Source organism: Methylophilus sp. 5 (assembly GCF_000515275.1).
Lineage (GTDB): Bacteria > Pseudomonadota > Gammaproteobacteria > Burkholderiales > Methylophilaceae > Methylophilus.
The window spans coordinates 2528322-2585566 of the sequence record NZ_KI911560.1 but is presented as its reverse complement, the minus strand read 5'-3'; the positions used below and the strand labels follow the sequence as shown (position 1 = coordinate 2585566).

The 57245-nt window shown below is 50.2% G+C and carries 61 protein-coding genes and 1 other RNA gene (2 of these 62 cut by a window edge); 13 read left to right on the top strand and 49 right to left on the bottom strand.

The window, feature by feature from the left end; all coding sequences use genetic code 11:
* Positions 1 to 485, top strand: the 3' portion of a protein-coding gene (queG, locus tag METH5_RS0112565) for a tRNA epoxyqueuosine(34) reductase QueG (RefSeq protein WP_029148846.1). 616 nt of this gene lie to the left of the window's left edge; only the last 485 of its 1101 coding nucleotides appear in the window; its start codon lies beyond the left edge, outside the window; it ends in the stop codon at positions 483 to 485.
* Here the strand turns inward: queG and METH5_RS0112560 are convergent.
* The 4 genes from METH5_RS0112560 to glgC are packed head-to-tail and all read right to left on the bottom strand — an operon-like array spanning position 482 to position 5983.
* The gene (locus tag METH5_RS0112560; protein WP_029148845.1) at positions 482 to 1411 is read right to left on the bottom strand and encodes an ROK family protein; all 930 of its coding nucleotides are present in this window, start codon (positions 1409 to 1411) and stop codon (positions 482 to 484) included. The two genes, queG and METH5_RS0112560, sit on opposite strands and share 4 nt — an antisense overlap.
* The gene (malQ, locus tag METH5_RS0112555) at positions 1404 to 2882 is read right to left on the bottom strand and encodes a 4-alpha-glucanotransferase (protein ID WP_029148844.1); all 1479 of its coding nucleotides are present in this window, start codon (positions 2880 to 2882) and stop codon (positions 1404 to 1406) included. The genes METH5_RS0112560 and malQ overlap by 8 nt, the downstream gene beginning before the upstream one ends.
* 30 nt (positions 2883 to 2912) lie before the next feature.
* Positions 2913 to 4619 (bottom strand): glycoside hydrolase family 57 protein, encoded by a 1707-nt coding sequence (locus METH5_RS0112550; RefSeq protein WP_029148843.1) that lies wholly within the window; start codon positions 4617 to 4619, stop codon positions 2913 to 2915.
* Between the two features lie 41 nt (positions 4620 to 4660).
* Positions 4661 to 5983, bottom strand: a complete 1323-nt coding sequence (gene glgC, locus METH5_RS0112545) for a glucose-1-phosphate adenylyltransferase (protein ID WP_036307915.1) — start codon at positions 5981 to 5983, stop codon at positions 4661 to 4663.
* On the opposite strand from glgC, the gene METH5_RS15690 reads away from it, so the two are divergent.
* The 3 genes from METH5_RS15690 to pgi all read left to right on the top strand — a co-directional run bounded on the left by METH5_RS15690 (position 5982) and on the right by pgi (position 10194).
* Positions 5982 to 6155 (top strand): hypothetical protein, encoded by a 174-nt coding sequence (locus METH5_RS15690; protein ID WP_157381520.1) that lies wholly within the window; start codon positions 5982 to 5984, stop codon positions 6153 to 6155. The genes glgC and METH5_RS15690 overlap by 2 nt on opposite strands.
* 44 nt (positions 6156 to 6199) lie before the next feature.
* The gene (glgB, locus tag METH5_RS0112535; RefSeq protein ID WP_029148841.1) at positions 6200 to 8416 is read left to right on the top strand and encodes a 1,4-alpha-glucan branching protein GlgB; all 2217 of its coding nucleotides are present in this window, start codon (positions 6200 to 6202) and stop codon (positions 8414 to 8416) included.
* A 125-nt stretch (positions 8417 to 8541) separates the two neighbouring features.
* Entirely contained in the window at positions 8542 to 10194 is a 1653-nt protein-coding gene (pgi, locus tag METH5_RS0112530) for a glucose-6-phosphate isomerase (protein ID WP_029148840.1), read from the top strand.
* 85 nt (positions 10195 to 10279) lie between these two features.
* Here the strand turns inward: pgi and METH5_RS0112525 are convergent, their stop codons facing one another.
* The 3 genes from METH5_RS0112525 to METH5_RS0112515 all read right to left on the bottom strand — a co-directional run bounded on the left by METH5_RS0112525 (position 10280) and on the right by METH5_RS0112515 (position 14019).
* The gene (locus METH5_RS0112525; protein ID WP_029148839.1) at positions 10280 to 10921 is read right to left on the bottom strand and encodes a response regulator transcription factor; all 642 of its coding nucleotides are present in this window, start codon (positions 10919 to 10921) and stop codon (positions 10280 to 10282) included.
* Between the two features lie 83 nt (positions 10922 to 11004).
* Positions 11005 to 12147: a sensor histidine kinase gene (locus METH5_RS0112520; protein WP_029148838.1), complete on the bottom strand. Its 1143-nt coding sequence runs from the start codon at positions 12145 to 12147 to the stop codon at positions 11005 to 11007.
* 81 nt (positions 12148 to 12228) lie between these two features.
* Entirely contained in the window at positions 12229 to 14019 is a 1791-nt protein-coding gene (locus tag METH5_RS0112515; RefSeq protein WP_029148837.1) for a GGDEF domain-containing protein, read from the bottom strand.
* A 216-nt stretch (positions 14020 to 14235) separates the two neighbouring features.
* Between METH5_RS0112515 and ffs the strand changes: the two genes are divergently transcribed.
* From ffs to METH5_RS0112495, 5 genes are all read left to right on the top strand, one after another.
* Positions 14236 to 14332, top strand: an RNA gene (gene ffs, locus METH5_RS15540) — signal recognition particle sRNA small type.
* Positions 14333 to 14464: 132 nt separating this feature from the next.
* Positions 14465 to 16249, top strand: a complete 1785-nt coding sequence (gene dnaX, locus METH5_RS0112510) for a DNA polymerase III subunit gamma/tau (RefSeq protein ID WP_029148836.1) — start codon at positions 14465 to 14467, stop codon at positions 16247 to 16249.
* Positions 16250 to 16273: 24 nt separating this feature from the next.
* Positions 16274 to 16582: a YbaB/EbfC family nucleoid-associated protein gene (locus METH5_RS0112505; RefSeq protein ID WP_029148835.1), complete on the top strand. Its 309-nt coding sequence runs from the start codon at positions 16274 to 16276 to the stop codon at positions 16580 to 16582.
* A gap of 15 nt (positions 16583 to 16597) precedes the next feature.
* The gene (recR, locus tag METH5_RS0112500; protein ID WP_029148834.1) at positions 16598 to 17197 is read left to right on the top strand and encodes a recombination mediator RecR; all 600 of its coding nucleotides are present in this window, start codon (positions 16598 to 16600) and stop codon (positions 17195 to 17197) included.
* Positions 17198 to 17456: 259 nt separating this feature from the next.
* Positions 17457 to 19838: an EAL domain-containing protein gene (locus METH5_RS0112495; protein ID WP_029148833.1), complete on the top strand. Its 2382-nt coding sequence runs from the start codon at positions 17457 to 17459 to the stop codon at positions 19836 to 19838.
* Positions 19839 to 19852: 14 nt separating this feature from the next.
* On the opposite strand, the gene METH5_RS0112490 is transcribed toward METH5_RS0112495, so the two are convergent.
* The 16 genes from METH5_RS0112490 to gltX form a co-directional block, all read right to left on the bottom strand.
* A complete protein-coding gene (locus tag METH5_RS0112490) occupies positions 19853 to 20497 on the bottom strand; it encodes an HAD family hydrolase (protein WP_029148832.1) in 645 nt (214 codons plus the stop codon).
* An 11-nt stretch (positions 20498 to 20508) separates the two neighbouring features.
* On the bottom strand, positions 20509 to 21207 hold the full coding sequence (gene ubiG, locus METH5_RS0112485; protein WP_029148831.1) for a bifunctional 2-polyprenyl-6-hydroxyphenol methylase/3-demethylubiquinol 3-O-methyltransferase UbiG: 699 nt from the start codon (positions 21205 to 21207) through the stop codon (positions 20509 to 20511).
* A gap of 52 nt (positions 21208 to 21259) precedes the next feature.
* Positions 21260 to 22597 (bottom strand): TRZ/ATZ family hydrolase, encoded by a 1338-nt coding sequence (locus METH5_RS0112480; protein ID WP_029148830.1) that lies wholly within the window; start codon positions 22595 to 22597, stop codon positions 21260 to 21262.
* A gap of 103 nt (positions 22598 to 22700) precedes the next feature.
* Complete coding sequence (locus METH5_RS0112475; RefSeq protein WP_029148829.1) at positions 22701 to 23807, bottom strand: OmpA family protein; 1107 nt, start codon at positions 23805 to 23807, stop codon at positions 22701 to 22703.
* A 138-nt stretch (positions 23808 to 23945) separates the two neighbouring features.
* On the bottom strand, positions 23946 to 24659 hold the full coding sequence (locus METH5_RS0112470; RefSeq protein WP_029148828.1) for a (5-formylfuran-3-yl)methyl phosphate synthase: 714 nt from the start codon (positions 24657 to 24659) through the stop codon (positions 23946 to 23948).
* Between the two features lie 8 nt (positions 24660 to 24667).
* On the bottom strand, positions 24668 to 25243 hold the full coding sequence (locus METH5_RS0112465; RefSeq protein ID WP_029148827.1) for a DUF447 domain-containing protein: 576 nt from the start codon (positions 25241 to 25243) through the stop codon (positions 24668 to 24670).
* 5 nt (positions 25244 to 25248) lie between these two features.
* Positions 25249 to 26706 carry a DUF6513 domain-containing protein gene (locus tag METH5_RS0112460; protein ID WP_029148826.1) on the bottom strand — a complete coding sequence of 486 codons (1458 nt, stop codon included), beginning with the start codon at positions 26704 to 26706 and terminating at the stop codon, positions 25249 to 25251.
* A gap of 4 nt (positions 26707 to 26710) precedes the next feature.
* Complete coding sequence (locus METH5_RS0112455) at positions 26711 to 27298, bottom strand: flavoprotein (RefSeq protein ID WP_029148825.1); 588 nt, start codon at positions 27296 to 27298, stop codon at positions 26711 to 26713.
* Between the two features lie 19 nt (positions 27299 to 27317).
* The gene (locus METH5_RS0112450) at positions 27318 to 28652 is read right to left on the bottom strand and encodes an adenylosuccinate synthase (RefSeq protein WP_029148824.1); all 1335 of its coding nucleotides are present in this window, start codon (positions 28650 to 28652) and stop codon (positions 27318 to 27320) included.
* A gap of 40 nt (positions 28653 to 28692) precedes the next feature.
* Complete coding sequence (locus METH5_RS0112445) at positions 28693 to 29847, bottom strand: ATP phosphoribosyltransferase regulatory subunit (protein ID WP_029148823.1); 1155 nt, start codon at positions 29845 to 29847, stop codon at positions 28693 to 28695.
* Between the two features lie 127 nt (positions 29848 to 29974).
* Positions 29975 to 30154: a DUF2065 domain-containing protein gene (locus METH5_RS0112440; protein ID WP_029148822.1), complete on the bottom strand. Its 180-nt coding sequence runs from the start codon at positions 30152 to 30154 to the stop codon at positions 29975 to 29977.
* 33 nt (positions 30155 to 30187) lie between these two features.
* Entirely contained in the window at positions 30188 to 31057 is an 870-nt protein-coding gene (hflC, locus tag METH5_RS0112435; RefSeq protein WP_029148821.1) for a protease modulator HflC, read from the bottom strand.
* Positions 31058 to 31079: 22 nt separating this feature from the next.
* Positions 31080 to 32273, bottom strand: a complete 1194-nt coding sequence (hflK, locus tag METH5_RS0112430) for an FtsH protease activity modulator HflK (RefSeq protein ID WP_029148820.1) — start codon at positions 32271 to 32273, stop codon at positions 31080 to 31082.
* A gap of 26 nt (positions 32274 to 32299) precedes the next feature.
* A complete protein-coding gene (gene hflX / locus METH5_RS0112425; RefSeq protein WP_029148819.1) occupies positions 32300 to 33427 on the bottom strand; it encodes a GTPase HflX in 1128 nt (375 codons plus the stop codon).
* A 3-nt stretch (positions 33428 to 33430) separates the two neighbouring features.
* On the bottom strand, positions 33431 to 33673 hold the full coding sequence (gene hfq / locus METH5_RS0112420) for an RNA chaperone Hfq (RefSeq protein WP_029148818.1): 243 nt from the start codon (positions 33671 to 33673) through the stop codon (positions 33431 to 33433).
* 110 nt (positions 33674 to 33783) lie between these two features.
* Entirely contained in the window at positions 33784 to 35190 is a 1407-nt protein-coding gene (gene gltX / locus METH5_RS0112415) for a glutamate--tRNA ligase (protein ID WP_029148817.1), read from the bottom strand.
* A gap of 127 nt (positions 35191 to 35317) precedes the next feature.
* Between gltX and METH5_RS0112410 the strand changes: the two genes are divergently transcribed.
* On the top strand, positions 35318 to 35653 hold the full coding sequence (locus METH5_RS0112410; RefSeq protein ID WP_029148816.1) for a hypothetical protein: 336 nt from the start codon (positions 35318 to 35320) through the stop codon (positions 35651 to 35653).
* Between the two features lie 64 nt (positions 35654 to 35717).
* On the opposite strand, the gene rimO is transcribed toward METH5_RS0112410, so the two are convergent.
* The 6 genes from rimO to rluD form a co-directional block, all read right to left on the bottom strand.
* The gene (gene rimO, locus METH5_RS0112405; protein WP_029148815.1) at positions 35718 to 37052 is read right to left on the bottom strand and encodes a 30S ribosomal protein S12 methylthiotransferase RimO; all 1335 of its coding nucleotides are present in this window, start codon (positions 37050 to 37052) and stop codon (positions 35718 to 35720) included.
* A 12-nt stretch (positions 37053 to 37064) separates the two neighbouring features.
* Positions 37065 to 37934, bottom strand: coding sequence for a ZIP family metal transporter (locus METH5_RS0112400; RefSeq protein ID WP_051413030.1), 870 nt, complete (start codon positions 37932 to 37934; stop codon positions 37065 to 37067).
* Positions 37935 to 38090: 156 nt separating this feature from the next.
* Complete coding sequence (locus METH5_RS0112390) at positions 38091 to 38516, bottom strand: hypothetical protein (protein ID WP_029148813.1); 426 nt, start codon at positions 38514 to 38516, stop codon at positions 38091 to 38093.
* A 10-nt stretch (positions 38517 to 38526) separates the two neighbouring features.
* Positions 38527 to 39174 (bottom strand): HAD family hydrolase, encoded by a 648-nt coding sequence (locus tag METH5_RS0112385; protein ID WP_029148812.1) that lies wholly within the window; start codon positions 39172 to 39174, stop codon positions 38527 to 38529.
* A gap of 134 nt (positions 39175 to 39308) precedes the next feature.
* A complete protein-coding gene (gene pgeF, locus METH5_RS0112380; RefSeq protein WP_029148811.1) occupies positions 39309 to 40037 on the bottom strand; it encodes a peptidoglycan editing factor PgeF in 729 nt (242 codons plus the stop codon).
* Between the two features lie 2 nt (positions 40038 to 40039).
* Positions 40040 to 41146, bottom strand: coding sequence for a 23S rRNA pseudouridine(1911/1915/1917) synthase RluD (gene rluD, locus METH5_RS0112375; protein WP_029148810.1), 1107 nt, complete (start codon positions 41144 to 41146; stop codon positions 40040 to 40042).
* A gap of 47 nt (positions 41147 to 41193) precedes the next feature.
* On the opposite strand from rluD, the gene METH5_RS0112370 reads away from it, so the two are divergent.
* The gene (locus METH5_RS0112370; protein ID WP_029148809.1) at positions 41194 to 42027 is read left to right on the top strand and encodes an outer membrane protein assembly factor BamD; all 834 of its coding nucleotides are present in this window, start codon (positions 41194 to 41196) and stop codon (positions 42025 to 42027) included.
* Positions 42028 to 42083: 56 nt separating this feature from the next.
* Here METH5_RS0112370 and METH5_RS15925 read toward each other — a convergent pair whose 3' ends face one another.
* The 11 genes from METH5_RS15925 to METH5_RS0112310 form a co-directional block, all read right to left on the bottom strand.
* The gene (locus tag METH5_RS15925) at positions 42084 to 42500 is read right to left on the bottom strand and encodes a hypothetical protein (RefSeq protein ID WP_232411040.1); all 417 of its coding nucleotides are present in this window, start codon (positions 42498 to 42500) and stop codon (positions 42084 to 42086) included.
* Position 42501: 1 nt separating this feature from the next.
* The gene (locus METH5_RS0112360) at positions 42502 to 42804 is read right to left on the bottom strand and encodes an MliC family protein (protein ID WP_029148808.1); all 303 of its coding nucleotides are present in this window, start codon (positions 42802 to 42804) and stop codon (positions 42502 to 42504) included.
* Between the two features lie 8 nt (positions 42805 to 42812).
* Positions 42813 to 43145: a YnfA family protein gene (locus tag METH5_RS0112355; protein WP_198290723.1), complete on the bottom strand. Its 333-nt coding sequence runs from the start codon at positions 43143 to 43145 to the stop codon at positions 42813 to 42815.
* 86 nt (positions 43146 to 43231) lie between these two features.
* Positions 43232 to 43618, bottom strand: coding sequence for a hypothetical protein (locus tag METH5_RS0112350; RefSeq protein WP_029148806.1), 387 nt, complete (start codon positions 43616 to 43618; stop codon positions 43232 to 43234).
* A 6-nt stretch (positions 43619 to 43624) separates the two neighbouring features.
* Entirely contained in the window at positions 43625 to 43930 is a 306-nt protein-coding gene (locus METH5_RS0112345; protein ID WP_029148805.1) for a hypothetical protein, read from the bottom strand.
* 110 nt (positions 43931 to 44040) lie between these two features.
* Complete coding sequence (locus METH5_RS0112340) at positions 44041 to 45240, bottom strand: PQQ-dependent sugar dehydrogenase (protein WP_029148804.1); 1200 nt, start codon at positions 45238 to 45240, stop codon at positions 44041 to 44043.
* 500 nt (positions 45241 to 45740) lie between these two features.
* Positions 45741 to 46382, bottom strand: coding sequence for a hypothetical protein (locus METH5_RS0112330; RefSeq protein WP_051412956.1), 642 nt, complete (start codon positions 46380 to 46382; stop codon positions 45741 to 45743).
* Positions 46383 to 46553: 171 nt separating this feature from the next.
* Positions 46554 to 46982 (bottom strand): EamA family transporter, encoded by a 429-nt coding sequence (locus tag METH5_RS0112325; protein WP_036307899.1) that lies wholly within the window; start codon positions 46980 to 46982, stop codon positions 46554 to 46556.
* Between the two features lie 172 nt (positions 46983 to 47154).
* Positions 47155 to 47844, bottom strand: coding sequence for an aquaporin Z (gene aqpZ, locus METH5_RS0112320; protein ID WP_029148800.1), 690 nt, complete (start codon positions 47842 to 47844; stop codon positions 47155 to 47157).
* A 242-nt stretch (positions 47845 to 48086) separates the two neighbouring features.
* Positions 48087 to 48455, bottom strand: coding sequence for a VOC family protein (locus METH5_RS0112315; protein ID WP_029148799.1), 369 nt, complete (start codon positions 48453 to 48455; stop codon positions 48087 to 48089).
* 29 nt (positions 48456 to 48484) lie between these two features.
* Complete coding sequence (locus tag METH5_RS0112310) at positions 48485 to 48817, bottom strand: hypothetical protein (RefSeq protein ID WP_029148798.1); 333 nt, start codon at positions 48815 to 48817, stop codon at positions 48485 to 48487.
* A gap of 321 nt (positions 48818 to 49138) precedes the next feature.
* Here METH5_RS0112310 and METH5_RS15030 point away from each other — a divergent pair, with 321 nt between their 5' ends.
* The gene (locus METH5_RS15030) at positions 49139 to 50239 is read left to right on the top strand and encodes an IS110 family transposase (RefSeq protein WP_232411038.1); all 1101 of its coding nucleotides are present in this window, start codon (positions 49139 to 49141) and stop codon (positions 50237 to 50239) included.
* A gap of 388 nt (positions 50240 to 50627) precedes the next feature.
* Here the strand turns inward: METH5_RS15030 and METH5_RS0112300 are convergent, their stop codons facing one another.
* From METH5_RS0112300 to METH5_RS15020, 7 genes are all read right to left on the bottom strand, one after another.
* Positions 50628 to 50849 (bottom strand): hypothetical protein, encoded by a 222-nt coding sequence (locus METH5_RS0112300; protein ID WP_157381519.1) that lies wholly within the window; start codon positions 50847 to 50849, stop codon positions 50628 to 50630.
* A 97-nt stretch (positions 50850 to 50946) separates the two neighbouring features.
* Complete coding sequence (locus tag METH5_RS0112295; RefSeq protein WP_029148796.1) at positions 50947 to 51276, bottom strand: hypothetical protein; 330 nt, start codon at positions 51274 to 51276, stop codon at positions 50947 to 50949.
* 112 nt (positions 51277 to 51388) lie between these two features.
* Positions 51389 to 51721, bottom strand: coding sequence for a hypothetical protein (locus tag METH5_RS0112290; RefSeq protein WP_029148795.1), 333 nt, complete (start codon positions 51719 to 51721; stop codon positions 51389 to 51391).
* Positions 51722 to 52099: 378 nt separating this feature from the next.
* Positions 52100 to 52819 (bottom strand): hypothetical protein, encoded by a 720-nt coding sequence (locus METH5_RS15025; protein ID WP_051412954.1) that lies wholly within the window; start codon positions 52817 to 52819, stop codon positions 52100 to 52102.
* 404 nt (positions 52820 to 53223) lie between these two features.
* The gene (locus tag METH5_RS0112280) at positions 53224 to 53451 is read right to left on the bottom strand and encodes a hypothetical protein (protein ID WP_029148794.1); all 228 of its coding nucleotides are present in this window, start codon (positions 53449 to 53451) and stop codon (positions 53224 to 53226) included.
* 388 nt (positions 53452 to 53839) lie between these two features.
* Positions 53840 to 54286 carry a hypothetical protein gene (locus METH5_RS15685; protein WP_157381518.1) on the bottom strand — a complete coding sequence of 149 codons (447 nt, stop codon included), beginning with the start codon at positions 54284 to 54286 and terminating at the stop codon, positions 53840 to 53842.
* A gap of 117 nt (positions 54287 to 54403) precedes the next feature.
* A complete protein-coding gene (locus METH5_RS15020) occupies positions 54404 to 54754 on the bottom strand; it encodes a hypothetical protein (RefSeq protein WP_051412951.1) in 351 nt (116 codons plus the stop codon).
* 143 nt (positions 54755 to 54897) lie between these two features.
* On the opposite strand from METH5_RS15020, the gene METH5_RS0112270 reads away from it, so the two are divergent.
* Positions 54898 to 55881 (top strand): integron integrase, encoded by a 984-nt coding sequence (locus METH5_RS0112270; RefSeq protein ID WP_029148793.1) that lies wholly within the window; start codon positions 54898 to 54900, stop codon positions 55879 to 55881.
* Between the two features lie 106 nt (positions 55882 to 55987).
* Here METH5_RS0112270 and METH5_RS0112265 read toward each other — a convergent pair whose 3' ends face one another.
* Entirely contained in the window at positions 55988 to 56902 is a 915-nt protein-coding gene (locus tag METH5_RS0112265) for a rhodanese-related sulfurtransferase (RefSeq protein WP_029148792.1), read from the bottom strand.
* Positions 56903 to 57021: 119 nt separating this feature from the next.
* A protein-coding gene (locus tag METH5_RS0112260; RefSeq protein WP_029148791.1) for a formylmethanofuran dehydrogenase crosses the window boundary here: on the bottom strand, positions 57022 to 57245 show its 3' end. The gene runs 448 nt beyond the window's last position; 224 of the gene's 672 nt are visible here — the last part of the coding sequence; its start codon lies beyond the right edge, outside the window — the gene reads right to left on this strand; its stop codon occupies positions 57022 to 57024.

Below are 57245 nucleotides of genomic sequence, written 5' to 3'. Positions count from 1 at the left end.
GCAGTTGCTCTGCCTGCATAGACATCTGCCCTACCCGCGCCATTGTCGCGCCTTATGAGTTAGATGCCAGGCGCTGTATTTCATACCTCACCATTGAGCACAAAGGCAGCATTCCACTGGAGTTACGGCCACTGATAGGCAACCGCGTGTACGGCTGCGACGACTGTCAGCTGATTTGCCCGTGGAACAAATTTGCAGTCAATAGCCAGGAAAGTGACTTCGCCGTGCGCAATGGGCTGGATAGCAATGATTTGGTGGATTGTTTTGCCTGGACAGAAACAGAATTTCAAGAGCGTATGGCTGGTAGTGCTATTTACCGCATAGGCTACACACAATGGCTGCGCAATGTCGCGGTGGGCTTAGGCAACGCCACGAGCTCTACGGCCGTCATTGCCGCGCTAAAAGCACGGCAACAGGATAGCAGCGAGCTAGTACGCGAGCATGTTGCATGGGCACTGGCACAACATGCTCACGAGGCGGCTTAAGCCGCTAACAAGGCGGCACCCAACATGCCAGCCACATCGCCTGAGCCGGTAATGTGCAGCTTGATTTTTCCGCGTAAAACAGGAATCAAGTCATGCTCCAGCCGCTGATGAAATGCCGCAGACATCAATGACCACGCCGCCGCCACACCACCACCAATCAGCACATTTTCCACATCAACCACTTTAAGCACACTGGCCAGCATTTGCGCGAGTTTACTGCCTGCATCGACATAAACAGCCTGCGCATCAATATCACCATCATCCGCAGCCTGGGCAATGTCACGCGCGGTGCGTGTTTGCCCCGTCAGCGCAGCATAGGCCTGACTGATGCCGGTGGCAGATGCATATTGCTCAACGCAGCCCTCATTGCCACAGCCACATAAGCGGCCATCTGGCACCACAATAATATGGCCTGCCTCTAACGCGTAGCCGTGGTGCCCGGCCCACACCTGGCCGTTGACCACCAGACCAGCGCCCACCCCGGTGCCTAGCCCCACATAGAGCAAACCTCCGGCTGGCTGGCCTAACTGACAAAACTCACCATAAGCGGCGGCGTTCGCATCGTTTTCAACGCGTACATGCACGCCCAGCAAGCCAGAAAGATCATGACCAAGATTGACCTCACGCAAGCCGGGCAAATTGGGAGACTGTGCCAGTACACCCGTATTCGGATCAATAAATCCCGGAAATCCGATGCCGATGGCAGTGATTTCTGCATATTTTTTAAGCAATGGCTGAATAGCCTCTGCCGTCACTTGCAAAATGGTTTGCCAGGCTTGTGCGGGCGGATATTGCTTGCAAATCGCAGAGTAGTTCGCCTGAAAGCGGGTTTCTTCTACCAAAGCCAAGTCAGCAAACACTCCTAAACGCAGATTTGTCCCACCAACATCCAAACCCAAACGATAAACAGCACTTGCTTCAGGCATGCACGCGATCACTTTCTTCTACTAATTGTCTGAAAGACTGCAGTTTATCATCGGTTAATTGCGCCCATTGCATGCGCCAGGCCCAGTTACCTTCGATGGTGCCCGGGGTGTTCATACGTGCCTGGCTATCTAAGGCCAAAATATCCTGCATAGGCACAATTGCCAGGCCCGCTATGCTATTAAACGTGAGTTTTATCAATGCCATCGGCATATCAGGTGGCGCTTCGCTTTCATGATTTAAATGCTGGGCTAAGTAATGTTGCAGATGATTACGCACATGCTCTGGCGCGGCTTGATACCAGCCTAAGGTCGTGTCGTTATCATGCGTGCCGGTATAAGCAACGCTATTTTGTTCAATATTGTCAGGTAAATAAGGATTATCTTCGCCGCCACCAAAAGCAAATTGCAAAATTTTCATCCCAGGCAAATCAAACGCGTGCCGTAAGGCATCTACCTCTGGCGTGATGATCCCCAGATCTTCAGCCACCAGACTCAAGTGTGGAAAGGTCTCAGTAATGGCTTGCAACAAGGCATTACCGGGGGCTTCTTGCCAAGTGCCATTCATCGCGGTTGGTTCAAGTGACGGGATCTCCCACGCTGCTTGCAAACCGCGAAAGTGATCAATACGCAGCACATCAAACAATTGCGCCTGCGTATCGATGCGGCCCAGCCACCAGGCAAAGCCGTCAGCCTGCATGACCTGCCAGTCATAATGCGGATTGCCCCAGCGCTGGCCAGTGTCAGAAAAGTAATCGGGCGGCACCCCGGCTACCACTATCATGTTGAGCTCAGCATCCAGTTTGAACCACTCCGGGTGCGCCCAGACATCAACACTGTCGTAAGCTACAAAAATCGGGATATCGCCAAACAACTTGATGCCGCGCTGATTGGCATATGCCTTAAGTTGCGCCCATTGCTGAAAAAACACATATTGCGTGAATTTAATCAGGGTGAGCTTTTCTTGATGCGCGGCGGTAAATGCCTGCAAGGCCAGCACATCGTGCAACCGGTAAGCCTCTGGCCATTGCTGCCAGCTTTGCTGTTCGTGTTGCTCACGCAAGCTCAAAAACAAGGCAAAATCTTCTAGCCAGTAATGCTGTGTCTGGCAAAACCGGGCAAAACCGGGCCAGGTAAAACCGCGGCCATCGGCTTTGCTTGAACTGCTGCCAGACTGCACGCGCGACATGATTTTGGCGATTAACGACGGCAATGGCAGCTCAACCTCATCAGGCAGGCACCAACCCTCTTGCAGCAATTGCCGAGGGCTAATCATGCCAGCGTGCCCGGCATGCGCCGATACACTCTGGTAAGGAGATTGGTCGCCATGTGGCTGGTTTACCGGCAATGTTTGCCAAACGGCAACGCCCATTTCAACCAGTTTATCAACGAAACGGTAAGCGTCCGGGCCGAGGTTACCTTCTGGCAGTGAGGTGATGTGCAGCAACACACCCGCTTGTCTAGCTTGTGTCATGAGATTGGCATTCAGATAAATTAAAATCGGTCAGGACTGTCCGCGACGCATCGTGCCGGCATTCTCAGCGTCACCGCCACCCAGGCTGATGGGCTGAGACAAGTGCGATGGTGGCGTCAGGCCCAGCAACTGATAAAGATTGCTCAAGTTGCGGCGGTATAGCTGATCAAAACTTTGCACACTCTGCGCATTGTTGTAGTCGCCAAACCACCAAAACCAGTCCGAGCCTTCGCAGAGTGCCAATTGTTGTTGGCATTTTTCTTTTGCAGTGGCAGACAGTGCATGCACATGCTGGTCATATTGCCGTTTGGCTTCACACAGCAAATCCCAAGCACGGTTTTTTGCCGGTTCGCCTATCCAGGTACTAAACGTGCCATAGACCCAACTACCGGCACAAATATCATTTAATAACTTGGGGGCTGGCAACTGACTAGACTGCTGCATGGCCAGAATATCGCTAAAAGTGGTCATCTTAATATCAGCATGGTTTGCCAGCGCCTGATAGAACTCCTGCAAAAAGTAATAGCCGTTGTAAGGGTAATATTCCCAGGCATTTTCACCATCCAGAATCACACTCACAACCGGGGTATCGTCACCGCTATGCGCAAGAATATGCTCCAGAGACTGGATAAAATCATGCACCGCTTCACTGGCGTATTGCTTGGAGTATTCAAAGCCTATTTTGTCAGACAGGTGGTCATCCCGAAAAAAGCAGACAATGTCTTGCTGGCCGTTGGTGATTTTGTAAGGCAGGTAGAGATAGTCTTGCGGCTGTTCGTGCGTCAGGCCCAGCTTGCGCAAACTGTTAGCGAGCACGCCCTGGCCGGTGGCGGCCCAAGACACGCCTTGCTCTGCCAACAGCGAAAGGGCCGCATGCGAGACAGCCCCTTCGGCGGGCCACATGCCAGCGGCTTTCTGGCCAAATACTTTTTCATGATAGTGCTGGGCGGCCTCCACATGCGCAATCGCACGCGTATGGCCATCCGGGTAACTCGCCGATTGTGGTAAAGGTGCCTCCGGCATGGCATCGCGCGTGCTTTTCAAGTCAATCAGCAGCGGCAAAATCGGGTGGTAGTAAGGTGTGGTAGACATCTCGATCTGGCCTTTTGCCAACAATGCCTGATAGCGCGGCAAAATGCCCTGCAAGGTTTCGCTGATCACGCCCAGCAAGGCCTGACGGTCTTTGAGCGTAAACAGCAAGCCTTTTTGCATCAGCGCCTGCACCGTTTTATGCTTGCGGCGCAACCCTTCACCAGTCCAGGCCAAGTGATACCAGACCAGTAAATCTGCTTTATATTGTGCCGACAGGTAATGAAACTGACCATCTTGCATGATAGGCGCCACCTCTTCATACAACTTTAACAGGCGCTGATAATGCGGAAACGGACTCAGCATCTTTTCGTGGTGTGCCTTAAAGCAGCTATCTACAATCAACTGGCATTCAGCATCGGTAATATTGTCTAAATCGGGATTGGCCAGCAAGCGCAGCAAAGGATCGCGCCATTCGCCGGTGCGTGATTGGTCAGCATAATCCTGCAATTGCTCAACCAAAATTGGGACGAAATTAAAGCTTACCCTGGCCGCTCTATTTTGCTCTAGATGATAGGCCATATCGCTGTAATCTTTGAGCGCATGCAGGTAGGTCCATGGCAACACATACTCACCGCTGACCAAGTCACGATAATCAGGTTGATGCATGTGCCAATACAAATTCAACAGCAGCTTTTTATCGGACATTATTCAACCTCATTTCCATCGTTACCTCATCTAAGTTGGCATTACTTCACACGGTATAAATCCTGTCCCAGCATATCCGGCGTCACCAGCACGATGCCCTTTTCAGAGACATAAAAACGTTTTCTATCACGCGCCAGATCTACCCCAATGTGCATACCGGCCGGAATCTCGCAACCACGGTCAATCACCGCATTGCGCATCACCACGCCTTCATTGATTTTGACTTTTGGCAACACAATCGCACCGTCCAGGTCTGAATAATCGGCAACATGCACACCTGAAAACAACACCGAATTAGAGACACAAGACCCACTGATCAGGCAACCGCCAGACACCAGTGAGTCAGTCGCCTTGCCAGTGCGGCCTTCATCTTTAAACACAAATTTTGCTGGTGGCAATTGTTCCTGATAAGTCCAGATCGGCCAGTCGCTGTCATACAGATTAAGCTCTGGGATCACCTTGGTCAGTTCCATATTTGCTTCCCAATAGGCATCAATCGTACCGACATCACGCCAGTAATAATTGTTGCCCAATGCACCCACGCAACTGTCAGTAAAACGGTGCGCCTGTACCCGGTATTTCTTGATGATGTAAGGGATAATATCCTGGCCGAAATCATGGTTGGATTTACGGTCGTAAGCATCCCTGATGAGTTGTTCATACAGAAATTTGGCATTAAAAATATAAATGCCCATGCTGGCAAACGCGAGTTCAGGGTCGTTAGGCGTAGGCTTAGGATGCGCCGGCTTTTCGTCAAAGGCCACCACTCTGTCGGTGCCATCTACCTCCAGCACACCAAATCCTTTAGCGTCCTCTAGCGGCACGTTAATGCAGGCAATGGTCATGTCTGCATTGCTGCGCACATGGGTCGCCAGCATCTTGCCGTAGTCCATTTTATAAATATGGTCACCTGCCAGCACTAAAATGTATTCACCACCATTCTCGCGTAACAAGTCTATGTTCTGGTATACGGCATCTGCCGTACCTTTGTACCACTCTTCACCCAAGCGCTGCTGGGCCGGAATAATATTGACGTACTCGTTAAATTCGCCGCGCAAAAAACCCCAGCCACGCTGCACGTGTTGAATCAGGCTCTGCGCCTTGTATTGGGTAGCAACGTTGATGCGGCGAATGCCGGAGTTAATACAATTAGAGAGCGGAAAATCGATAATTCGAAACTTGCCGCCAAACTGCACGGCCGGTTTCGCTCGCCAGTCAGTCAGATTTTTCAATCGACTACCGCGGCCACCAGCCAGGATAATCGCAACGGTATTTTTGGTCAGGTTACTGATAAAGCGGTCAGAAGGACGTTCTTGCCGCCGGCTACTTTTACGACGTTCGATAAACTCTGCTGCTTGAGACATGATGCTGTTCCTGTTTTCTGATCCTGAAAATCAGCCCGAAGTCATGCGCAGCGATGTGAGTTTCGGTAGAGACGACACAACGCTTGGTAACCGCAGGTCCGACACCCACAGTCTGCATGATAATTCGGGTAAAGACAACGATATTTTCAGCGATAAATGCGGTAAATCTTAACTTTTTTTGATAGGATTGAGGCTAGTCAAATGGACATTGCTAGCATGACAGTCAAACCTTCAGTCACCCACCATCCCGACACTTTGCACCTGCAACGTATTTTGGACGCGACGCACCACAACCCTTTTGAATACTTGGGTGTGCATGCAGATGGCGCCCAGGGTCCGTGGCATGCACGGGTTTTCCTGCCCAATGCCGACCAGGTGTGGCTCAAGGTGAATGAGGCCTGGCAAGCCATGACACGCAGCCATCAGCAAGGCCTTTTTCTTTACAAGTCAACCACAACTATCAACAGCCCGCTTGAGCTAAAAATACAATTACATGGCGCGAAAAACAGCTACGAAACCATAGACACTTACAGCCTCGACAGCACAGTATCAGCACAAGACTTGCACCTGTTTGCAGAAGGCAGGCTATTTGAGGCATATAACACGCTGGGCGCTATCCCCATGCGCGTCAATGGGGTCGATGGTGTCAGGTTTGCGGTATGGGCGCCTAATGCCGGACGCGTCAGTGTCGTCGGCAGCTTTAACCAGTGGGATGGCCGTGTACACGCCATGCGGGCGCTGGGTAGTAGCGGCGTGTGGGAACTGTTTATCCCGCAACTGACCGAGCACGACTTATACAAGTTTGAGCTGCGCAATCGCGAACATGGCCATGTGATGATCAAGGCCGACCCTTATGGCAAAGCCTTTGAAGCGAGGCCAGGCACCGCTAACCGCATTTGCCAGAGCCATTACACCTGGCAAGATGAAACATGGCAGCAAGCCCGCCAGCAAAAAGATTGGCTGCATGCGCCCTTTAACTGCTACGAAGTGCATTTAGGCAGCTGGCAGCGCGACCAAAACGGCCACTTTCTGAGTTATCGCGCCATGGCAGATGCGCTGATTCCGCATGTGGTTGACATGGGTTATACCCACATTGAATTACTACCCATTGCCGAACACCCACTCAATGAATCATGGGGTTACCAGGTCACGGGCTATTTTGCACCCACGCAACGCTACGGCAGCCCGGATGATTTAAAGTACCTGATTGACCGTTGCCATGCCGCCAATATTGGCGTGATTCTTGATTGGGTACCAGGGCATTTTCCCAAGGACGACTGGGCGCTGGCACGGTTTGACGGCACCGCCCTGTATGAGCATGCCGACCCCAGGCTGGGCGAGCATATGGACTGGGGCACCTATATTTTCAATTATGGCCGTAATGAAGTGCGCTGCTTTTTGTTAAGCAACGCCTATTACTGGCTACAAGAGTTTCATATTGATGGCTTCCGTGTCGACGCGGTAGCCTCCATGCTTTATCTGGACTACTCACGCAAAGACGGTGAGTGGCTGCCAAACGCTTACGGTGGCCGCGAGAACCTCGATGTGATCGAGTTTTTGAAGCAACTCAACGTGATGGTCGGCGAGCGGTTTCCGGGCGTACTCACCATCGCCGAAGAGTCTACCGCGTGGCCCGCAGTGTCACGCCCGGTTTATGCTGGCGGCCTTGGCTTTAGCATGAAATGGAACATGGGCTGGATGAACGATATCTTGACTTACATGCAACTGGACCCGGTGTATCGTCAATATCATCACAACCGCCTGACATTCGGGCAAATGTACGCTTACTCTGAGAATTTTGTGCTGCCGTTCTCGCACGATGAAGTGGTGCACGGCAAAAAATCATTGCTGGAAAAAATGCCTGGCGATACCTGGCAAAAGTTCTCTAATTTGCGTCTGCTACAAACCATGCAAATGACCATGCCGGGCAAAAAACTCAACTTTATGGGTAACGAGTTTGGCCAAAGCCGCGAGTGGAGCATCAACCAAAGCCTGGACTGGCACCTGCTGGAACAATCGACGCCTGACCATGCCCTGCACAGAGGCATACAGTCACTGAGCCGAGACCTGAACACCCTGTATCGCCAACACCCGGCGCTGCATGCACACGACTTTGACGTACAAGGTTTTCAATGGATAGATTGTGAGGACGCAGGCCAATCAATATTGAGCTACATCAGACGCGGCAATGACCATAGTTTTGTTATAATAGTGTTAAATTTTACACCAGTAACACGCCATCAATATCGTTTGGGCGTACCGCAATCGGGTTACTATCAGGAAGTGTTAAACAGTGATGCCGCCTGTTATGGTGGCAGCAATGTTGGGAATGGTCACGGCTGTCAAAGCGACCCAGTGCCTTGGATGGAGCATCCAGCCTCCATCAGCCTCAACTTGCCACCACTGGCTGGTGTCATACTTCAGTTACAATAGCTGGTTAAACTGGTTGCAGAATGTAACCTTGCAGTAAGGATTTTGGCAGCACAAAACACATACAATACGTGTGATTGTGCGCCCTATAAAATTAATTGACTTGAAAACGATAGCAACAACATAACATGGCAAAACTAACCACACACCCGAGCTGGCACACGCTGAACCAGCATCAAATTGAAATGCGCGATGTTCAGATGCGCGACCTGTTCAAACAAAATCCAAAACGCTTTGAAGAGTTCAGCTTAACAGTAGAAGACATCCTGCTCGACTACTCCAAGCACCGCATTACCAAAGAAACCCTGGCCCAACTGTTTCAGCTGGCGCGTGACTCCAATATTGAACAATGGCGCAGCCGCATGTTTAGCGGTGAAAAAATCAATATCACTGAAAATCGTGCCGTATTGCACACCGCCCTGCGCAACCGTAGCAACACGCCAGTGTTGGTCGACGGCAAAGATGTAATGCCTGAAGTAAACGCCGTGCTGGTACAAATGCGCAGCTTTACCGAGCAAGTGCGCAGCGGCCAGTGGACTGGCTTTACCGGCAAACGCATCACCGACGTGGTGAATATTGGTATTGGCGGCTCAGACCTGGGCCCAGTCATGGCCTGCGATGCATTAAAGCCTTACGCTAGCCCAGACCTGAAAGCACATTTCGTCTCCAATATTGATGGCGCGCACCTGATGCGTGTGTTGGAGAACTGCAACCCAGAGACAACCTTGTTTATTGTTGCCTCTAAAACATTCACTACGCAAGAAACCATGACTAACGCACACTCTGCGCGTCGCTGGTTCCTCACTGCCGCCAAACAAGACCAGCACGTCGCCAAGCATTTTGTTGCCTTGTCTACCAATGCTACTGCCGTGCAAGCGTTTGGTATTGATACCAATAATATGTTCGCCTTCTGGGACTGGGTAGGCGGTCGCTACTCTTTGTGGTCTGCGATTGGTTTGTCAATTGCCTTGTATGTCGGTATGGACAATTTTGAACAGTTGCTGGCTGGTGGCCATGCCATGGACCAGCACTTTCAGAGCGCACCACTCGAGCAAAACATGCCAGTGATCATGGCCTTGCTGGGCGTGTGGTATAACAACTTCTTTCATGTCGATACGCACGCTATCCTGCCTTATGACCAAGGCATGTCGCGCTTTGCTGCTTATTTGCAACAGGCAGACATGGAAAGTAACGGCAAGTTTATTTGCCGTGATGGTAGCCGTGTCAGCTACAAAACCGGCCCGGTCATCTGGGGTGAGGCTGGCACCAACGGTCAACACGCGTTTTACCAGCTGATTCACCAAGGCACACAAATCGTGCCGGCTGACTTTTTAATGCCAGCCAACAGCCACTACAAAATTGGCAGCCCGGATGACCAGCACCACAAAATCTTGCTGGCCAACTTCTTGGCGCAAACCCAGGCATTAATGCTGGGTAAAACGCGCGAAGAAGCCCGTGCCGAGTTGGAAAAACAAGGCCTGAGCGGTGAAGCACTGGAAGACCTGTTACCCCACAAAGTGTTTGAAGGTAACCGCCCAACCACCTCTATCGTATTCAAGCAGTTAACGCCTTATACCCTGGGTAAACTGATTGCGCTGTATGAGCACAAAATATTCGTGCAAGGCATTATCTGGGACATTAACAGCTATGACCAATGGGGCGTAGAATACGGCAAACAAATTGCCAGCCAGATTCTGCCGCAACTCAATACGCCGGATGAGATTACCAGCTTTGATAGCTCAACCAATGGCTTAATTAATTACGCGAAGAAAATATCTTAGTTAATTGATTAGTAAATAAAAAAGACCTCGAATGAGGTCTTTTTTTATAGCAAAATTCAGCCTGACTTAAATAAAAAAATGCTGATTAAACCAGCTGGTTTTTAATCGCATAATGCGTGATATCCGCATTGTGTTTCAGGTGCATTTTTTCCAGCAGGCGCGTGCGATACATACTCACGGTTTTCACTGACAAGGCGAGTTTATCGGCAATCTCACTCACAGATAAGCCAGAAGCAATCAGCCGCATGACTTGAAACTCGCGGTCAGACAAGGCTTCGTGCGGTGCGATTGCATGGTCGTTACCCACCTGCTCTGCCAAAATTTCTGCCACATTAGGCGTGATGTATTTTTTGCCTTTGGCCAGCGTGTGTATCGCGGTTAATAACTCTTCAGAAGCCGTATGCTTGCATAAATAACCGGACGCGCCAGAGCGTATCGACCGCACTGCATATTGCTCTTCCATATACATCGACAGCATGAGGATATTCAACGCGGCGTTTTCACGTTTAATCAGCTTCAGCGCCTCAATACCGGTTTTATCAGGCAATGAAATATCCAGCAACATAACATCGGCCGCACATTCACGGACACATTTAATCGCCTGTGCCACATTTTCGGCCTCACCGACCACTTCAATATCGCCACTGGCGATCAATATCTGCTTGATGCCCGAACGTAAAATAGCATGGTCATCGACGATAATGACTTTAATTTTTTGTATATCCACCCAGATCCCTCTAACTCGCTAGCGCGGTATTTGCCATGTCATGCATGGTCTACGTTCGATTGTAAATCGGATACGCCATTCTGTCACGAGGCAGCCATCAATGGCGCGTGCACATGGATACAGGTGCCCGGACCATTGGCTGAAGCTTCAATATGACATTCGCCGCCCAATGCAGCGGCCCGCTCTTGCATTCCGCGCAGGCCAAACGAATTGGGTTTTATTTTATCGGCTGGGGCAATGCCAATGCCGTTATCAGAAATACGCATCACCAAGGCTTGATCGACTAACGATAACTCCACCGACACCAGGTCAGCCCGCGCATATTTAGCAATATTCGACAGCGCCTCCTGACAGATGCGGAACAGCGCCATCGACTGATCCGCATCACATTCAAGGTCATGGCAATTGGTGACAAACTTGGCCGTCACGCCCAGTTGCTTTTTAAACTGGCTCACTTGCCATTCCAATGCATCGACCAGGCCTAAATCCAGAATATTCGGACGCAGATTGCCCGAGATTCTGTGCACGGCATCAAATGTTTGGTTGATAATGGCCTGCAACATGGTGGCTTGCTCCAAGTTCACCGGCAAATCACCCTCGATTTGCTGAATAATGGTCGATAACCCCAGCTTCATCGCCGTCAGGTTGCCGCCCAGGTCATCATGAATCTCGCGCGCGATACTCACCCGCTCTTGCTCTTTCACTTGATTTAAATGGGCAGTTAGCGCCTGCAAATCGCGCCTGGCCTGCTCAATCTCCTGTTTTTCATGTTTGCTCTGGCTGATGTTAAGCATGATGCCATCCCACTGCACGGCACCCTGGCCCAGGTCTTGTACCGTTGCGCGGATATTGACCCACTTCATATCCTGCCAGTCGGCGATCCAGATTTTACCTTCCCAATCTAGCCGTTTGTGCTGACGGGCCGACTTTTGCAGGTTGTGCTTAAACTGGCTGGCAGAGTGCTCTTCCATCGCATTAAACAGCGTTTGTGCGTCTTTGAGTAAGGCTGCGGCCGGAATACCCAGCAGCGCCTCACAGCCTTCACTCAGGTAAGTAAACACCACCTGTGCATCTGCCGTCATATGCATTTGAAACACCAGCCCGGGAATACTCGACACAATCGCGGAAAACCGGCGCTCGCTTTCATGCAAGGCATCTTTGACGCTATCAACAGGGGAATTGGCGCCAGCAAGGCTGGCAGCAGAATGGATGGCAGGAGTGGACACTTGGCACCTCGCTAAAGATGCCGATCAGCATATCATGCCCGCGCCAGGCTGGGTATGCTCACGCGGGGCTCTTACCGCCTGTTAGGCGCTCGCTTGCAGGTCTACTTCAGTCATGACGCGGTTTTTACCGCTTTTCTTGGCCAAGTACATGGCCTGATCGGCCCGTGCCAAAATCGAGTTGACGTCGTCTTCGGTCTTAAACAAGGCCACACCCGCGCTAAATGTAATCAGCAACTTCTGGTTGTTACCAAGAAAGTATTCTTTAGTGAGCGCGCGTTGCAAACGGCTCATGGTCACCACCGCTTCTTCCAGATTGGTATTCGGCAAGATCACCACAAACTCTTCCCCGCCCATTCTGGTCACAATATCAGTCGGCCTGACGGCGCGTTTGACGACGCCTGCCAGATGCTTCAACGCAGAATCCCCTGCCGCATGCCCATGCTGGTCATTTAACATTTTAAAGTTATCAATATCCAGCAATGCCACACTGAGCAACTCGCCATTACGGCGATAGCGCGCGATTTCAGTACTAAAGGCCTCATCCATGCCGCGGCGATTAAGCACACCGGTCAATTGGTCTATGCGGACCACCTCACTCAATTGCTGCAACTCTTCTTGCAGTTTTTCCATCCGTTGCTGGGTGTCGGTCGCCAGCCGTTGCTGACTCAGCAAATCATCACGCGAACGCAAAATATCGGTCTGCATGACAGAGGTGTCGCGCATCAAATGGTTCACTAATTCATTGATTTTAATAAGATCATCGGTCTGCGATAACTCTTGGGCATAATTTTCAATCTTGCCGCTGTAGAGCTCACTCGCCTCGCCCATATACTTCAGCTTGTCGATAAACGTACTGATCATGGCTTTAAAAGAGTTTCTGGCTTCTACCAGGCTATGCTTAACCAAGCCTTGCTTGTAAACCACCTCTTTCAGGCTTTTTTCTGCTTGCTTGAGTTTGGCGCGATCAAGTGGGCCGCTGATGATTGATTGCACAGCATAGACCTGGCCACTCAGCCAGCTATCCTCAGCCACCAGTTCACCAATATTCGATAGCAGCAAATGCAGCAAATCAATAATGTCACCCCGCACATCGTCTTCTTTGGCACCAATCACTTCCACGCGCATCAACAAAGCCTTGAGTGACTTGGCCAGTGCCTCCCACTCTTTAACCTTTTTAGCGCGCTCAGTACTCTCCTGCAAGGCGACAGCTTCTGTTTGCAAGTCAGGGTATCCCTCTAAACGCGGAATCAATCCTAACTGCAGCGTTTGTTTGAGCAAAGTTTGTAAAATGGTAAAAGCGCCATGAAATTGCTGCACATCACTCGGTAAACCCTCTGCACCTACGGCTTCAACCAGCGCGGTAACCGGTGCAGGCGCCTCTGTGTTATCCGTTAAAGGAATACCGTCGCCACCGGCATCAGACGGCAACCAGTGATTTGCCATGCCGATCAGCTTGTCGGACAACGATTCATCGCTACCAAAATTGATTAGCACACGCTCTAATGTTTCGCGCTTTCTGGCAACATCAACGCCACTGCGCTTGTCATCCCAGGCCAGCAGCAAGGTGCGAATGGCTTTTGGCCATTTGGTAGAGTGGCTCAGTTGTTGTTGCATAGACTCGGTGAGCAACTCACCCAACCCTTGCCAGTTATCTTGCTTGAGCAACTTCTCCCAGCGGTTGATCCAGTTGGTTTGCTCCATTGAGTCGTGCGGCAATTGCTTAAGCGCTTTACGTAACGCGCCCACAGCATCCTCTTTCACCGGCTTACCAGCGACCTCAAAGTAAATTTGAGTGTAATTTTCCGGCGTTGGTTCTACGCGGCGAACAGCCATCTGCTTAATGGTTTCGCGGGCAATTTCCGACGCTGTCATGGAGGATCCGTTCGCTGCCATAGTCTTAAGTTACATCCTTAAATCTTATTATCAATAAATGAAAAACATAGCCCATTATGCAGTGAAAAATCGGGCCGTTATGCCACTATAAGAAGGTAGATTATTGGTCATTTCCAACGCTTGAAAACAAGGCGATGACAAAGGCTGTTTGAAAAAGAAGGGCATGCAAAATAGTTTTTGCGTTACAATAGCTACCGCGGGCCTCCCCGCATTGTAAGGTAGCCAATCTGGTCAGGTGCGGAAGCAAGCAGCCACAACTATCAAGCAAGTGCCGGGGGTTGGGCTCGCCCCTTTCCATATTGCCCTCTGATTTGACATCCTGCCCACACACGCATCAATTTTAGTTGGCACTGAGCAAGCATGAGCTGGCAATTTAAGCTAAAGTACGGGTTTGCCTAATAGCCTTTAATCAGTAGAGTGCGCGATGTCTTACCAAGTATTGGCGCGTAAATGGCGCCCAAAATCATTTGGCAGTCTGGTCGGACAAGACCATGTGGTTCAGGCCTTGACCAATGCCCTGAGCCAGCAACGTCTGCACCATGCCTATTTATTTACCGGCACCCGTGGCGTCGGTAAAACCACGCTGTCACGCATCCTGGCCAAATCCCTCAACTGTGCCACTGGCATTACCGCCACCCCGTGTGGTGAGTGCGAAGCCTGCCGCGCGATTGATATTGGCCGCTATGTGGACTACGTGGAAATGGATGCCGCCTCTAACCGCGGCATTGCCGACATGGTCAGTCTGCTGGAACAGGCGATTTACGCGCCCTCTTCCGGCCGCTTCAAAGTCTACATGATTGATGAAGTGCACATGCTGACCAAAGAAGCGTTTAATGCCATGCTAAAAACGCTGGAAGAGCCGCCTGCCCACGTCAAATTTATTCTGGCGACCACTGATCCGCAAAAAGTACCGGTCACCATCCTCTCGCGCTGCTTGCAGTTTAACTTGCGTCAAATGGCCAGCAGCACGATCACCGCCCATTTACAGGATATTTTAGGCCAGGAACAACTGCCTTTTGAGCCGCCTGCATTGCAATTGATTGCGCGTGCCGCCAGCGGCAGTATGCGTGATGCACTGTCATTGACCGATCAGGCGATTGCCTATGGCAACCAGTCGGTGCGCGAAAGTGACGTCCGCAGCATGCTAGGCGCAATTGACCAGAGTTATTTGTATGAGCTATTGCGCGCACTGATTGCCAATGATGCCGCAAGCTTGCTCAATATTGCCCAGCAAATGGAGTCTCGCAGCATAGGCTTTGAGAGCGCCCTCAATGATCTGGCCGCCTTGCTGCATTTATTGGCTGTGGCGCAATACAGCCCGCAAGCCATTGCCGACGACCACCCGGAACGCCAGACACTGCTAAACTTAGCCTCACAGCTCAGCGCAGAAATGCTGCAACTGTACTACCAGATTTGTATTCTTGGCCACCGTGATATTGGCCTGGCGCCGGATGCTTATGCCGGGTTCACCATGACCTTGTTACGCTTGCTGGCATTTAAAGCCGACGCCATGACGCCCTCTGCGGCGCCTGCGACTGGCGGTGGCAACACATCAGAAGGGGCTCCGCGCGGCAATGCTGGCGGCGGTGCCCGTGCGGCGCTGGCACAAAGCCGCCAGGCTGCTGTAGCCAGTGAGCCTGCGCCAACCATCACAGCGAAACCAGCATTGGCTGCGACTGAGCCGTTGACGACGGCAACCTTGGCAACACCAGCACCTGCCGCCGAGTTGCCACCTGTGACGGTTAACACAGCTATGCCTGATATCGAGCAGATTCCGCAACAAGCATTTTCGCAACCGGTGGTAGCCAATGCAGCGACATCGCAGGCCTGGGACGGTAACTGGCGTGCGCTGGTAGAAAACCATTTAAGCAAGCTGGGGCTGGTGCGCGCGCTGGCACAAAACTGCGAACTGGTGAGCTTTGACGCAGACGCCATGACTTTGCGTATTGGTGAAGCGCACAAACATCTTGCCAGTGCCAATTATCTTGAAAAACTCAATAGTGCGTTGAGCAGCCATTTTGGCCGCCGCCTCAAGTTAGAGATCGTCATTGGCCAGGAAGCAAACACACCAGCCAGGCAATTAGCCGTTGAAAAAGCAGAGTTACAAGACCAGGCCACAGATGCCATTATGGCTGACCGCTTTGTGCAAGGCCTGATGCAGGAAATGGGCGCAACCATCGTCCCCAACTCAATTAAACCGTTACATTAACCACATCACTTTTAGGAGCAAATTATGATGAAAGGTGGCATGGGCAACATGATGAAGCAGGCCCAGATGATGCAGGCCAATATGCAGAAAGCACAAGCCGAACTCGCAACCACAGAAGTCGAGGGCATCGCCAGCAATGGCATGGTCAAAATCACCATGACCTGTAGCAACGATGTCAAACGCGTGCACATTGATGATGCCGCGATGGACGACAAAGAAACACTGGAAGACCTGCTTTTAATTGCATTGAAAGATGCCAGAGCCAAGGCCGAAGCAACCAGCTCCGCAAAAATGGGCAACATGATGCCCGCTGGCTTTAAATTACCGTTCTAAGTACGAAAGCCAGGCTTGAATAATCCTGCAGTACTCGAACAGCTGATTAGCGCCCTGCGCTGCTTGCCGGGCGTAGGCCCGAAGTCATCTACGCGCATGGCCTATCATCTGTTACAGCGAGACCGCGCAGGCGCGCAAAAGCTGGCCGCCAGCTTACAGCAAGCATTAGACAAACTGGCCCATTGCGATTACTGCAACAATTTTAGCGAACACAGTGTGTGCAGCCTGTGCCAGGACAGTAGTCGCGACAAGTCTATTTTATGCGTGGTAGAAATGCCCACCGACCTGATGATGCTGGAAAACACACGCAGCTATCAGGGCCAGTACTTTGTATTAATGGGAAAATTATCACCGATGGATGGCATAGGCCCGAAAGACATCCATCTCGATATCCTGCTCAAACGCGCGCAAGATAGCGCTATTCACGAAGTGATTGTGGCGACCAACTTCACCTCCGAAGGGGAAGCCACCGCCCACTACATCGGCCAAATGCTCAAATCGCGTGGCATCCGCGTGAGCCGCATCGCTCGTGGCTTGCCGATGGGCGGCGAAATTGAATATGTTGATAGTGGCACCCTGTCGACGGCACTACTAGAGCGTAAAGCCGTCACTTAGCCCACCAGCAAGCGGCTCTTGTATGCGCTGAGCCAGCGTAGCATCTGACAAATCCGCGGTTGCCGCACCAAATTGATGCGAACAATTAGATTGTTTCACGGCTTTTATGCCCGCTCTTCACGTAAATAAATCCCATCGTCCGTCGTTATAGTAGTCATGCGATCTGTCACAGAACCAGCGCAATATTCGCCTGGCTCTAATTAGAGGCTAAGCCACAAGCCAGCCTGCACTTAATCTCACCAAAGCAAAGTGATTTCACATGGAACTATTTCTGCATATCTTTGATGCCAACAGTCATGCCAATATGGACAGTCCGCGGTTTTCAGGGACCAATAAAACATCATTAAGCTATCACACTGAAACTGAACTATTGCAGGTATTGGATCAGGTCATTGCCCGTGAATCAGCGCATACGCTCAAGGACACCTGGGTACTGGTTTCTGAAGACAACCGCGCTATCGACCCGATGGTGGCGCTCCAGGCAACCATGCCCTTTAATACGTTTTATGCGCGTCACAAATATCCTTGGCTGCTGTCTGAGCTTGAGCCGCACGTTCAAATGCATTACCAGCCGATTGTCGATTTTGGCCAAGGCGGCAAAGTGTTTGGGTTTGAGGCCTTGTGCAGGCTCAAAACGCCGGAAGGAAAGTGGCTCAACGGCATGGAGGCCTTTGAACTGGCCGCCGAAGTCAAGCGCACCCATGAACTCGACCTTGCTTGCCAACATCTGGCCTTAATCGGCAAGTCACAGTCTATTTCTGCCGACAAACCTATTTTTATTAATGTGCTGCCACAGACCATCATGAGCCCTGGCTGGCTCGACTTTATTTTGCAAATCCTGCAGCAGCAGGAGATTGATAAACGTGATGTCGTGATAGAAATTGTCGAAAGTGAGAAAACCAACCCCGAAATACTGGCGCGCTACTGCGATGAAATTCGCATGCATGGGTTACGCATTGCGCTGGATGATATGGGATCTGGGTTTAATGGTCTGCGTATATTGGCCGAGGTGCGCGCAGATTTCATTAAAATTGACCGCGCAATCGTGCATGAAGCACAAGGTAGCCGCGTCAGAACCGTGTTGCTGGAGGCCATCATCTCGATGGCACAGCGCTTAGGCTGCACCATCATCGCTGAAGGGTTGGAGCGGGTCGAAGATATTACCTATTGTCAGGATTTAGGACTGAATTACGCACAAGGTCATTACTTTGCCCATCCACAAAGCGTTCCGAGCGACCAGGTGACCGAACTGCCTGCACGCGATGAATCTCATCGTTCACACGTGCCGGATGACTTTCATATCGGCGAGTTTATCAGCCATGGCCTGACTATTGATGTCAGCAGCTCAATTGCTGAAGCCAGGAGTTTATTTAATATACATATTGATGTTGCCATCGCTGTCGTTCTCGATGGAAAAACGCCACTTGGCGTATTGCGACGTGGTAAGGCATTTTCAAAAAAAGTGACCGGGCTAGGCGCATGCTGCGACCCTCTGCCTAAGGTGATTAATCACCTCATCCCCTCCTCCGTGCTGGCACGACTGTTTTATCTGGACCGCGCCAATACTGATATATGGATTACCGTGAATGAGGAAGGTGCGTATGTAGGCATTCTGCAACCGATGGAAATCATGGCCCAGCTGATTAGCCGCAAAGCCTCTACAGGCAACCTACATCCGCTGAGCCATCTCACCACCGGGCCGACCTTAAGACAAACCCTGGACAACAGCTTGCGTAATAACCCCAATACGCAATTAGTCTATATCGATCTGGATCACTTTAAGGCTTACAACGATCGCTATGGCTTTATTCGCGGCGATGCGATGATCAGATTATTGTCTGAAATCATCCGTCAGGAGTTTCAAGACAAAGCCGGCGTGATGGTCGGCCATATTGGCGGCGATGATTTCGTGCTGATTTACGATCACAATGCGCCAACGCTCACCGATATCCTATTACACATTATCAGCCAGTTCCAGGCGTTAGCGGTTCACTTGTACGACGCGTCTGACCTTGAGCGTGGATTCTTCACGACCGAAGATGGAAAAGACCATCCTGTGGCCAGCGTTTCTATCGCGGTGGTGAATGGTAAACAAGGATTACTGGAAAATAGTGTGGTGGCAGCAGAACGGGCAGCCATGCTTAAAAAGATTGGCAAAGCCAATATCGGCAGTATCGTGGTGGTGGAAGATACCCCGCCACAAACCATCTTACCTAAAAAAGAGTTTTATTCTGATTGGCAACAAAGGGCGTTATCTGCCCTGCAATCGTTATTGAAAATTCAGCGCTCAACGGGGTCGCATGATTTAGATAGCTGCTTTGCCGAGTTTCCCTATTTTGAGGTAATCTTCGAACTTGAACCAAATGGCGTTCAGCGTTATGCCAACTGGATTAATCCGAACATGTATGGAAAAATCAAGGCAGGTGGTGCTGGCATAGACCGCAGTCAGCAAGCGTACTACCAACGGGTGGCAGAATCGCATGCCCCTTATATTTCCACCATTTATCTCTCAACCGCCACCGAGGATTTCTGCCTCACGGTCTCGTTACCAATTCTCAATGAACAGGGGCATCTGCAAAGTATTCTGGTCGCAGACATTAATATTGCGGCCATGGCCGTACTCAGCAGCACACGCAAGTAATGTGCTGATCAGTATTATAAATACGCAAGCAAATCCTGAGGCTGCTGAATGCAGCCATCAGCCCCCCACTCCTGGGGTTTGTCTGTGGCGGACACATAGCCAAACAAGGCGGCCAGTGTTTTCATGCCGGCAGCATTACCCGCTTGTATATCACGCTCAGCGTCGCCAATATACAACACGGTTTGCGGGTCTATGCCCATTTGCTCGCAAGCGAGCAGCAGGGTTTGCGGTGAAGGCTTAGGCTGTGGCGCATCATCACCACTGATCACAGCACCGGCTCGCAGATCCAGTCCCATGTGTTCTACCATGGGCAAGGTAAAGCGGCGCGGCTTATTAGTGACGATACCCCAGCGCAAACCGCGTTGCTCAATCGCCTGTAATGTGTCGGCCATGCCGTCAAACAATACTGGCTGCCTTGTCATCACCTGCGTGTATAAGTCCAGATATTCGGTGCGCATGGTTTCAAAATTAGCATCGGTCGGCAGTAAACCAAAGCCGATCTCGAGCAAGCCACGTGAGCCGTGCGAGGCATAAGGACGTATCACCGCCTCGGGCAAAAAGTCTAAACCATGACGCTCACGCTGCAAATTCAGGGCATAACCTAAATCGGGTGCAGTATCGACTAAGGTGCCGTCCAAATCAAACAAAACTGCTTGCATTTCAATTCCTGTCAGACTTCTTTGATGGCATGCAGCATGTAATTCACACTGGTGTCAGCCGTCAGCGCATATTGTTTGCTCAATGGATGATAAGTCACGCCGACTTGATGTTGTAACTCTAGCCCTGATTGGCGCATCCACGCGGCCAGCTCCGAAGGCTTGATAAATTTGCTGTAGTCATGTGTGCCCTTAGGCAGCAGGTTAAGCACATACTCCGCGCCAACAACCGCCATCAAATAAGCCTTGGCATTACGGTTTAAGGTTGAAAAAAACACATGACCGCCAGGCTTAACCAGTGCCGCACAAGCACGCACTACACTGGCCGGGTCAGGCACATGCTCTAGCATTTCCATACAGGTCACCACATCAAATGCTTGCGGCTTTTCCTGTGCTAACGCTTCCACGGCCACGCAACGGTAATCCAGTTGCACATTGGCTTCCAACGCATGCAATTGCGCCACTTGCAAAGATTTTTCTGCCAGGTCTATACCTGTCACCTGTGCCCCACGCTGCGCCATGGATTCGCTCAAAATGCCCCCGCCACAACCAACATCCAGCACCTGTTTACCTGCAAGCACCGCGCGACTGTCAATATAATCCAAACGCAAGGGGTTCAATTGATGCAATGGTTTAAACACGCCCTGCGTATCCCACCACTGATGTGCCAACTCGGCAAACTTGTTCACTTCTGCGATTTCTACATTCGCCATGATCATTCCTTTTGACTGTGCCGTTTTACTGTACCGGCGCTTGGGCTTTATATTAGGGATTAGCCGATTGCAGTTTGAGTTGCCACTGCAATGCAATAGAACGTAATTCTTCCAGGTCCATGCCAGCAAACTGGCTTTGACCGTCAGCGGCCCGTTGATAGCGTAATTGACCATCTACCCACGTATGTGTGACCTGCTCACGCCCGGCCACGTAAACCAGATGCGAGATGGGGTCAAAACAAGGTAGGCTATTCAAATCATCCAGCTTTACCGCCACCAAATCCGCTTGTTTGCCAACTTCAATACTACCTATCTTGTCTTGCAAGCCCAAGGCATGCGCGCCATGCAGAGTTGCCATTTCTAATGCCTGATAAGCAGGCAATGCTTCGGCATTCTGATCAGCGACTTTGGCCAATAATGCCGCCGTGCGCATCTCTTGCCATAGGTCAACCCGGTTATTGCTGGCAGCACCGTCAGTGCCTAAACCAACATTAATACCTGACCGTAAGGCGGCAGCGACCGGCGCAATACCGCTAGCCAGTTTTAAGTTTGAAGATGGGCAATGGGCGAGGTGCGCGCCCTGGGTTGAGAGCGTCTCCAGCTCCTGTGCTTCGAGATGCACGCCGTGCGCTAATACAGTGCTAGGGCCAATCACGCCCAATGCCAGCAAACGCTGTAATGGACGCACACCGAACTGCTCCAGACTTTGCTGTATCTCGGCCTGCGTTTCGTGCAAATGGGTATGAATACCCAGATTTAGCTGCTCAGACAGTGTTGAAATTTGCTCAAAGGTGTGGTCGCTCACGGTATAAGGCGCATGCGGCGCAAACGAAAAACTAAGATGCGGGTCAGACTTATACTGATCACGCACTTCAGTACCCAGCCTGATGTAATCATTGGCGGTAGTCGCGTAATTGGTTGGAAACTCCATCACCGTCAAGCCAATATGTGCGCGCATGCCCGCGCGCTTGACCGCCTCTATCGTCGCCTGCGGGAAAAAATACATATCATTGAAGGTGGTCACACCGCCGCTCAGCATTTCGGCACAGGCAAGCAAGCTGCCATCATGCACAAACGACTTAGACACCCAGCGCTTTTCTGCGGGCCAGATATGGTCATTGAGCCAGGGCATCAAGGCATAATCGTCCGCATAGCCTTTGAGCAGGTTCATGCTGCTATGCGCATGCAGATTAATCAGCCCGGGAATCAAGGCATGCTGGGCGCAATCAACCACCGGCCAATCTGCTGCCCATGCAGGAATCTCTGCTTTGGGCACAATGGCTTTAATTTGTCCGGCATCGACCAGCACAGCGTGCTGCTCCAGAATTGTATGGTTCGCGTCTATGGCAATGACCCAGCGCGCTTTAATAATGAATTGTGTATCAACCATAGCTGGATTATAACTGAGCCTGCCATGCAAAATGCTGACTCAAAACAACAGGCATAAAAAAAGCCACGCTTACGCGTGGCTTTTTATTCAGATTTAAATCTGATTATTGGCAACCAACTTGTTTGGTACCTTCAGCGCGGATGTCAACGCGGCGGTTAGGTTGCAAGCAAGAAATCAGTTTTTTGCTTACTTTTTTGCCATCGCATTGAACCACTGGCTCAGTTTTACCTTTACCTTCAGAAGTGATGATATTGCTATCAACACCTTGAGCGATCAGGTAATCAGCCACTTGTTTAGCACGACGCTCAGACAACTTTTGGTTGTAAGCATCAGAACCAATACGGTCTGTGTGACCTGTCACTACAACAGCAGTAATTTCTGGGTTAGATTTGATCTTAGCTGCTGTTTCTTCCAGCACTTTACGACCTTCTTCACGCAGGTTAGCTTTGTCGAAACCAAACAGTTTTTCAGCACTTACTGTCACTGTTTCGTTCTGTGGTTTGCACAAAGGCGCTGGTGCTGGAGCAGGCGCTGGTGCCGGCGCTGGCTCAGCTGCTGCCAATGGCGCCGGTGTTGGCTCTGGGGTTGCCTCTGCCACGACTGGTGCTGGCGCACCGAAGCGGAAAATACCACCGATGTTGAACAATGTGTTGCCGATAGTTTCAGTGTCTGAACCATTAGCAAGACCGCTAACATTGTACTTAGCACGGCTCCACTGGTGACGCAAATCAGCTTGAATACCGAACTTGTCGTTAAACAGGTATTGCGCACCCAAACCTACGTTTGCCATCCATGAAGTTTTTTTGGCATCAATATCAACACCTGGCACAGAGTAATCTACGTTGTTACGCGCTGCACCCACACCTGCCAGCAGGAATGGACGGAATTTTTCACGGCTGAACATATACAATGCATCAAGACCTAAAGCTGTTTGCTTATATTTACCGCTTTCGCCCAAGCCCAGGTTCAAGTCTTCGTCAGCACGGTTGTAACCCAAACGGCCTTGAATGTCCCAATGCTCGCTCAGCTCTTTACCAATTGCCAAGAATGCACCACGGCCATTGTCAGCTTCAAGATCATTGTCAGTGTTCATGTAAGTTGCACCTGGAACAACATACCAAGCACCACGGTACATGTCTTCAGCTTGTGCAACTTGCGATGCAAACACAAATGCAGAAGCAATTGCCAAGCCTAAAAAACCTTTTTTCATTCGTTGACTCCTTCGTTATTGGGCTTTTTTGCCACATCTTTGAAAATACTTACAAATTGAACTATACGCAAAGGTGGCTGCTGACGCAAGTCTAAGCGCCATCTCATACGCGTATTTATTAGGGTTGAGACCAATTATTCAACAAATTTCAGACACTCTGGAAACCAGTGTGTGCACCTTATTTGTTAACAATGTTTGCGCGCGTTGCCCATCGACGCACAAGCCACTACGGAACCCCATATAATCAGCACCCAGCGCAATTAAAGGCTCGACCTGAGCGAGTGTGAGCCCACCAGCAACCCCCACAAACAAACGCATCGCTTTTGCCAAACGTACAAACTCAATCAGTACCGGCATAGGCACGCACACGAGTAAGTGACTTGATTTTTCTGTGGTATCCACCATTGCGCCCCAATAGCCCTGCTGCTGCAACTGTTGCAAACGGTTTTGCAGGCGTTCTGGCGTAACCAGCAAACTGGCTGGTGTAAATACTGCAATCAGCCTCACACCTTGTGCAAGAAACATTTGAATCGTCGGCTGGTATGCTGGGTGATCCCAAATCGTTTCGGGGAGTTTAATCACCTCAACCCCAATATTGAGCCGACTTTGCATCAACTGGGTTAATTCGGCCACAGAAGCACAGTGGTCACCCACGGTGGCACTGATTACAATCTCGGTGGCGGTTGGCTGCTGGCGATGCGCATGTACCGCATCCACAATAGGCTTAGAAATATCCAGCGCCAATGCCGCCAGCGCGCCATGGCTAGTGTCTTTTAAATCAATTAATGAGACGCCGGCAGACAACACCAATTGTGCTTCTGCCACTGAATTGACACTGACTAGTACTTGCATAGACTGACTCACGCTTGCTGTAAGCCACTTTGTTGCGCCAGGTGATTATTGACGCAATCGACCAGCCATTGCCAGGCCTCTTGCTCGCGTGACCCGGCGGTTTTATCAATGGCTATTTGCAGATACTGCATTTCCTGGATGATTTTTTCGGCAGGCAACATATGCAATCGACTCACCAGCACCGCCAACTCAATCACTGCCGCCTGTGCACGGTTAAATCCCATAAACGGCGCGTGCGATGCACTCTCAACTACTTGCATCCACAACTTTGGGCGGACGTCATCTTCCTCAATCTGCTGCAAGCTTAATACATGGTGCGCCAAACAGTCTTTAAGCCTGACGCCATACCCACTGGCCACCGACTCAGTGGCAAATGCTGTTTTTTTCGCAATCGCCGCCGCAAACACACGCACATCGTCGGTTAAGTTCAATACGGCAAAGCCACTTTGCAAGATATTCTGCAAGGTGGTAGACGGCTTAAACGGCATGATGAGCACCCGGCCCTCATGCCATTGAATGCCGAATGGCGCGACATGCACATCGCCATCAGCCGAACAGGTCGTCACTATCGTTTCATAAATCATCAACATTATTCCGTGCCTGATGCGGTGTTATCAGGCGTTGCGTTGTCATTAGGTTTGTTACGCGCATTATCTAAACGCTCTTGAATCGAGGCTTCGCGATGCGCCACTTTGGCTTTTTTATTTTGCTGCACTGAAGCCACGCCCCACTCCAGCAACTCGTCTTGCACGTAGCGTTTTTTTAACTGCCAGGCGATTTGCGCGCGTGCCAGCTCAACCCCCAGGTAAAACGCATGCGAGGCATCGTCTTGCACCTTGAGTGTTGGATAAAAACGGTAAGGATCGGTGTCGTGCTGGATGCCATCCCGATTATAAACATGCACGCCTTGTTCACTCACCATGATCCTAAAACTTGGGTCTTTAATCTGGCTGGCCATCGTCATGATTTCTTCGGCACTATAAGGGAAAGGCTTACGGTCATGCAGCCCAAGCAATCCATTCGAATAACCGCGAGGCAACCGTTTATCTTGACTGGCGCGGTACATGACTCGACGCGCAACATCGGCCTCGGCGACCGCTTCGCTAGCATGCGGGCTGACCGAGGTTGCCAGCACGGCATTAATGTTTAACTCACTGATCATGCCAAACAATAAGGCATTGACCCCCGTGGTGTCTGCGTCAGTGAGCTCGGTCAAATTGCCAACGCCCATCATGATGGCGATCTCAGGGTATTTTTTGCGCAACTTGTGATAACGCACAATCGAGTCGGTCAAGCCAAAGTGGATAGGATCCAGAATCGGGTCTGCAATAAAGCGCCGCCCGCGCTGCAAACAATGCTCAATCGCACGTTGCAAACTGGCAAAGCTACCAGGTTTGGCTGGAATCAAAATCGGCGTCGATGCAACTTCGTCTGCGATCCACAAATTGTGCTCGTGCAAGCTGAGCAGGTAATCGGCGCCAGCTTTGCCTGCGGCCAGCAAGTCGTCATCGCGCATGGAGTCAACACTGACCTGAAAGCCTTGTGCTTTAAGCGCACGTACAGTATCAGTCATGTGCGCAAAGGCCTTGCCTGGCAAGCAACCGAGGTCAATGACATCTGCGCCCTGCTGCCGAAAATGCTCGGCCCTGGCAACGATTTGCGGAATAGTCAGATCAGGTGCATCAACAATTTCAGCAAAAATAGTGACGCTATGCTGCGTCAAATCTGGCGCCTTACCTTGCTGGCCAAAATATTGGGGTAAATCTTTCAAGTCTTTTGGTCCACGCTCCACCGGCACTCCCCATTGCGCCTCAAGTGGCGCCAGATCACCCTGGCATAAACCGGGCAAAATTACCTTATCGATATTTTCCACTTTTGCCAGACGCCGCGCAATCAAAGGCGGCGTCATCAAAGCAGCCACAGAGACGCCAATTTGTTTGACTTCGTATTCAAAAGGAGACTGTTTACTGTCAGCCTGAATAGACTGCAATATTTGGCGCAGACTGTGTTCTGCCAGTTTTCCGGTGAGAAACAGCAGCCGTGTCATAGATTTACTCTGTCAGTGTATCTAGCACCTGTATGCCATCGTGCAAATGCAGATCATGCAATGTAGCCAGCCGCTGCATGATGACATCTTGCAAAGCGGCCATGTCTTCAACCACCGTGGTATCCGCAAACTGCTTTAACTTTGCCACGTTGTCGAGGTCAATCTGGCGTGGAAACACTTTGACCATATTGTCTCTAGGTGCTTCAGACTCTAATTCTGCTGCGGTATCACAGGCAAACAAAATGCTGTGCACACGGGTTTTACCCGCTTGTGCAAACAAGTTAGTCACCAGGCTATCAGAAAATCCATAAGCCATTTTGGCTATGGTATTGGAGGTTGCAGGCGAGATCACCAAGCTGTGATACACACCTTCATAAAAACGCTCAACCGGTACGCTACTGGCAGTTTTGTCCTGGTAAACCTTGTGCCCGGTGGCCTCCAATGCAGATTGAAAGCCATATTGCTGGATAATTTCAGCAGCAGCGCGACTCAGGTAAATATCGACATCCTGCAAGGTTTGTAGAATCGCCAATGATTCACGCAAATAGTGCCCGGAACCAGTAATTGCCCAAGCGAGTCGTTGTGTACGCATGTCAAACGGCTCTTAATAATCAGGCGAATGGATGTTGCAACACGATGGTCTCGTCGCGCTCTGGGCCGGTAGACACGATCGCAATTGGCACACCGCACACGGCTTCCAGGCGTTTCAGGTAATGCTGTGCATTCTTTGGCAATGCATCCCAGGTTTTGGCGCCAAAGGTCGTTTCAGTCCAGCCTGGCACGGTTTCGTAAATAGGCTCGCAACGGGCGACATCATCCGCCCCCACTGGCAGCATATCTACAACCTTGCCATCCAGCTTGTAACCGGTACAAATATCCAGTGACTCAATGCCGTCCAGCACATCCAGCTTGGTGATGCACAAACCGGTTAAACCATTGATACGTGCTGAGCGACGCAGCGCAGCGGCATCAAACCAGCCACAACGACGTTTACGACGTGTCACCGTGCCAATTTCCTGGCCTTTGGTAGACATCTGGTAACCAGGTGCGCCTTCAGTGTCAATATCCAGCTCACTTGGGAACGGACCGCCACCCACACGCGTAGTGTAAGCTTTGGTAATGCCCAACACATAATGCAGCATATTGGCGCCAACACCAGTGCCTGCAGAAGCCTGGCCCGCAATACAGTTACTGGAAGTCACATACGGATAAGTGCCATGATCTACATCGAGCAACGTGCCTTGTGCGCCTTCAAACAGCAGGTGTTCGCCACGGGCGTTTGCATCATATAAAGCAGCCGAAATATCCGCTACCATTGGTTTTAACGCCACCGCATGCTGCATGCTGGCATCGTATTGCTGCTGAAAATCTACCGCAGCTGCGCCCAGATAGTTAGTCAGCACAAAGTTGTGATAGTCCATCACTTCACGCAACTTTTCAGCAAACCGCTCCGGGTGAAACAGGTCGTAGACACGCAATGCACGACGAGCCACTTTATCTTCATAGGCCGGGCCTATGCCTTTGCCAGTAGTGCCGATTTTCTTTTCGGCACTACGCTTGGCTTCGCGTGCCAAATCAACCGCCACGTGATGTGACAGAATCAATGGACAGCCAGGACTGACTTTCAAGCGGTTTTTAACATCCAGACCACCTTGCTCCAGCGTAGAAATTTCATGCAGCAAATGCGTCGTATCGAGCACCACACCGTTACCGATATAGCAATTGACGCCATCGCGCACAATGCCAGAAGGCACCAGGTTGAGCTTATACACTTTTTGTGCAGCGCCCTGACCGACAACCAGCGTATGCCCAGCGTTATGGCCGCCCTGAAAGCGCACCACGCCCTGGGCATGATCCGTCAACCAGTCTACGATCTTACCTTTACCTTCGTCGCCCCATTGGGTGCCAATCACAACGACGTTTTTTGCTTGCTTAAATTGTGTCATGTTCAATCAATATCTTGTAAAAACAAAAAAGGGTGCTGCGTTACACAGCCACCACTTGCCAGTGACCATCTACCTTTTGCAAGGTACGGTCACAAGCCAATTCAGAATAATTCACAGGCATCCCTGGCAATGCTTCTACCACAACCTGGCCCTGAGCACGCAAGGTGTCAACCAGTGACAACAGCTCTGCATCGGCAACGACTGGCGCCAGAATCCCTTTATTGAGCGTTGCGGGGCCCAGGGCTTGCAATGCACCGCGTAAGTCGAGGCTAAAGCCGGTGGCCGGACGCGCACGGCCAAACGCTGCCCCTACTTCGTCATAGCGCCCGCCCAGCGCAATCGGGCCTGCATAGCCCTTGGCATAAGCGGCAAACACCATGCCGCTATGATAGTGATAGCCACGCAACTCACTTAAATCAATGGTCACGGTGACATCGTCAGTACTTAGTGCTTTAGCCACTGCCTCAAGCTCTGCCAAGGCTTGTTCGGTTTCATCAGAGTCAGGCAAAATATCACGCGCCTGATCCAGCACCTCGATGCCGCCATTTAACTGTGTGAGCGCCATAAACGCCTGGCGAGATTTTTCAGGTAAATTAAACACCAACTGCTCAACCAACGTGATGTCTTTTGCCTGCAAAGCCGCTTGCAAAGCCTGTTCTTGTTGTACACCCAGCTGCGCCATATGCGACAAGCTGGCAAAAATGGCAGCATGACTCAGGTCAACAAACAAAGTGGGCATGCCTAACAGCTGCAACGCTTTTACCATCAGGCGCTGCACTTCAATATCGCTTTCGATACCCGCATGGCCGTATAACTCGGCGCCCAACTGCAAGGGCTCGCGTGTGCGTGCCAAGCCATCGGGTTTAGTGCGCAACACGGTGCCGGCATAGCACAGACGCGAAACGCCCTGATGGTTTAACATATGCGCATCAATACGCGCTGCCTGCGGGGTGGTGTCAGCACGCAGGCCCATCAAGCGCCCGGTTAACTGGTCAACCACCTTAAATGTAGCAATATCCAAATCATGCCCGGTGCCGGTCAGCAACGACTCGACGTACTCCATCATGGGCGGCATGACATATTGGTAACCATGGACACGAAACAAGTCCAGCAATTGTCGGCGATAAGACTCAAGACGTGCCGCTTCGGCAGGCAATACATCTTCAATATATTCAGGAAGTAACCAATTATGCATGGCGCCATTATACCCGCAAACCCCTGTTTAAAGCACGGCTTTAGCAATCGCGATGGTCGGAGCATGTTTAAAAAACCCATAAAAAAAGGCACACAATCATGCGTGCCTTTTTACTTAAACCAATGCGTTAGCGATTCAGCCACACAATCAGCAGCCCAATCGCCATCGAAATAAAACCAACGAAACGAATCTGACCATCGCGCAACTGTAAGAGCTTTTCAAAGGTTTGACGCCATGCACGGGTAAACAGCAACGGCATTAGCCCTTCAATCAGCAACACGCCGCCAATCAACCACCACCAGTTCATGGTCACATCAGCTCACTATGCGCAAACAACACATTATTTCTTGCCGCTGCTGCGCATATATTTAAAGAAGTCAGAGCTTTGGTCTATCACCATCACGTCAGACTTACTTTTAAAGCTGTTTTTATAGGCTTCCTGGCTGCGATAAAAAGCATAAAACTCAGGATTTTTACCATAGGCTTGCGCATAGACCTCAGAGGCCTTGGCATCGCCTTCACCCTTTACTTTTTGCGCATCGCGGTAAGCTTCAGCAATAATCACTTCGCGCTGCCTGTCTGCATCGGCGCGGATTTTCTCAGCGGCAGCTGAACCTTGTGAGCGCAGCTCGTTAGCCACCGACTTACGCTCGGCTTCCATACGCAGATACACAGACTCACTGACTTCTTTGGGTAAATCTACACGGCGCAAACGCACATCCAGAATCTGAATGCCCATCTGACGACTCTCTTTGTCAGCACGCTGACGCAGAATCTCCATGATTTCAGAGCGCTCACCCGACACCACATCATGAATCGTGCGTTTACCAAACTCTGCACGCAAGCCATCATTGACCATTTGCGACAAACGACGCTCGGCCTGCACTTCATCACCACGCACGGAAACGTAGTATTTTGAAGGGTCGACAATACGCCATTTTACAAACGAATCCACCAATACGTTTTTCTTCTCGCTGGTGATAAAGCGGTCTGGCTCCTCCCAATTAAGAGTCAGGATACGCTTGTCGTAATAGCGAATATTCTCAACCATAGGCATTTTAAAGTAGAGGCCAGGCTCGCTCTTGACCGACACGATTTCACCCAGGCGAAATACCAATGCATATTCGCGCTGATCAACGGTATAAGCCGAAGAGGTAATGATCACGAGTAGAACAAATACCCCGATTAACAAACTTCCAATATTTCTCATATGTATTTTCCTTCAGGGCAATCTAGCGATATTCGCGATCACGGTTGCGCATCGCATCACGCGAGCGATCCGAGGTGCTTGAATCCACTTGCGGCTCTTGCGCGGGCTTGTCGGCCGTTGTCGCAGGAGCAGATGCCGCATTACTGCCTGCACCACTCATGGTCATGAGTTTATCCAGCGGCAAATACAACAGGCTGTTACCACCCTTTTGATCGACCAGCACCTTGCTGGTGTTGGCCAACACGTGCTCTTGCGCATCAATATACAAACGCTGACGTGTCACCTCAGGTGCTTTGTTGTATTGCGACAGGACCTGATCAAAACGGTCAGCATTACCCTTGGCTTCATTTTCCACGCGCAATTTGTAACCCGCGGCCTCTTCGGTCAAGCGTGAGGCCGTACCGCGTGCTTTTGGAATCACATCATTAGCGTAAGCCTGGCCTTCGTTTTTCTGACGCTCCAGATCCTGCTTGGCTTTGACTGCATCATCAAACGCCGCTTGCACCTGCTCTGGCGGCTGCGCATTTTGCATGGTCACGTTAACAATATTGACCCCTGATTTATATCTGTCCAGCATGTCCTGCATCAGCTTCTTAGCTTTGGCAGCCACATCATCACGGCCTTCATACAGCACAAAGTCCATTTTGCTTTTACCGACGATTTCGCGAATAGCGGTTTCTGCCACGCCGCGCACACTTTCTTCGGTAGAGCGGTTGCTAAACTGGTAATCCTCAACCGATTTAAGGTTGTATTGCACCGCTACCTGCAAATCGATGATGTTTTCATCGTCGGTGAGCATGAGAGACTCACGCAGCTCTTTGCTACGGCCAGACTCCCCCTCAAACGAGCGATAACCCATTTCTATGGTACGCACTTGCTCCAGGTTAACGTTTTCGATCGTTTCAATCGGGAACGGTAAATGCCAGCGCGGACCTGGCATAGTGGTTTCGACATGCTGGCCAAAACGCAAGACCACGCCACGTGAGCCCTGGTCGACGATATAAAAGCCTGAGCCCAGCCAAATCAGTGCCACCAAACCCACAATCGGCGCAACCGGCAACGGTTGTGGCGCAGGCGATGTGCCTCTAGGGCCGCCGCCCTGCCCACCTTTATTGCCAAACAAACGATTCAGCTTTTGATTCAAATCCTTGAATACCTCATCGAGGTCAGGGGGGCCTTCGTTATTTTTATTCCAAAAGCCGGGGAATTTTCTCATGCTAGTACTCCGTATTTTTTGATTTTTTAAACATAAGCACGCTCTTCCGTACTCAGTTTTTTCAAATATTGCTGATGCTCTAACAGCGCCTGGCGCAGGTCTTCAATGCCCACACCCTCTTTGGCCGAGACGCGAACAGTACAGATGTTACCATACTCGTCACGGTCGATTCCCGGCGCCATACCCATGCGGTCAATCTGATTCAACACCAGCACTTGCGGCACCGAAGCTGCACCAATTTCTTTTAGCACGATATTCACTTGCTCGATTTGAGCATCGCGATTAGGGCTGGCGACATCGACAATATGTAGCAACAAGTCAGCCTGAGCCGCTTCTTCCAGCGTTGCACCAAACGCCTCAATCAAGGTGGTGGGCAAATGTTTGATAAAACCAACCGTGTCCGACACCACCACCGGATAACCCTCGGGCAGATGCATTTTGCGCGAGGTGGTGTCCAGCGTGGCAAACAACTGGTCAGCCGCATAAACGCCAGAGCGCGTTACAAGGTTAAACAAGGTCGATTTACCGGCGTTGGTATAGCCGACCAGCGACACCGTCATCAGGTTAGAGCGCTTGCGCGCCCGACGCTGCATGCCACGTTGCTGCTTGAGTTTGGCCAGCTTTTCACGTAATTGCTTAACGCGCACCCGCAGCATGCGCCTATCCAGCTCCAACTGCGTTTCACCTGGGCCGCCTCGCACACCAATACCGCCTTTTTGTCGCTCAAGGTGGGTCCAGCCTCGCACTAAGCGGGTAGACAAATGCTCTAATTGCGCCAGCTCAACCTGCAATTTACCTTCATGCGACTGTGCACGTTGGGCAAAAATATCCAGAATAAGGCCTGTGCGGTCTACGACGCGCGCATCGAGCAGTTTTTCGAGGTTGCGTTGCTGTGAGGGGCTTAAGTCATGGTTAAAAGCCGCCACTTTACTCTCGTGTGCGGCCATTAACGCCTTGAGCTCATCTGCCTTACCAGAGCCGATAAAGTGTTTGGGATCAGGCGATTGACGCTTGCCTTCCAGCGTCGCAGAGATATTGAGTCCGGCAGTGCCGGCAAGGTGGCGGAGTTCTTGCAAACTTTCTTCGTAGTCAGCATCACCAAAGTCGACACTGACCAGAACGACGGCATCTCCGCCGCTTGGTCTATCAAACATGCATTAAGATTCTTGTGCTGTTTCGTGTGGCGCCAAAGTGACAGGACGCGCTGGAACGATGGTTGAAATAGCGTGTTTGTACACCATCTGCGTGACTGTATTTTTTAACAAAATCACATACTGGTCAAAAGAGTCGACCTGACCTTGCAGTTTAATCCCGTTAACCAGGTAAATAGACACTTGTACGTGTTCTTTTCTTAAGGCGTTCAGAAAAGGGTCTTGTAGCATTTGGCCTTTATTATTCATGGAATAGCTCCTTGTTTGTTTTAATCGTATTGGAGTTTTATTATCTTGAACACCAATCCCTCATAGTGACTATGATTGTACTAATTTGTTCCAATTTCAATCCCCGCGCTTTATTTTTTTGGAAATAATGCGCGAATACGCTGCAAACAGGCCTCTTTACCCAATAGTGACATCACCTGATCAATACTGGGCGACTGTGCAATGCCAATTAAAGCCACCCGTAATGGCATGGCCAGTTTGGGAAATTTAATCTGCTGCTCAGCCACGACCTGATTTAGCGCATCGTGTAATTTATCGGCAGTCCAGTCGGAATCTTGAGTCTTCTGTAAAAAACTTTCGATATAAGCTGAGGTTTCCTCTTGAATATGTTTGGCAGCGTCAGCTTCATTGATGGCAGGCATCTGGTAAAAGAAAGCAATCTCTTTGGCCAGCTGATTGAGATTGTTGGTGCGCTCACGGTATAAGTTCAACACTGCCAGCAAATCTGGCGATTGTGTTTCTACCACTCCCAGCGCGGCCAGGCGCGGCTTCACTTCATCCGCAATACGCTCTAAAGGCAATGTTTTAATGTAATGCGCATTGAGCCAGTTGAGTTTTTCGGTATTAAATTGTGCCGCAGAGGGCGTGATATGGTCGAGGTCGAACCAGGCACAAAACTGCTCCATGCTAAAGACTTCATCATCGCCATGTGACCAGCCCAGGCGCGCCAGGTAATTAAGCACAGCTTCGCGCAAATACCCCTCTTCGTGATACTGCATCACACTCACGGCACCATGACGCTTAGATAACTTCTGCCCGTCATCACCCAAAATCATGGATAGATGCGCATACTGCGGTATTTGTGCGTTTAAAGCTTGCAACATATTGATCTGGCGCGGTGTATTGTTGACATGATCATCGCCACGGATCACCTGTGTCACACCCATCTCCCAGTCATCGACGACAACGCAGAAGTTGTAGGTTGGCGTACCGTCAGCACGCGCAATAATCAGATCATCCAGCTCGGCATTGGCAATTTCAATGCGGCCTTTGACCATATCATCCCAAGCCACCACACCATCGGTCGGGTTTTTAAAACGGACCACAGGTGGTACATCTTGCGGCGGCGCTGGCAGCACCTTACCCTCTTCCGGGCGCCAGCGACCATCATAACGAGGCTTCACGCCCTGCTGCATTTGCGTTTCACGCAAAGCCTCCAGCTCTTCTTTGCTGCAATAGCAATAGTAGGCATGACCGTCATCGAGCATTTTCTGGATGATTTTTTTATAGGTATCCATGCGCTGCATCTGGTAAAACGGACCTTCGTCATGGTCCAGTTGCAACCAGGCCATGCCATCCAGAATTGCCTGCACCGCCTCTGGCGTCGAACGGGCAACATCGGTATCTTCAATCCGCAAAATAAACTGTCCGCCATGGCGTTGGGCGTAGGCCCAGGAAAACAAGGCAGTACGTGCGCCGCCAATATGAAGATAACCAGTAGGACTCGGGGCAAAACGGGTTTTAACAGCTTGTGACATAATAAATCTCTGAACGCTCAAGCCGGCTATTTTAACATGGCAGCCGCACTCCTGCCTGACTGCGACTTCGCTGCAAAATGGCGGCAGCCAGATTGAAGCCAGCGCACAAACACGTTATGATGCCGCCATGACGCAACTCATCTCTCCCAGCGGCGATATTCATGTCGGCGAGCTTTACGGTAAACCTGCCGCACCTGGCCAAACCAGCGCGATTTATCATGTGGTTGCGGTGCACAAGCTAGGCATTACCTTGCAAAATATGGATAACCCACTCAGCCAGTTTGAGACCACCGCCAGCAAGTTACTGCAATCCGGTTATGTGCGCTTAAGCCAAACGCCTTATGTCAACCTGCAACAGGCTGGCAAACGCAAATCTGCGCAACAAAAGCTCAAGCGCTGCCCGTTCACGCTGGATGTATTTGCCGAGCGCGCCGATTGCGAACGCCCGGCAGTGATCGCCTAAATGAAAACAGTCATAAAAAATGCCGCAATAGCGGCATTTTTTACATAATTGATATCCAGTCGGCTTAAAACTCGGGCGGCGCACCGATCAAGTCATGGCCTTGCGAGTCGATGATCTGCACATCGACAAAATCCCCTGGGCTCAATCCATCGGCATCTTGCAAATAAACAATGCCATCAATCTCCGGCGCATCGCTCTTCGTACGGGCAATCGCAATCACGTTGCCGTCATCATCTTCGGTCAACTCATCCACCAGCACGGTTTGCAGGCTGCCAATCTTGGCCGCGACTTTAGCCGCACTGATGCGTTCCTGCACTTCCATAAAGCGGCTTAAACGCTCTTGCTTGATTTCTTCAGCCACCTGGTCTGGCAAGGCATTGGCAGCAGCGCCGTCCACAGCTGAATAAGCAAAGCAACCCACGCGATCCAGTTGTGCTTCTTCCATAAAATCGAGCAGCATTTTAAAGTCGTCTTCGGTTTCACCCGGGAAACCAACAATAAAAGTACTGCGGATGGCAATATCCGGGCAAATATCGCGCCAGGCCTTGATACGCGCCAGATTGTTTTCGCTACTGGCGGGGCGTTTCATCGCCTTAAGAATGCGCGGGCTGGCGTGCTGCAATGGCACATCCAGATACGGCAAAATCGCGCCTTCTGCCATCAACGGGATCACATCATCCACATGCGGATAAGGATAGACATAATGCAAACGCACCCACACGCCTAACTCACCCAGCGACTTACTGAGTTCCGTCATATGCGTTCTCACCGGGCGACCGTTCCAGAAACCTTTACGGAACTTCATGTCTACGCCATACGCAGACGTGTCCTGCGAAATCACCAGAATCTCTGACACCCCGGCATTAACCAGGCTTTCTGCCTCGTTGAGCACATCACCAATCGGGCGGCTGACCAAGTCACCTCGCATGCTAGGTATAATGCAGAAGCTGCAACGGTGGTTACAGCCTTCTGAAATCTTAAGGTAGGCGTAATGCTTGGGCGTCAGGCGTATACCTTGTGGCGGAACCAGGTCTGCAAATGGATCATGCGGCTTAGGCAAATGCGTATGCACATGGCCCATGACTTCTTCGAGCGCATGCGGGCCAGTCACCGCCAGCACATTTGGGTGCGCACCGGTGACCACGTCTTTTTTAGCGCCGAGGCAGCCCGTCACAATCACTTTGCCATTTTTATTGAGCGCTTCACCAATCGCATCGAGTGATTCCTGCACGGCTGAGTCAATAAAGCCGCAGGTATTCACCACCACCAGGTCAGATTGCTCGTAGCTATTGCTGATTTCATAACCCTCTGCGCGCAACTGGGTCAAAATGCGCTCGGAGTCAGACCCGGCTTTTGGGCAGCCCAAGGAAACAAACCCGACTTTAGGCGAACTTTGCATATTGATTCTCTCTTAACCTTCTACCAACCATTTGGTCAGGGCGACAGAAGCCACACCCAACACAATTAATAATATCTGACTCAGGGTGTCCCGCAGCGCCGTGCGTTTATGCAAGCCTGGAATCAAGTCTGCCACCGCCACATAGAGCATGCTGGCAGCAGCCAGACTCAGGATATACGGCACCCACTGCTGCACCAGATTTAACGCCATATAGGCCAACAGCCCGCCTGCCAGTGTGGCTAGGCTGGACGCAATATTAAACAAGAATGCTTTTTTCTTGCTGTAGCCGGAATGCAGCAGAATCAAAAAATCGCCTACTTCTTGTGGAATTTCATGCGCAATAATGGCTAAGGCCGTGACCAAGCCCACCTGCATATCAACCATAAATGCGGCGCAAATCAGGATGCCATCGACAAAATTATGGAAGGTATCGCCAACCATAATCATCAAGCCACTGCGGCCGCCATCGTGGCCATGTGCGTGATGATGACCAACCACCTGCGCAGGCGCCGCCTGCGGCAGCTTGAATTTAATCGCCCCTTGCGGCTTTTTAGTGGTGGGTTGTTCGGGGTGCAGCTCCGGGCAATGCGCCTCATCATGCATGGCATGCATTTCACAATGCTCACCGTGACAATGCCGCCACAACACCAGCTTTTCCAGCGTAAAAAATAACAGCACACCAAACAGCATGGTGGCTGTCATGGCTTCTATATTAGGGCTGGTTTCAATCGCATGCGGCAAAATTTCAAGAAACACGGCAGCCAGTAAGGCGCCAATCGCATAGCTGACCAGCAAAGGCACCCAATGCTTTTTGGCGTTGAGTGCAAATAACGCAGCCACGCAGACACTTAAGACACCGCCCAGCAAACAGGCCAGCACCATGCCGGTAAACGGTGAAATATTAGATAGAAATGTGGGCAAAAGAGTCACGCCGCGTTTATGACAGAAAGGCGCGCATTATACGTGAGTTATCAAAAAAACAAAGCATAAACAATCAGTTATCCTTTAATACCTTATTTTTACAACCCCACAAGCGCACTAAATAAACTGCGCCACAATATAGCCAATCACGATGCCGATCAGTAAGGCCATGGTCAGGCCGCGATAAGTCAGCACATCACGCGAATAGCCGCGGCGGATCGCGATATAAGACACCAAGTAACCCATCGCATTAAGTAGCCAGATAAAACCAAAACTCAATATTTTGACGATGATGGGGCCGATTAACGGCACCAGGCCAATTAAAGCCACCAACCAGACAAATAAACCAGACACCAACCCAACTAGCACAGCGACCCCGGCCAGCACGCGTGCGTCCCAATCAAAATAGACACCCGCAACAATTAATGCAGTCAAACCCACCACCAGCAATATATTCGGCCAGGCACGCTTACCGCTCAACAAAGGATCGACACCCGTACTAAAGTCTGCAGGATGGCGTCGTACACGTAATCGTTTGAGCATAATTAAAAATTTATAACGTTGAGATTAAACCAGCAAGGTCCTGCACCTGCGCGCAGCTATGCCAGTGCGGCTTTCGCATGGCAACATCGCCCGCATAACCCCAGCTCACCAGCGCAAATGCCATCTGGTTAGCATCAGCCGACACACCATCTTCGAGACGGTCCCCAATATATAAACAATCCTGCACGGTCAAACCGTTATCTGCCACCACGCGGCCTATCATCTCAGCCTTGGTTTTTAGCGGCGGATTAAAATAATCCAGCGCATAGACGCCGCTAAAAAACGCTTTCCATCCTAAATGCGCCATGATTTTTTCTGTCGGATAAAAGCGTTTGTTTGTCGCAATATACAGTTGGTAGCCTTGATCTTTCAACTGCTGCAGCATAGCCGAAACGTCCTCAAACACCACTGACTGTACATAGCCTGTGGTGTCGTAATGCTGTTTAAAAGCAGCGGCCAGGGCATTCAGTAAGGTTGCATCGTCACTGCCCGCTAGCTGCTTGAGCGCTTCCATCAACGGCGGGCCAATCACATCATGTGTCAGCAGTGCCGCCAATGGCGTTTGGGTTGAACTGAAAGCCAGGCCAAAACAATGCAGAATGCTGGGCGCGGAATCAATTAAGGTGCCGTCTAAATCAAAAATTAAATGCTGTTTCATAAAAATGTGATTGAGTCTTTGGAATGACTTTTTAATTGTTTAGCCACAGAGGTCACAGAGCAACAGAGGAAAACAAAAAACATCATTCACAATGCTTTTCTCTGTGAACTCTGTGTTCTCTGTGGCAAAAATATTTATTCCAGCCAGATAAAACACACCATGCGGCCGGTATCGCCGTCGCGCCGATAGCTGAAAAAGGTCTCTGGTTCGCTAAATGTACAGCGTCCGCCGCCATAAATCTGCGCGACCCCCAGCGATTGTAAGCGTTGCCTGGCAATGCTATATAAATCACCTAGCCACTTATCGCCGTTGGCTTTAAACGCAGATTCGGCCTGCGCATCCTGTGCCATAAACTGCGCCCTCACCTCAGCGCCCACTTCAAACGCGTCTGGGCCAATGGCGGGCCCCAGCCAAGCCATGAGTTGGCTGGCAGGCACCGGCATGGCTGCCGCCGTTGCTTCAACCACGCCATCACACAAACTACGCCAGCCAGCGTGAATAGCAGCCACAGCGGTACCCGCCTGATCACATAACAACACCGGCAAGCAGTCTGCAGTCATGGTCACGCACACCACTTGCTTGCGTGTGCTAAAGCTGGCATCTGCGCTTTCAAGGCAGGCCGACAAGGCGGCATCTATCACACGTACGCCGTGTACCTGATTCAGCCATACCGGCTCACTGGGCAGGTAAGCGCTCAATAATTGTCGATTCGCAGCAACATGCTGCGAGTCATCCCGCACGTGATCGCCTAAATTGAGGCTGGCATACACACCTGTGCTCACGCCACCGTGACGCGTGGTCTGCAAGGCTTTCACGTTGGGTGGTGCAGGCCAGTCAGGCGTGATCAATGGCAAGCCAGCCATGATTAATCCTCGCCGTCCCAGTCTTCATCTTCTGTATCGGCGTCATCATCAAGGTCGTCATCGCCCCAATCATCGTCATCATCACCGATAAACAAACCGTTTTCACCCAGATTAAAGTCTGGCGGCAGCACTTCTTCCACCGGCTTGACGATGCGCATGGCTTCCAACAGTTCACGCATATCGTCGGCCAACTCAATCTGCCACTCCATCGGCTGCTGAGTCACCGGATGAATAAGTCCCAGCTTAACCGCATGCAGCGCCTGGCGTTTAAAATTACCAATCACCTCACGCAGCTCTGGCGTCATCATTTTGTGCGGAATAATATTGCCGATGCCATACACCGGGTCACCCACCATAGGCGCTTTTAAATGCTGCAAATGCACGCGAATTTGGTGCGTGCGGCCGGTTTCGAGATTACAGCGTAGATATGTATTGGTGCCAAAACGCTCCAGAATTTCATAATGCGTAATGGCCTGTCGGCCACGTCGAATCACGGCCATTTTGGTTCGGTTATGCGGATGCCGGCCAACCGGTTGATCAACCTTGCCATTACGCCATAACTGCCCCCACACAATCGCACGGTATTCACGCTTGACTGTACGTGCCTGTAGCTGACGCACCAGGCTGGTTTGCGCCTCCAGCGTTTTGGCCACCACCAGCAAGCCGCTGGTATCTTTGTCCAACCTGTGCACAATACCGGCACGTGGCACGTCTTTAAGCAACGGCCACTGAAACAGCAAGGCATTGAGCAAAGTGCCGCTCCAGTTACCGGCGGCTGGATGCACCACCAGCCCGGCAGGCTTATTAATAATGATCAGGGCATCGTCTTCGTAAACGACATCGAGGGGGATATCTTCTGGCTCAAATGCGTTTTCCTGTGCATTTTTAGGCGGCGTGATCGCAAGCTGCTCACCGCCCCAGACTTTGGTTTTAGCGGTTGGCGCTTTGCCATCCAGCAACACCAAGCCTTCTTTGATCCATGCCTGTAAGCGACTGCGAGAATGATCCGGTAGCATTTGTTGCAAAGCCAGATCGAGACGCTGCCCGCCAACGTTGCCAGGAACGACCAGATGTAAGGAGGCGCTTTCTTTCATATTTTCAAACAGCATCAGTTATAATGCCCTGAGTTTCCTTTGATAAAACAACATTAAACAACATGCTTCGCATTTTACCGCTTAACACCCTGTTCACGCGTGCTTTTATTTTGATCACGGCACTCACCTTGAGTGCTTGTGCCATTTTTGGCAACCCGAATCCTCCGGATGAAACCAAAGGCTGGGCAGAACAACGTCTCTACGCTGCAGGCCAGGAGAAAATGGTCGACAAAAACTACGATAAGGCGATTGAGTACTTTCAAAAGCTCGAAGCGCGTTATCCGCATGGTGCCTATGCCACACAAGCACAGCTAGAAGTCGCTTATGCCTACTATAAAAAATCTGAACCAGTATTGTGCTTATCTGCCGTTGACCGTTTTATCAAGCTACACCCTAACCACCCTAACCTAGACTACGCCTACTACCTGAAGGGCCTGGCCACGTTTAACGAGCGCGGCATTATGGAGAAATACACCAAACAGGAAATCAATGACCGCGACCCGAAAACCTTGCGCGTGTCATTTAATGCCTTTAAAGAGCTGGTTGAGCGTTTTCCTACCAGCCGTTATAAAAAAGATGCTACTCAGCGCATGATTTACCTGGTGAATACACTGGCCATGCACGAGATGCACGTCTCACGTTATTACATGCAGCGTAAAGCCTATGTCGCCGCACTAAACCGTTCCAGATATGTGCTTGAAACCTACCCAAACTCGAGTTCGGTAGAAGACGCGCTGGTGACTATGGTCAGCGCCTATGACGCCATGGACATGGCTGACCTTAAAGGCGACACGCTGCGTATCTTAAAAACGAATTATCCTGAAAACCCGATGATTAGCGGCAAGATTAATGAAGACGAAAAAATCTGGTGGAAATTCTGGGAAAGTCTGTACTAACTCGTTGCTTTAAACACAAAAAACGCCAGTCATACTGGCGTTTTTTAATTTGAACGCTAGCCGTTTAACGTGAATGCGTGATCACAATCACCCGACTCAACCGCAAACGCCTCCAGTTCAAATGGATTATCGTAATAAGCATGCCGTCCGCGTAACCATTGCCATAGCCCAGCCAGCAAATAAGCCGGGGCAAAGAATATACCCCAACGTTCAGCCTGACGAACATGCACGTGTTCATGGCTGCGCAAACGGTGCAGGCAATCTGCAGAATGACCAAGCACCACATGCCCCAGCGTCAACGCGGCAAAACCACTCAACTGCGTCAGTGCGTTGGCCAACCAACCACCAGACACTTCGAGTACGCCGTCGACCCGGCGCGCACGCGCACCACTTGCCAATAACAGACTCGCTAATAAAAGTCCCAGCAAACTGGTGGGTGCCGCCCAGCTATAGCACAGCAATCGTTTTAACATGCTAAGGCCTAGCCTGACACTGTATTGCAGCCATACGGCCAATTTCCACCATTAACGCATCACCTTTGCCACGGATGGTATTCGGCCCGTTGCTATAGATAAACCCTGAGCCGCTAGGCTGTTGTGGCAAGCTGATTTTGTTTTGCCCACGCATCAGTACCGCACTGGCAGGCGCCGCCACAAAACGCACACGCATTACTTCGCCATTCTGGCAATCAAACACTACCGCATCAGGTGTTGCCAGCGGTGGCTTTGTCGCGCAGCCCATTACCATCGCCGCAGCAGCACAGCCAAAAAGCATCATGGCCAACCTCATGCAGACCTCGGTGCAAACATAATAATCGCCATGCCGAGTATCGCTACCCCAGCCCCTAACAAATCCCAGCCTGAGGGCTTAATGCCATCCACCAACCATAACCAAACAATGGCAACGCCGATATACACGCCACCATAGGCGGCATAAATGCGGCCAGCGGCGGTTGGGTGCAAGGTTAGCAACCAGGCGAACAATGCCAGACTGGCCGCAGCGGGCAACAACAGCCAGGCACTCTTGCCTGCTTTTAACCATAAATAAGGCAGATAACAGCCAACAATTTCAGCCACGGCCGTCAGCGCAAATAAAAAAAGTGTTTTAAGCAAAAGAATCCCTTTTATAAAAAGGCGAGCGCACGGTTAATGCGACTAATCAACGCAACGTGGATGCGAGAACTTGGCTGCGGCAGATATGATGTTCACTGCTTACGATGCTTTAATCGACGCTGCGCCCAGTACAACACGCCGCCAACAACCAGGTTAAGGCTGGCCTGTAGCAATGGCAAAAACAGAAAAATCAAACCGCCTTGCGCGTCCGGGTACATCACTAACGTCTGCCAATAGATCCAGGCAACCACCAGCACCTCAAAAATACCAAAGTGCAGCCATTGTTTCTGGATGTCACTGCCTTCAAAAAAGTAGCGCCCCGCAAACAAAATCAGATAAGGCATCAGCGTCCACGCGGTCATTAACAAGCCAGTGCGATAACTGAGAAACTGCAACCCATTGGCGGCATACGCCTCAAAATAAAGCGCAATGACCGCCCCCACTAGGGCGGTCAAAGTAATAGACTGGTTAATACGCATAAAGCCTTAAGAAAGTTGTACCCAACGATAGTTTTTTATTTTGCCGGGTGGCAAGTCAAATGAACGCGCGCCAGACAAGGTAAAAGAAGCCCCGGTAGCCACTGAGGTTGGCGCATCAATGACGGCGGTCGGTTTGGATTGATCCACCACAATCACATCCACCATTGCAGGGTCAGACTGATTGCCAGCATCATCTTCCACAATCAGTTGAAAACGATGCCTGCCCGGTGGCAGCGGGTTCGCTGCATCAATGCTCACTTCAATGCTGGACGTATTGGTTCTGACTTCTTGCCCGGTGATAAACTTTGCCATATCAGCACTCCTTGAATACTCACAAACACATGGAAACTTGCCTGCCTCACAATGTATGCCAGATTGCATGCACGGGCAAGTAACGCCCGCACAAACAGGTTGATGCAGGATTACTCCTGCTCTGAAATCAGCAGCTGATTATGGTCGGTTTTAAGATAAAACGTGCCGTTCTGGTCAATCTGGATCGCACGTATGCGGTAGCCGCTTAACACCGGCTCGGCATAGACCAATGAGGTGCCTTCTTTACGCACGCGATATAAGGTTGTATTGCCCATGCCTGCAACAAATAAGTCGTTATCCCAGAAGTCATTACGGCCGGTAGACGGATATTTGACCAGCGGGCCGATACCGATCGAAGGCACAAAGGTCATCATCGGCTTTTCGTAGCCTTCGTGGCTATTAAACTTGTTGCCGTAATAGCCGCTCATGCCATCCCGCTCGTAAATCGTGCCATAACTCACAATCGGCCAGCCATAGTTTTTGCCACGCTTGATCAGGTTAATTTCATCGCCACCGCGCGGGCCATGGTCAGTTAACCAGAGCTCATTGCTCTCGCGGTCAAAATACAGGCCGCCAGAGGGCGAGCGAAAGCCAGAGGCATACACCTCGGCATTTAGGCGCTGTAAATCAATGCGCACCACTTTACCCAGCGAGGTCGTTTTGTCCTGCACGCGGTCAGGTTTGGAAAAATCGCCCAGGCTGAGGTACAAGGTGTGGTCATTTTCACCCAGCGCGAGCTTGCCACCCACCTGATGGCCTAAAATCGGCTCTTTAATTGCCGGACGGCTGATATAAATCTCGCGGTCAAAGCTGACTTCGCTATTTTCAATATCAACGGCAAACTCGCTCACCGCCAGCCGCACACCATTACTCGCCTCATCCCAGGCGGTATAAGCCACATATAACGTTTTGCCAATCAGCAAAGAGTCCTTTACCCCCGACAACTCGCGGCAATACACCAGCTGTTTGCTACTGCTTTCGTCGGCTGAGGTTTCACCACCAGGGATAAATTTAGCCAATGGCTTACCGGGTTTCACCAGCTCCATACTTTCGTTCTGGCGGACAAAAAACACCTCGCCACATTTGCTAATAAACAAAAACAGTTTTTTATCCAACCGCTCAAAAGGGCCGGACGGATACTGATCTTCAAACGGTAATTTGTATTCTTTGAGGGTTTGCGTGCCAAACACCGAGCTGATTCGGGGTGGTTCCGGCTCTTTATTGGCTTCTTTATCTGCCTCTGCGGCGTCGCTGCCAGACAGCAATAACCTAGGCACCACATCTTCGCCTGCCAGCGCCATGCTAGGCAACACAGCGTTTAAACAATAGGCCAAGATCACACTACATGCCACGCGGGCACAGGTCGCGATTGAATATCGCTGATTCAAATAAGGCAAAACAAGACTCTCCGTTAGCTAGTTTCTTTTCGAGTCCCCCAACCCATAAAAGTTTATACCAGCTATTTTATGATGATTTATTTATTATAAAAATCAATAAATTATTTAATTTTATTAATGTATTTTGTAATTAATAATTTTAACAAAACTGCAAAAATCATGACGCCCCAGGCGGCCAGCGTCAACTTGATAAATGCTGCAAAGGCATCTTGCTGGCAGACCACTTGCAACAAAGAAAATGTGTCATCACAACCAAACGCAACCACTGCAAACGCAAAACCAGGCCCCAGGTGCAAAATGCTTAAACCATAAATCAAACCACGTAACAACACACACCTCAACCACACACATTTAAAACAAACGATTAAAAACAGATGACCACACCAACGCCCACATGACGTGGCTAGACGGGCTTATTGCATACCCTTGAATATCTGGTAAGCGCCACCCGTATAATTGCCCTGAAATGAAGTTGCCCTCACCCCGGCAGCGATTTCCATTTCAACCGGCACACGCTCATAGGCATAAAAGTAACGCCCTTTTTGCACGCAGCGCTCACACGGGCTGTTGTCGTAACTATACACGTCAATCTGCGCATCGCCGACTCCTTGAATGCGCTGTTGATGATAACCAGCCAGAATCACTTTTTCGATACGCACCCCGGGCGCGGCTTTAATCTGCCAGCTCACAGACTCATAAGCCATCAACCCTAAAATAATCGGCGTCGTGTCATCAGTCACATTCACAGTAATCGTACGCTGATCGCGGCCAGGGTTAAAAAATGACCGGCACGCTTGTGGTGCCAGCGGCTCATGCTTGCTAGCTACCTCATTGATCGCCTGACATTGCGCCCACCATGGGCGCTTATCGGCAGTGTCAGGCAACTGCCCTTGATACACGCCAATTACATGCAAGGCAGCTTGTGAGGCCGATGTAGGTTTAATCACAGGCGCCTGGGTAATGGTGCTAGGCACCACCCCACTGCAACAACTTGCCAACACAAGTGGCAAACTGGCAAATAATACTAATACTTTAGATAACCGCTGGTTCGTCATCCTTTTTCTTTCTGGTTTGCAAAAAATGTTCGCTTATTGCCTAGATTCACACAGGCGGATGAATATCATCAAAAAGCCCCTGACGGGGCCCATTGAATTGAGAAAAGCCAATCCTGTTTATAAATGAATCTAGCCGCTTTGCAATAGCCAGTTTGAGCTATACCAATGACGCTAGCGCTTGATTGCCAGCACCAGTACACCAATGGCCACCAGCGCCAACCCTAGCCACTCACGCGCATTTAAACGCTCGCCCAAAAACAGGCAGGCAAACACGGCGACCAGCACCAGGCTGAGTTTATCTACCGGCGCCACTTTAGAGGCTTCGCCTAACTGCAGGGCGCGAAAATAGCACAGCCATGAGCCGCCAGTGGCCAGCGCAGACAAACCCAGAAAAAATAGCGAGCGATGCGGCAGCGCGAAGGGATTACTCCACTTGCCCGCCAGCCAGACAAACGGAGCCAGCACCAGCGTAATCAGTACTGTACGGATCAAGGTCGCAAAATCAGAATCCACGCCCTGAATACCCACTTTGGCAAAGATTGCTGTGAGTGCCGCAAAACAGGCAGACAGCAACGCCCAAAACAACCATTGACTCTCCATAAGCACAACTCCCGAATCGCCCACGTTATGTAAGCCCCAAGTATAGCAAGCAGGTGCGCCACTTTTAAATATGCCGCATGCAATGTGGCCTTTGGCTAGCGTTAACCATAAAAAAGACTGGCCGTAGCCAGTCTTTTATTTTTTGCAAACTTGATGGCTTGCGTTTTGCTGATTACGCTTTTTCGCTACCGATAAAACGGTAGATCACCGCGCCTAACACCGCCCCCACAATTGGTGCCAGCCAAAACAACCACAGCTGTGAAATCGCCCAGCCATCCACAAACACTGCCACACCGGTACTGCGTGCAGGATTCACAGAAGTATTAGTGACTGGAATGGAGATCAAATGTATTAAGGTGAGGCATAAACCAATGGCAATCGGCGCAAATCCTTGTGGTGCGCGTTTGTCAGTGGCACCCATAATCACCACCAAAAACATCATGGTCATCACCACCTCACTCACAAACGCTGCCAGCAAGCTGTAGCCCCCAGGTGAATGCTCATCATAACCATTAGAAGCAAAACCTGCCGCAACATCAAAACCCGCTTTGCCACTGGCAATGACATACAAAACACCGCCTGCCACAATCGCCCCCAACACTTGCGACACAATATACGGCAGTAACTCTTTAGCCTGAAAACGGCCACCCGCCCACAAGCCGATAGAGACCGCCGGGTTAAGGTGACAGCCCGAAATATGCCCGATAGCAAACGCCATGGTAAGAACAGTCAAGCCAAACGCCAGCGAAACACCCAACAAACCAATGCCCAGGTCTGGAAAAGCTGCCGCCAGCACGGCACTGCCGCAGCCGCCTAATACCAACCAAAAAGTCCCAAAAAATTCTGCCACATATTTTTTCATTGTGCCCTCTCCCTTTTTTAATAGCCGATGGTTTACTCAACGCGCCCCAACACATCACTGTGCTCGGTAACAGCACGTTGAGCGCTCAATATAGCAAACTATCGCTACTTAAAATGCAATTTGTTAAAAAATATTAAACAGGCCAAACTCAATGCAATATGGCATCCATCACACGCCCAATATAAAAAAGGCCGGCAACTGCCGACCTTGAACAATACACTTAACTATCATACAGTTAACGATCAATCCACATTTTGCCCAATCCGCCACAACACACCTGAGGGGTCAGCAATGCAAAAATCACGCATGCCCCAGCTTTGCAACTGAATCGGCCATACTTTGACGCCATAGGTCTGAATAATGCCGCTTTCCTGAATTTTGTCCCACCAGGCATCCACATCCTGCACCAGCAGATGCATCATAAAATTCTCAGCCAGGTTCTCAACACAAAAATCCTGCAACAGAAAACTCGCGTGTGCATAGTGAAAATAAGCCACACCGCCACCTTCTGACGCCATGGTAAAGCCCATGTCTTGATAAAACTGCTTGGAAAGCGCGAAGTTTTTCGCAGGCACAAAGGCCTTGATTTCGGCCACGGTCAGATTAGACATGGTTTAAAACTCCATTTAATCATTTGTAACTAGCGCAATAACAAGTAGATACAAAGCAGCGCCGACGTCATCGACAAGCCAAACGAAACAAACAGCATCGTCTTATAAGCCTCCACCTGTTTTTTTGCCGCCTGCCCTGCCTCATCCAACGCCTGAATCGCCAGCTGCATTTTTTCTGCCAGCAAATGGATAGACTCAGCATTCTGAATCGTCGCTGCCTGCAACTCCTCGATCTGGCTGGTCAATACAGGATCCACCTTGGCGGCCTCAGGCTTGGCAGTAAACGCAGGGATTGCCGCCGTCGCCACCTGTGCAATATAAGGCGCCACCGCCTTTAAAATAGGTAAAAACTGAATAGCCACGCAACACCTTGCTCATTGGCACAAATACAAGAGCCACCAATAGTAAAGCCTATGCTTTCAGGCGTCCACCGTGGTGTGTAGAAGAAAGCACAAGCAGTGACAGTGGATGATGTTTCATGACACCTAACGTTAGACATAAGGGGCTGGCGATAAATTTGGCTCAACCCTCGTTATTGAAAATTGTATCATCGAAGTGCGCTTTCGCCAGTCCCGCTTGACTGAATAAAAGGGACTTCCCCCACTCGAATTGGTAACCCATAACCGCGATTGAAGGTAAGTTAATGTGATCAGCATTATTCAATCAAAACGAGAGGAGAAGTCATGAGCAATGTTACAACGATAGGGATTGATTTGGCAAAAGATGTCTTTGCTGTGTGTGCCATGGATGTAACTGGGGCGGTGGTGTATCACAAAGCGCTTAAACGTGATGCTTTTGTGGCTTGGGCGCAGCAGTTGCAGCCTTGTAACATCGCCATGGAAGCCTGTGGTTCATCGCATCATTGGGGGCGATGGTTTGCTGCGCTTGGGCATACCGCTCGCTTGATGGCGCCTGAGTTTGTACAGCCGTTTCGTAAAAGTATGGCCGCTAAAAATGACCGCAATGATGCCGAACCGATTGCCATTGCAGCCAGACAACCGACCATGCGCTTTGTGGCGATTAAAAGCGTTGAGCAGCAATCTGTACTGGTCTGGCATCGGCTGCGTGAAGGCTATAAGGAAGAGCGCACCGCACATTTAAACCGTATGCGTGGATTGCTCGGCGAGTTTGGCATTTGGCCGCCTCGCAGTGCCGATAAGCTGATACGCGCTTTACCAGGGCTGACCGCCGATTGTGCTATCCCCGAAGGGCTACGCTTGGCGATAGAGCAATCGCTGCGGTATCTGAAATCTGTGCATGAACACATAGCGCTGTGTGACCAGCATATACGCCAGCATCTCACCTCACAACCGGCAGCACTGCGACTGACCGTGATGACAGGCATAGGCACGCTGACAGCCAGCGCTACTCTGGCAACCGTTGTCAATGCAAGTCAGTTTAAAAATGGCAGACAGTTTGCCGCGTGGCTGGGACTCACGCCCAGACAGATGAGCTCGGGCGGTAAAACCAGGCTGGGCAGAACCAGCCGGCGCGGCGACACTTATGTGCGTAGCCTGCTGGTACAAGGTGCTAAAAGCACCTTGCAGGTTGCCTTGCGACAAACGCAAGACAAAGCCAGCCGTTTGCAGCAGTGGATAGTCAGCGTGTATCAGCGCGTAGGCTATCACAAAACACTGGTCGCCATTGCCAACAAACATGCGCGCATGATGTGGGCCATACTGGCAAAAGACACTGGATACGATGCTAACGTCTGGCAGCGCTGGCAGGCGCCCGCTGCCAATTGCCAGAGGCAAATCAACATACGTGATTTAAATCTGGCATGAAGCCGCTTTAAACGAGTTGTAAATTCAGCTTAAATCAATGAACCAACCCTGCCAAAGCAGATAGCAAAGAGGTTAGACCGAGCACAGAGAGAACCTGACTAACCCAATGGCCGACTTTCAAAAGAACAAGCCTGATCAGTGCGTTCTTGTTAGGCCGATGAATGAATGAATGAGGTCTCTGTGCGCGGCTATTATCCTGGCCCGCGAAGTAGCCAATGATCCGCAATAAGGCCGACTAGAGAGATGCAGTTTAACCCTTTATGGGCTATCAAAAACTGGCAGGTATGGCTGCTGTGATGCTATGAATATGAAACAAATAAAAACACCCGAAAACTCGGGTGTTCAGGAGGGTTTTGCTTGACACGTGGCGGAAGTCCCTAGAGATGGGTTAGAGGTTGGAAATATGCTCAACCCAAACATTTTGCCCGATATGATGCTCTTGCACTGTTTCAATTGCGGCCTCCAAAGCAGCATTGTCATTGGTGTTTATGGGCTTTAAAAACTCAGTAACATTGTAGCTGGATTTTCGAAGCTCATTGATTTCCAGCGGAGTCAAAACGCCATAATTTAGCCAAATAGATGTTGGGTTTGGTTTGATTTGAGCTATCAAATCATCGTACCCTGATCTGGTGAAAATAAGAAAAAGCAACAATACCTCTAACGTTTGACATAAGGGGCGCCGCTAGGCGTCCCGCTTGATGGATGGGTTAGGCATGTGACTCTAAATCTGGTATTTGCACAGGATACATAGCGAACCAGTTTTGGTTATAAACAGCTTCCCTTTCAGTGGGTAAATCTTCAACTGTCGTGAGACCTGCACCAGGTAAACCAGTGGTTTTATTTACGACTAAGCAGGTAAGTGGCGGTAAATTTTTGGCTTCACAATAACTCATGATGCAGCCTAAAATTGGTGCTAAAACGCCAGCACCTTCAAATTCAAGATGTTCTGCGACTTGACCATACGTGAGAGTTTGTCGATTGTGAGCTGCACCAATAAGAATTTGCCAAACTTGCATTGCTCTTTCGCTACGTGTCATGAGATTCCTTAATAAATGCCTAACGTTTGAATTAAGGGGCGCCGTTAGGCGTCCCGCTTGAATGATGGGTTAGGCATAATTTTGATTTGCATGGTTTTTGATGAACATAAAACTATTTAATACTGCTCAACTTATCTTCTGTATTCTTTAGAAACGTTTCCACTACCTCGCAAATGTCAATGTTCATTCGCTGTGATAGCACGATTAACCACCAGACACTTTCTCCAAGCTTGTGTTTGAGTTGCGATAAGTCTTCGTCTCCAGATGGCCAACGTCCCTGCTGGGACATAGTGAGACGACCCACCAAGCTAGCATCAGTTAAGAAAGCCAGTGCATCTTCTTCAATAGTCCACTCACTCCCATGATGCTTTTTCTCCAACAGATGGTATTTTTCTCGAATTTTCATTGCGAGTTCAGCTATTTCATTTAATTGCATATTTTTCATTTCCGTGTGTATTTATCAATAGCCTAACGTTCGAATTAACGGGCGCGACGTAGTCGCGTCCCAGTTGAATGACGGGTTAGGGCAAAGCTAGCAAAAACCTGCAACATGTAACCCCCACCAAACGCAATATTAAAAAAAGCACAGACATTAACGCTGCGCCCACCTAAACCTTACTTAAACCAGCGCTGCTGCAAACCAGCACAACCTAAACGCCAGCCAACCCTAAACACCTTAAAACCGCACCACATTAAACCGCTGCTTAATAGCGCAAACGCTGCACATTTAACTTAAGTAAAACAGCTAAACCCTAACGTTTGACATGAGGGGTGCACAAAAGGCGCAGCCTTTTGGGCATCCCCTCGATGGAAGGGTTAGGCGTCACTCGATCGACCTCAGTGCGGCGATCAACTCCGGGCCAACGTCGCGGACGAACGATACCTGCGCGGCGGTTACAGGTTCACCGTGAATTGCTGGCGAGCAAACTGAGTACACCTCTCGAATTGCATTTCCCAGGCGCGGACTTAGCAAGCCACTTTCGACCAAAGAGCGGGACAGAAGATGTGTTGGCGGTACTCGTCTTATGGTCGCGCCGATCTCTCTGTCAGATGCCAAGCGCCGCAACTCTGACTCGATGTGATATCGGGTGGCGAACAAGTACGCTACGTCGTCTGAGACAACGAAATCTGTGGATACTGGTGTAGACGACCCATGCTCTGCAAGTGCAGCGGCAACTGCTGCCTTAACTTGAGCTTCGATTGCGGGTAGCTGCGCATCTGAGGGCGGGCCAGGAAGATTGAAGGTTGGGCTCACCGTGGCTCTTACATCTACCGCGTTTCGAACATCTGCGCGGACATCGGCGATCTGTGTAGCTATGTGGTCTTTCAGCTCCTCAATTTGATTCTTGAGAGTCACTCCGAGAAGCGTGACTTCGTTGAACAACGGAGCCAACAGCAGTGCCATCCATACGCCGAACGCAGCGATGTCGGCGGCTGCCGCCTTGCCAGTGAGTAGATCGGGCAGGCGTTCGCGCAGGAAGTAGGTGAGGACTCCGACGAGGATCGACCACCACAGGATCTTTGCCCAATTTGGAAGTTGCATACCGTTCCTTCCGACGCCTAACGTTTGAATTAACGGGCACGCTTTAGCGTGTCCCAGTTGAATGACGGGTTAGGGCAAAGCTAGCAAAGACCTGCAACATATCAACCCCCACCAAACTGAATATTAAAAAAAGCACAGACATAAACACTGCGCCCACCTAAACCTTACTTAAACCAGCGAGGCTGCAAACCACCACCACCTAAACGCCAGCCAAGCCTAAACACCTTAAAATACCACCACATTAAACCGCTGCTTAATACCGCAAACGCTACATATTTCACTTAATTAAAACAGCTAAACCCTAACGTTTGAATTAAGGGGCGCCGTTAGGCGTCCCGCTTGAATGATGGGTTAGGCTGGTGAGAAAAGCACAGCCCGTGAATAAGGACAAATGTTGCCATGAACTAAAACCCCAGAGGGAAAAAATTACCAAGTTTGACCGCAACTTTAGCGCTTGCTGCCAAAGCAAGCCAAAGTAGCCCAAGCCCGCAAATAAAAAGACCACCAACCAACCACGAGGATGCGTTGCTAAAAAACAGAACGGCAGAACTAATAACAAGCATGAGTGCTGTAATGGTCAGACCCCAGCGACCTAAGGTTTCTTGTTTTTTACGCATTAAATTTTCAGTCATGATTGGTTTTGACAAGCCTAACGTTTGAATTAAGGGGCTGGCTTTAGCCAGTCCCGCTTGAATGATGGGTTAGGCTGCTGAGACAACAACCCACCGTGAATATGAAACCATGTTGCTATGAGCACTGACCCCAAACCGTGAATTGACTGAAACTTTACCTTAAAACCACCAAAGCTAAAACCTACAGCGGCAACACCAATTTAACTGACTTTAACGTGCTTAGCCCAACGAAACCTGAAACCACTAACCACCCAAACTAAACTGACCTGCGGCGCAACAAACCACACCGACCTGCAACGCCAAATAAAACTAAAAACCGATGCTCTGCGAGGCAATAACTACGGGCTTGGCAGCTACACTGTGGTTTTAGCTAGGCCTAACGTTTGAATTAAGGGGCTGGCTTTAGCCAGTCCCGCTTGAATGATGGGTTAGGTGGCGACGATAGCCATAAAAAGGCCGCAATGTTTAAAGCCACACCCGCTGTAACAACTAGTAGATCATAAGGTACTGGCAACAAATGCACACTTACAAAATATGGAAGGTTAGAAGCGGCTACAAGCAATGCTGTACTTACCCCAACCGCCAGAGCTGAAAAGACTCTGCTTAGCTGGTAGTTTTTGATGAGTCGCCAGGTAAGCCAAGTGAGAGGTATTGAACAAACAAGAATTGCAGGGGTATATGAGAAGCCAAGAATAACTTGCCAGAGGAAGATACCCAATGCGGTGCTATCTGTTTTTATAAAAAATGTGGCAACCATGCTGAAAAGACAAAGAACCGTAGAGGCTGTAAAGGCAGAGCCGAACCAATGCAGTGGGTCAATGTTCTTGGTGCTCACATAGCCTCCTAACGTTTGAAGTAAGGGGCTGGCGACAGTGGTGGCTCAACCCTCGTTATTAATAATTGCTTATTCAAAGCGCGCTTTCGCCAGTCCCGCTTGACTGATGGGTTAGGTTTACTCATCTTTAATACGAACCCAATTTGAATTTATCGTTTTTCTTGTAGCACTCCAACCAGGCGGTAAATCTGCAATATTGCGCAGCGTTGGGTCTAGATCTACGATTTGTCCCATGCTGACTAGCATCAGGTCTTCAGATTTGTTTGTTGTGCCACAGGTAAATGCCCAAGAGTCATCATGTGCATAATGTATAGCCATTAATATGGGGTATTTTTCTAGCATTACTTTTTTTGTTGTAACTGTTGCAACGTTTCTGGCTTGGTCAAATTTCCAAGCTGTCTTTCCATCTGCAAAGCAAGTTAATGGCCAAATTAATAAGATAGAAAGCAATTTCTTTAAGTTGCTCATTATTAAACCTAACGTTAATTAGACCCCAAAAACGACAATAATATTTTATTTAGTCTGGGGGCTATAAAATTTATAGATTTATTTATCATAATAAAATCAATGAGGAGTATCTTTATATTACACCTGAGTTTAGGAGTTACGCTATGGAAAACACACCTGAGGTAAAACCAGCGCCAAAGTTGTTTCCTTCTATTGTAGAGCGGTTGCGAGTGAAGCATTACAGCAAGCGCACCGAGGATACATATGTAAATTGGATTAAACGCTATATTTTGCACCATGGCAAGCGACATCCGCGTGATATGGGTGTGGCTGAGGTGGAGGACTTTTTAACGCATTTGGCGGTGGCACGCAATGTGTCTGCCAGCACGCAAAATCAGGCGAAAAGCGCCCTGCTGTTTTTATATAAAGAGGTGCTGGAGATTGAGCTGCCATGGCTGGACAATGTGACACAAGCCAAAGTGCCTAAGCGCATGCCGGTGGTGCTTAACAAGCCTGAGGTACAAGCCCTGCTCAACCGGCTGGATGGCACGATGTGGCTGATTGGTAGTTTGCTATATGGTAGTGGCTTGCGCGTGATGGAGTGTCTGCGTTTGCGGGTGAAAGATATAGACTTTGTTAAAAGGGAGATTTTAGTGCGCGAAGGCAAGGGCTTTAAAGACCGGGTTACTATGCTGCCTGCGGCCTTGATTGAGCCTTTAAAACAACATTTGCTTAAAGTAAAACAGTTGCATGATGAGGACTTGGCGGCAGGTTTTGGTGAGGTGTTTATGCCGATGGCGCTTGATAAAAAATACCCTGGGGCTGGGCGCGAGTGGTCTTGGCAATATGTGTTTCCTTCCATCAAGCGCTCTATAGACCCGACAAACAACCAGATTCGCCGCCACCATGCTGATGAAAAAACGGTGCAACGCGCGGTAAAAAAGGCTGCCAAGGCGGGCAATATCGCTAAACTGGCCACACCACACACGCTGCGGCACAGCTTTGCGACACATCTGCTGGAAGGCGGTTATGATATTCGCACGGTGCAGGAGTTATTGGGGCACAGTGATGTATCAACCACTATGATTTATACGCATGTGCTCAATAAGGGCGGGCGTGGCGTGAGTAGCCCACTGGATGTGATGTGAACCAGACTTTGCTAGCAAGCGATTTTAATTCACTTAAAGCTCAACCAGAATAAAAAAGCCAACCTGATGAGATTGGCTTTTGAAATGACAACAGACGGGTTGAAATTTAGTTCTGTTCGCCGATATGCTGTTTACCGCGTAACTTAGCCAGTTTGACCTGCTTTTGCCGCTCACGGAGCGCTTCTTTTTTCTCGGCAGAGAGTTTGTCAAAGCAATACGGGCAAGAAATCCCAGCCTCGTATTGCTCGCTTTGCATTTCTGCTTGCGTCAGTGGCATGCGGCAGGCATAGCATTGATCATGGTCGCCCACCTCCAGCCCATGTTTCACAGCCACCCGCTGGTCAAACACAAAGCAATCACCCTCCCACAAGCTTTCCTCTTTAGGAATAGTCTCAAGGTATTTGAGGATACCGCCTTGCAAGTGATACACCTCTTCGAAGCCTTGTTGCTTCATGAAAGAAGACGCTTTTTCACAACGGATACCGCCGGTGCAGAACATGGCCACTTTTTTATGTTTGGTTTTATCCAGGTTGTCGGCAACGTATTTGGGAAACTCACGGAACGTCGTGGTTTTTGGGTCTATGGCGCCTTTAAAGGTGCCAATGTGTACCTCATAGTCATTACGGGTATCCAACACAATCACGTCGGGGTCTGAAATAATGGCATTCCAGTCCTCTGGCTTGACATAGGTGCCCACGACGTCATTCGGATCTACACCTTGCACCCCCATGGTGACGATTTCTTTTTTGAGTTTAACTTTCATGCGGTAAAACGGATGGCTATCTGCCCACGATTCTTTATGTTCCAGGTCGACCAAACGCGGGTCCTGGCGCAAATACGTCAGAATAGACGCAATATCATCCGCTGCACCGGCAATGGTGCCGTTAATGCCTTCATTCGCCAGTAGCAAAGTGCCTTTAATATGCCGCTGTTGGCAGGCCTCTAAAATCGGTTGTTGCAAGTCTTTGTAGTCATTTAACGTGACAAATTTGTAGAGGGCGGCGGTGAGGTATTGACTCATTTCAACACAGACTTTATTTCAAAAACGCGATTTTACCACTGCAACTCTCTGATGCAAAAAGAAAAACGGGCACCAGGCCCGTTGATTAAAAATAGCTAAATAGAGCTCACAAACAAGACTTAAGGTTGAATCACAAGTATTTCAGCTTTGCCCAAGCCACCCATGTCGCCCGCCCAGCGCTGTACTCGCTGGCTATTAATCTGCGCAAAGCGGCTATCCAGCCGTTTAAACGATTTATACAAGATATTAAGGAAAGGCAACTTGTGAAAACCGCAGTCTACCCAAGTGGCTTGCGCAGCTGGCGTGTGCTGTAACAACAGCGTGCCACGCTTCATGCCATAGC

What these genes read in the sequence shown, in the direction of transcription:
- METH5_RS15030 (WP_232411038.1), top strand. Translation starts at nt 49,139, where the DNA reads ATGAGCAATGTTACAACGATAGGGATTGATTTGGCAAAAGATGTCTTT.
- METH5_RS15020 (WP_051412951.1), bottom strand. Translation starts at nt 54,754, where the DNA reads ATGAGCAACTTAAAGAAATTGCTTTCTATCTTATTAATTTGGCCATTA.
- METH5_RS0112370 (WP_029148809.1), top strand. Translation starts at nt 41,194, where the DNA reads ATGCTTCGCATTTTACCGCTTAACACCCTGTTCACGCGTGCTTTTATT.
- METH5_RS0112445 (WP_029148823.1), bottom strand. Translation starts at nt 29,847, where the DNA reads ATGCATAATTGGTTACTTCCTGAATATATTGAAGATGTATTGCCTGCC.
- METH5_RS0112345 (WP_029148805.1), bottom strand. Translation starts at nt 43,930, where the DNA reads ATGGCAAAGTTTATCACCGGGCAAGAAGTCAGAACCAATACGTCCAGC.
- METH5_RS15925 (WP_232411040.1), bottom strand. Translation starts at nt 42,500, where the DNA reads ATGTTAAAACGATTGCTGTGCTATAGCTGGGCGGCACCCACCAGTTTG.
- METH5_RS0112265 (WP_029148792.1), bottom strand. Translation starts at nt 56,902, where the DNA reads ATGAGTCAATACCTCACCGCCGCCCTCTACAAATTTGTCACGTTAAAT.
- METH5_RS0112400 (WP_051413030.1), bottom strand. Translation starts at nt 37,934, where the DNA reads ATGGTGCTGGCCTGTTTGCTGGGCGGTGTCTTAAGTGTCTGCGTGGCT.
- rimO (WP_029148815.1), bottom strand. Translation starts at nt 37,052, where the DNA reads ATGCAAAGTTCGCCTAAAGTCGGGTTTGTTTCCTTGGGCTGCCCAAAA.
- hflX (WP_029148819.1), bottom strand. Translation starts at nt 33,427, where the DNA reads ATGTTTGATAGACCAAGCGGCGGAGATGCCGTCGTTCTGGTCAGTGTC.
- METH5_RS0112350 (WP_029148806.1), bottom strand. Translation starts at nt 43,618, where the DNA reads ATGCGTATTAACCAGTCTATTACTTTGACCGCCCTAGTGGGGGCGGTC.
- glgB (WP_029148841.1), top strand. Translation starts at nt 6,200, where the DNA reads ATGACAGTCAAACCTTCAGTCACCCACCATCCCGACACTTTGCACCTG.
- METH5_RS0112490 (WP_029148832.1), bottom strand. Translation starts at nt 20,497, where the DNA reads ATGCAAGCAGTTTTGTTTGATTTGGACGGCACCTTAGTCGATACTGCA.
- METH5_RS0112450 (WP_029148824.1), bottom strand. Translation starts at nt 28,652, where the DNA reads ATGACACAATTTAAGCAAGCAAAAAACGTCGTTGTGATTGGCACCCAA.
- METH5_RS0112465 (WP_029148827.1), bottom strand. Translation starts at nt 25,243, where the DNA reads ATGATTTATGAAACGATAGTGACGACCTGTTCGGCTGATGGCGATGTG.
- ubiG (WP_029148831.1), bottom strand. Translation starts at nt 21,207, where the DNA reads ATGGCGAATGTAGAAATCGCAGAAGTGAACAAGTTTGCCGAGTTGGCA.
- METH5_RS0112280 (WP_029148794.1), bottom strand. Translation starts at nt 53,451, where the DNA reads ATGACTGAAAATTTAATGCGTAAAAAACAAGAAACCTTAGGTCGCTGG.
- hflK (WP_029148820.1), bottom strand. Translation starts at nt 32,273, where the DNA reads ATGAGAAAATTCCCCGGCTTTTGGAATAAAAATAACGAAGGCCCCCCT.
- METH5_RS0112290 (WP_029148795.1), bottom strand. Translation starts at nt 51,721, where the DNA reads ATGAAAAATATGCAATTAAATGAAATAGCTGAACTCGCAATGAAAATT.
- METH5_RS0112560 (WP_029148845.1), bottom strand. Translation starts at nt 1,411, where the DNA reads ATGCCTGAAGCAAGTGCTGTTTATCGTTTGGGTTTGGATGTTGGTGGG.
- aqpZ (WP_029148800.1), bottom strand. Translation starts at nt 47,844, where the DNA reads ATGAAAAAATATGTGGCAGAATTTTTTGGGACTTTTTGGTTGGTATTA.
- pgi (WP_029148840.1), top strand. Translation starts at nt 8,542, where the DNA reads ATGGCAAAACTAACCACACACCCGAGCTGGCACACGCTGAACCAGCAT.
- METH5_RS0112460 (WP_029148826.1), bottom strand. Translation starts at nt 26,706, where the DNA reads ATGACACGGCTGCTGTTTCTCACCGGAAAACTGGCAGAACACAGTCTG.
- gltX (WP_029148817.1), bottom strand. Translation starts at nt 35,190, where the DNA reads ATGTCACAAGCTGTTAAAACCCGTTTTGCCCCGAGTCCTACTGGTTAT.
- METH5_RS0112475 (WP_029148829.1), bottom strand. Translation starts at nt 23,807, where the DNA reads ATGAAAAAAGGTTTTTTAGGCTTGGCAATTGCTTCTGCATTTGTGTTT.
- METH5_RS0112455 (WP_029148825.1), bottom strand. Translation starts at nt 27,298, where the DNA reads ATGCGTACACAACGACTCGCTTGGGCAATTACTGGTTCCGGGCACTAT.
- METH5_RS0112495 (WP_029148833.1), top strand. Translation starts at nt 17,457, where the DNA reads ATGGAACTATTTCTGCATATCTTTGATGCCAACAGTCATGCCAATATG.
- METH5_RS0112360 (WP_029148808.1), bottom strand. Translation starts at nt 42,804, where the DNA reads ATGATGCTTTTTGGCTGTGCTGCTGCGGCGATGGTAATGGGCTGCGCG.
- hfq (WP_029148818.1), bottom strand. Translation starts at nt 33,673, where the DNA reads ATGAATAATAAAGGCCAAATGCTACAAGACCCTTTTCTGAACGCCTTA.
- METH5_RS0112515 (WP_029148837.1), bottom strand. Translation starts at nt 14,019, where the DNA reads ATGACAGCGTCGGAAATTGCCCGCGAAACCATTAAGCAGATGGCTGTT.
- METH5_RS0112505 (WP_029148835.1), top strand. Translation starts at nt 16,274, where the DNA reads ATGATGAAAGGTGGCATGGGCAACATGATGAAGCAGGCCCAGATGATG.
- METH5_RS15025 (WP_051412954.1), bottom strand. Translation starts at nt 52,819, where the DNA reads ATGCAACTTCCAAATTGGGCAAAGATCCTGTGGTGGTCGATCCTCGTC.
- METH5_RS15690 (WP_157381520.1), top strand. Translation starts at nt 5,982, where the DNA reads ATGATGCTGTTCCTGTTTTCTGATCCTGAAAATCAGCCCGAAGTCATG.
- pgeF (WP_029148811.1), bottom strand. Translation starts at nt 40,037, where the DNA reads ATGGCTGGCTTGCCATTGATCACGCCTGACTGGCCTGCACCACCCAAC.
- METH5_RS0112385 (WP_029148812.1), bottom strand. Translation starts at nt 39,174, where the DNA reads ATGAAACAGCATTTAATTTTTGATTTAGACGGCACCTTAATTGATTCC.
- METH5_RS0112390 (WP_029148813.1), bottom strand. Translation starts at nt 38,516, where the DNA reads ATGCTCAAACGATTACGTGTACGACGCCATCCTGCAGACTTTAGTACG.
- METH5_RS0112295 (WP_029148796.1), bottom strand. Translation starts at nt 51,276, where the DNA reads ATGACACGTAGCGAAAGAGCAATGCAAGTTTGGCAAATTCTTATTGGT.
- METH5_RS0112480 (WP_029148830.1), bottom strand. Translation starts at nt 22,597, where the DNA reads ATGGTTGATACACAATTCATTATTAAAGCGCGCTGGGTCATTGCCATA.
- dnaX (WP_029148836.1), top strand. Translation starts at nt 14,465, where the DNA reads ATGTCTTACCAAGTATTGGCGCGTAAATGGCGCCCAAAATCATTTGGC.
- METH5_RS0112550 (WP_029148843.1), bottom strand. Translation starts at nt 4,619, where the DNA reads ATGTCCGATAAAAAGCTGCTGTTGAATTTGTATTGGCACATGCATCAA.
- rluD (WP_029148810.1), bottom strand. Translation starts at nt 41,146, where the DNA reads ATGCTGTTTGAAAATATGAAAGAAAGCGCCTCCTTACATCTGGTCGTT.
- METH5_RS0112270 (WP_029148793.1), top strand. Translation starts at nt 54,898, where the DNA reads ATGGAAAACACACCTGAGGTAAAACCAGCGCCAAAGTTGTTTCCTTCT.
- METH5_RS0112470 (WP_029148828.1), bottom strand. Translation starts at nt 24,659, where the DNA reads ATGCAAGTACTAGTCAGTGTCAATTCAGTGGCAGAAGCACAATTGGTG.
- METH5_RS0112330 (WP_051412956.1), bottom strand. Translation starts at nt 46,382, where the DNA reads ATGACGAACCAGCGGTTATCTAAAGTATTAGTATTATTTGCCAGTTTG.
- METH5_RS0112315 (WP_029148799.1), bottom strand. Translation starts at nt 48,455, where the DNA reads ATGTCTAATCTGACCGTGGCCGAAATCAAGGCCTTTGTGCCTGCGAAA.
- malQ (WP_029148844.1), bottom strand. Translation starts at nt 2,882, where the DNA reads ATGACACAAGCTAGACAAGCGGGTGTGTTGCTGCACATCACCTCACTG.
- METH5_RS0112410 (WP_029148816.1), top strand. Translation starts at nt 35,318, where the DNA reads ATGACGCAACTCATCTCTCCCAGCGGCGATATTCATGTCGGCGAGCTT.
- hflC (WP_029148821.1), bottom strand. Translation starts at nt 31,057, where the DNA reads ATGAGAAATATTGGAAGTTTGTTAATCGGGGTATTTGTTCTACTCGTG.
- METH5_RS0112325 (WP_036307899.1), bottom strand. Translation starts at nt 46,982, where the DNA reads ATGGAGAGTCAATGGTTGTTTTGGGCGTTGCTGTCTGCCTGTTTTGCG.
- glgC (WP_036307915.1), bottom strand. Translation starts at nt 5,983, where the DNA reads ATGTCTCAAGCAGCAGAGTTTATCGAACGTCGTAAAAGTAGCCGGCGG.
- METH5_RS0112440 (WP_029148822.1), bottom strand. Translation starts at nt 30,154, where the DNA reads ATGAACTGGTGGTGGTTGATTGGCGGCGTGTTGCTGATTGAAGGGCTA.